This window comes from Rothia sp. LK2492 (assembly GCF_040946345.1).
Classification (GTDB): Bacteria; Actinomycetota; Actinomycetes; order Actinomycetales; family Micrococcaceae; genus Rothia; species Rothia endophytica.
Window position 1 is genome coordinate 170781 of sequence record NZ_JAYWLX010000001.1, and the last position, 56838, is coordinate 227618.

Consider the following 56838-nt stretch of genomic DNA (forward strand, 5'->3'; position numbering starts at 1 on the left):
AGGGTTCAACCTGCGCTTTTTTAGCCGCTTGAGCCTCAGCAAGTGTCATACGCGAGTAGACCGGCACATGCGGCGTTTCGTCCGTATAAAGAATCCAGTCGCGATCTTTTTTGGGGAGATCTTTCCAGGGGACATCCACATCGTATCCAAGTGCCACCAACACATCTCGAAGCTGATGACCGTGCCAGGCGGTAGGCCAAGAATCTATGGCTCGGTTGCGGATAGTTTTGGTGGGATCGGGGACCATGCGATCTTCGGGCACTTCATATACTCTGCCAATTCCATAACATTCAGGGCATGCACCCTGCGGGGTATTGGCAGAGAAATCTTCTGCGTAGAGCATGCTCTGATGTTCTGGATAGTGGCCGGCGCGTGAATATAACATCCGAACCAGGCTTGAGATGGTGGTGAGGCTACCAACGGTTGATCGTGAGTTTTGTCCGCCTCGCTGTTGTTGTAGAGCGACAGCGGGGGGCATCCCTGTAATGGAATCGACGTCGGGCACCCCCGCTTGATCGATCAGACGGCGGGCATAGGGGGCCACTGACTCTAGATAACGGCGTTGTGATTCTGCATAAAGGGTTCCAAAGGCAAGGGAAGATTTACCTGATCCTGAAACACCGGTAAAGACTACGAGCGCGTCCCGGGGCACAGAAAGGTCGACATTGCGCAGGTTATTTTGTCGTGCGCCCAATACTTGAACATTTGGTTGGATGTAAGTTTCTTTATCTGTGGGGGATTCGGGTAAGTAGCTCATAGATGAATCTGACCAATCGCTTCTGTGGGAGGCACATGCAGCCTCAAAATCGTTATGATTTCTTGTCGCTTGCCACTTTACTGCCTCCCTAGAGGATTCGTAGACCTCGACTTTTTTCTTCTCTTTCACTGGGGGGGTGAAGTTATTGGTCTGGGATCATTATGCTAAGGTTACTGAAGAGCTAAAAGTAATATGGAACCGATGAGATGCTCGCTCTGCCGAGAGATCATTGTCCTCCAACGCTTTAGCTTTTACCCTAAGAGCTTTTTTATGGAAAAAAGCAGTGAGGAAAAATCATGACAGATAAAAACCGTGCAGTAGTATTCCACGGCGTAAAAGATATGCGCGTGGATACCCTTGAATTCCCTAAGCTAGAAATGCCTAACGGCAAAAAGGCTCCCCACGGTGTAATCGTGAAGCTACTTGCTACCAATATCTGCGGCAGTGATTTGCATATTTACCGTGGCTCATTCCCTGTACCCGAAGGTATGGTGATGGGTCATGAAATGACGGGTGAAGTTGTAGAAATCGGTTCAGATGTTGAGTTCCTCAAGCCTGGCGACATCGTTTCTGTACCTTTCAACGTAGCGTGTGGCCGTTGTCGTAACTGCCGCAACGGACGCACAGAAGTATGTGAGACCACTAATCCCGAGGTTTCGTGTGCCGCATATGGATTCAACCTCGGTGGCTTTGTAGGCGGTCAGGCGGAATACATGTTTGTGCCTTACGCTGACTTCCAGCTTCTTCGTTTCCCTGACAAGGATCAGGCGATGGAGAAAATTCTTGACCTAGCAGTACTTTCCGATATTTTGCCCACTGCGTTCCATGGTCTCATGGAAGCTGGCGTGAAGGCTGGATCAACTGTTTATATTGCAGGTGCAGGCCCAGTAGGTCGCTGTGGTGCTGCTGCTGCTCGTTTGCTGGGCGCATCTTGCATCATCGTGGGTGACTACTATGAAGATCGTCTAGAACTAGTTCGCCGTAATGGTTGTGAAACCATTAACTTGTCTGAGGTTGACTCACTCAACGATGCGATTGAAGCTATCCTTGGTACTCCCTATGTTGACTGCGCAGTTGACTATGTAGGTAATGAGGCACACGGGCTGGGTCAAGAGGCTGAAGAGACCAAATCGTCCTATGCTATCAACCAGGTTTTGGATGCGACTCGTCCCGGTGGAGCAACCGGTATCGTAGGTGTTTACGGGGCTAATCCTAAGTCTCCGGTTCCTGCTGAGCGCGAGGGTATTTACTCCCTCAACTTCGGCGATGCTTGGATCAAGTCACCTCGTATTTCCGGTGGTCAGGCGCCTGTTATGCATTACAATTACGATCTGATGATGTCAATCTTGTGGGATCGTATGCCTTATCTTTCAGATTTGCTCAACATCAAGGTCATCAGCCTGGATGAGGCGCCTCAAGCGTATGCAGATTTCGATAAGGGTTCGGCATTGAAGTATGTTATTGACCCCCACGGCAGTCTTCCTGCCGCTCGGTAAATAAATTCTGTGAGAAGGAGAGGTATTCATTAAGGGTGCCCTGGCACCACTGAAAACACCCCTCTCCACCACTGCCCTGCGTGAATTGATGAACCTGTTTACCACCTTCACATCCGCAGGTGCCCTGCCGGTCTTGCTGCCCCTGATAGGGGTGGCAAGACCGGCTTACTTTAAACCTTTATTAGCCAAGGTCGATAAATCCAGTCGCTGATCCATACAGTTAAATAAACTTCACGGTATATAAGGTTAAAAAGAGTTCTTCTCCCCCACCAGCATGCATATAGGTTGCGTCATTTTTTGCAAGCCTGCTCTGTCACGAGAATATGGTGTTCAATGTTTCTTTGAGGAAAACACCTCGCTCAGTCACTTGAGGTACACCGCTAGGGACGTGTGGGTGACGATGACTGACGTGGATACAGTTGATCCCTCTTGTTGGTTGAGTGAATAAATTTCTGTAGCCACCAAGCATCTAAAGGACGCCAGCGTAAACTGACCCTATGCTTATCTCTCAGTTCAACTCCGTTGCTGCGCCGTCCTCCGCTGATGCACGCTTCACCGAGCAGACGGCGGTGGTTGGTGGGAGCGGTCATGTGGATGCCAACGAGCTACTGGGAAAATTCACCACCAGTTTCAGTCAACTCGATAGCCAGCCGGACGATTTTGCCCTGGTAGTGAGCACCAGCGGTTCAACAGGAGCCCCTAAACGAACCGCACTCACTACTGCCGCCCTGGCCGCTTCAGCACGAGCTACAGAAGCCTTCACAAGCACCGATAACGCTCAGTGGCTCCTGGCTCTGCCATTGCACTACGTTGCTGGCGCCCAGGTTGTGGCGCGGTCAGCCTTAGCGGGCACCACCCCGGTACTTACTAAATCCATCAGCAGCGGTGGACCTTTTAGCGCGCAAGACTTTGTGAGCAGTGCCAGCGCGCTGACCGCCCACCACCGAATGATATCGCTAGTGCCCACCCAGCTGCATAAGCTACTGGAGACAGCGGAGAGAAACCCCCAGATGAGCAGTGAGATTTTGGATGCTCTGCGTAGCTTTGACGCGTTGCTGTTAGGCGGTGCTCCGGCAAGCGCCGCCCTCCTTGAGCAGATGCTGCACCTAAAAGTGCCGGTGCTAACCACCTACGGCAGCGCTGAAACCGCTGGGGGCTGTGTCTACTCGGGAGCTCCCCTGCCCGGCGTCCAGGTGCAGATCGAACCAGAAACAGAGGAGGACGCCGCATCTGGTAGCGGCCGTATCTGGTTGGGCGGCCCCACCCTAGCGTCCGGTTACCTCGATGACCCGCAACGCACTGCTGCCCATTTCTTTACGGGCCCCGATGGCACCCGCTGGTACAAAACTGATGACCGCGGCACCTTCACAGGCTCACTCACGGTGCTAGGAAGAGCTGATGACACCATCATCACCGGAGGCCTTAAAATAAGTGCCGGGGTGCTGGCTCGTCTGCTTGAAACTCACTCCTCTGTGCGCGAGGCGCTAGTTGTTGGTCTGCCGGACGCCCGCTGGGGGCAGGCTCTCGTAGCAGCTCTGACCCTGCGCCACAGTCACCCGGGGGCAGAAAACCCAGAGCCTCTAGACCCGCAGGACCCGCTAGCCACCCAGCTCTCTAATCTGGTGACCCAGCACCTGGGCAAAGCTGCCGTCCCTAAACTCGCTCTGGTCTACACCGACTTCCCCACGCTCTCCACCGGAAAGCCAGACCGAACCACCGTCACCTCCCACCTTGAGCAGTATCACCGGCAACAGTGAGCGACCCCAACTGCCTTACCCAGCCAATCGTGCACGTCCAGAGGCAAAAAATGAGACAATAGTGTGTATTTGCCTGCCCCGGGTACCCGGGGCAGTAATCAAAGGAAGCGAGATAACGTGGCAACTGTTGCACAGTGGATTCAAGGAGCACGCCTTCGCACCCTGCCCCTTGCCGTTGCCCCCATCATCGCAGGGTCAGCCGCCGCCTACGAGGTAGGCGAACTGCACCACTGGCGTGCCCTGCTCGCTTTCTTGGTTGCCTTCTTCTTGCAGGTGGGCGTCAATTACGCCAACGACTACTCAGATGGTATTAGGGGCACTGACGAGGTTCGAGTCGGCCCTCTGCGCCTGGTGGGCAGCGGTTTAGCCTCCCCCCGCTCGGTCAAGATGGCTGCTTTTGTCTGCTTCGGTCTAGCGATGTTGGCAGGGCTGGGGCTGGTCTACCTTTCTCAGCAGTGGTGGTTCCTTGCTATCGGAGCTTCAGCAGTTCTGGCTGCCTGGGGTTACACCGGGGGTAAATACCCCTACGGTTACATGGGTCTGGGCGATGTTTTTGTCTTCATCTACTTCGGTTTGGTCGCCACTCTGGGCACCATGTTCACCCAGACAGCCCAGCTGACCCTGACATCTATCGTGCTGGCAGTTTCTATAGGCCTATTCTCTTGCGGGTTACTGATGGCTAATAACGTGCGTGATATTCCCACCGACATCGACGCCGGTAAACGCACCCTCGCCGTCCGCCTGGGAGATACCATCTCTCGCAGAACCTACGCGGCAGAGATGATGCTGGGGCTGGGCCTCATCGTGGTGTTAGTGCCCAACAACCCCTGGTTCGCCCTGGTCTTTATCTTGATTGGCCCGGTGCTACATTCCTCAATAACGGTCCTATCTGGTGCTCGCGGCCTAGCCCTGATTCCCATCTTGAAGCAGGCAGGTTTTGTTGCACTTGCCTACAGCTTGCTTGCTGCTCTAGCTGTGGCGCTGGCGCCGCTCGACGTATTCACCGAACAAATTTCTGTTTTCACCGGTTACTAAATCTCACTCAATAACAGAAAAGGTGCACCTGTCAGTACACCTTTTTCTGAGGTTCTCGCACAGCTCTGTACGGTTTGGACAAATGCCCGGGTCTTAGATATCTAGGCCTTGTTGTTTGCGGGCGCCTTCGTCCAGCCCATCTTCGAAGGCCTGGTTTTCTTCCTCTACCTTGTTCTTGGCTGGGCGGCGCTTGAACCAACCGTTGAAATCCGTGGCAGCTGCCAGGTGGAGCTTGGGGAAAGCCAGGTAGCTGATGGCGAAACCGATGATCGCGCCGCCTAGAATCGACAGGTACAGGCCTGCGCCAAAATAGTAGGCTACAAAAAAAGCTACAGTAGCGAGGGCTAGGCGGATAAGGGTGTACTTCAGAAAATTCACTGTTCCATTCTAGCGGACGCGACCGGGGCGCTGCGGGGAACGCTGTGAGCGCACAAGGACACCTTGTGCTTTGCTCTCGTGTCACACTGGTAGGTATGGGTAGAGCTATATTAATTATTGGCGGTGGCGCCCTGCTACTAGCTATCTGGGTTTATGCAATTCTTGACGCTGCGCAGGCTGAGAGTCAAAAGGTACGCACGCTACCTAAGGGCTTTTGGGTAGCGGCAACTATCTTGTTCCCACTGGTGGGGTCAGCGCTTTGGTTCTGGCTGGGGCGGCCCCGCAAAGATAGGTTCGGGTCTTTCGGCGCACCGCTTGAAAAGCCCCCGGTTGCTCCGGATGATGACACCGAGTACCTACGCTTTCTTGAGGCCCGCGCCAAGCGTGAACGCGAGGACCGCGAACGCCAGAACCGCGCAACAGACCGCGGTAACAATGATGAGCCTCAGGGCAAGGGCGACGGCGAGCAGCCAGATAGTGGCAGCCAGCCCGGCGAGCGCCCCTAGTTTCTCTGTTTGAGAGTACCCGCCCCGTCTTGAAAGTATCCCTGTAGTGGGTGCCTGCTGTGCAAGGCGGGTATTTTTCTGCCCCCATGGGGCGATGGCAGCCTGGAGATGCTGCCAGGCAGGGGGGGTGTTGCTCCATCTGGTCTGTGGATACTCTTTACATTTGCTTGAAAACCTACCTAGGTACATGTTATACTTAGATAGGAAGGGAGATACCTATGACAGCTAGCACCCACCCACCCGCCCTGCTCCGGGCACTCTTGCCCACCGGCGTCCTAACCTGCCTTGAAACCGGTAATCTGCACGGCTACGGCATCGCCGCCCGTCTTGAAGAACTGGGTTTTGGCAGGCTCAAAGGCGGTTCACTCTACCCGGCGCTCTCAAAACTAGAGGACGCCGGCGCCGTCACCGCTGGATGGATTGAAGGCAGCGGAGGCCCAGCCCGCCGTGAATATAGCATCACGCCCAAGGGGCGTGCCCGGCTGGCCCAAGAGCGCGCCAGCCTCTCCTCTCTGGCCCTGGCGCTAGGGCAGCCTGCTCATCTCGCCGAGGGGGTGCAGCAATGACAGAGAGCCCCTTTGACCGCATCAGCCAGAACTTGCTTGAAGTCAGCAACCGCCCAGAAGACCTGGACTGGGTTCAGGTTGCCTTTGGCATGTTCCTCAAAGAGAATGTTCGCCCCTCACGTGCTGAAAGTGCTATCAATGGCTGCATCCGCGCTATCGCTGACACTGGCGAGAGTACCCACCAGCTTTTCGGCGACCCCTCAGAATGGGTCTTTAAGAAAACCGCTAGCTGGCGGCAGAAAGGCACTCAGGCCTTCGAGCCGAACGAACCCATGAACTGGTGGTGGTGTTGCCTCCTATCCTTCTTCGGCGCTGCAAAGACATCCGTACTCTTCTGGCTGTACTGTCTACTAAGCCACGAAACAACCAGCTCAAACATGGTGATTTTCAGTCTAGGTATAGGCCTTATGCTGGGTCTTATCTATTACGTCTATGCACAGGTGCTACCCCGCCGTGGCTTTGCCTGGGCTATAGCTGCAGGCGGTGCAACCACTGTGGGGCTCTCTTTTTCTCTAGCATTTGCGCTCGAACAGGCCCAGCACCTCAGCAGACCAGTTCCTATCTGGTGGCACCTAGTTGCTGCTCTGGGAATGCTTGCCCTCATTGTTCTTTTCTACAAGCTGGTGCCTGAGCCTGCTAATCGCCGTGAGGAAACCAACTACGACCCCTCTGACCAGCATGCCTGGCTTAGAACGTTTAGAACAGAGCTGAATAAACGCAATGACATGACGGGCGCCCGCGTCCGTGACGAAGTTGCCCTGGTTCTAGCGCATAGCAGGGAAACCCGCACGATTTTTGATGAAGAGTTCGGCCACCCCGTCACCTACGCTCGTAGCCTGGCAGGGCAAAGTAGCGTGAAGCCCTACCGTTTAATGCTCTATGCCTTCTTCATGGTGTCTGTGGGTATCTATTGGTTTTATTCAGCTCTTACGGCTGGTGATGGAAGCGTCTGGTGGCGGGTGCCGCTTGGCCTCGTTGTTCTCATCATCCTGGCGCTTGAAGCCAAGACCTCTTGGGCAACCTACCGCAGTAGCCGCCAGGCGTCCGCCCCGGACGCCTAAGCCAATCTCAGACCGAAAAAATACCCGCTGACCTCCCCATAGGTCAGCGGGTATTTTTCTGTTCTAGTAAGCGCTAAGTGCCTATAGACCTGAGTAGGAGTGCAGGCCAGAGAAGTAAACGTTCACCACGGTGAAGTTGAAAATAATGCAGAGGTAACCCACGATGGACAGCCAGGCTGAGGGAGGGCCGGACCAACCGCGGGTGGCGCGGGCGTGCAGGTATGCTGCGTAGACCACCCAGATGATGAAGGTCCATACTTCCTTGGTGTCCCAGCCCCAGTAGCGTCCCCAAGCCTTTTCGGCCCAGATAGCACCGGCGGCCAGGGTGAAGGTCCACATCACGAACCCAACGGCGTTGAGGCGGAATGAAAAGTTTTCCAGGGCGGTAGATGAGGGAATCAGTCGCATAAAGCCCAGGCGGGTGAGCTTGGTGCTCTGATCAGCAATAATCTGACGTTCGCGCGAGGTCTGCACCAGCTGCAGGATTGCCATAGCGAAAGTAATGGTAAAGATTGCTGATGCCAGCACGGCAATCGATACGTGGATCACCAGCCAGTAGGACTGCAGTGCGGGCTTGAGCTGGCCTACGGGCGTTGGGAAGCCGATGGTTGCTGCGGTCATCATGGTTAGCGCCAGGCCAGAGACCAGCACGCCCACAAAGCGCAGGTCGCGGAACGTGAGCGCGAGCAGGTAGACCAGGACGACCAAGAAAGCGCCGGTGGTGCAGAATTCGTACATATTGCCCCAGGGCACACGGTTAGCGGCCAGGGCACGGCTCAGCACACCCGCACAGTGAATAGCAGCACCCAACGCCAGAATCACCACAGCGGCGCGGGCAGCCGGGCGGCGGGCACCGGTGTAGCGCATATCTGCATCGGCTACGTGAGCCTCAATTTTCTTGGCTGCTGAGCGCTTATAGCTCATTCCTCGTTCGCCGGTCCCCTGCTCGATACCGCTGATACGAGCAGACTTTGCGGAGCCTGAAAGCGCACCTGCGCCCACCAGTTCACGTCCCCTCACCTGTGCCTCTTCAAGGCGTAGAGTGGTGCGGGAGTTAGAGGCGATGTCCCAGGCGAAGGAAATAAATGCAACCATGTAGGTTACGGCGGCGAGGTACATGAAAAGCTCGCTCCATTGGGCAAGGTTTTCGCTAATTTCAGGCATAGTCACTCATTTCGTTGGGGAGGCAGGCGGTGGACGCCGGTGCGCTGTGAGCAGGGTGGTTTAGTTTATGCTTCATCAAATTCTAACCCCCAGGCAGATGCAAAAAGGTCAGTCAAGCGGTCGGCTTCGTCCGCAAGTCGGGGGTCTTCACCGCGAGCGAGCAGGGCATATTCAACGGTGAGTACGCGGTCTGCGCCTTCACCACTGCTGGAAGCGCGCACCCAGACGCGGCGGCGTACCACGAAAAGGGAGATGATAAGGCCGATGAAGAGCAGAATAAAGGAGACCAGCGCGATGGGGCGGCCTGGGTCGGAGCGGATTTCAAGGCCCACATACCGTTTGACGCCCAGCATTTCGATGGTGCCGTGACCTTCAGGGAGTTGTACTGATGGTCTGGAGCCATCGAGCACAATACCGTTGCCCTTAGCCATGGTGTTAAGCTCTTCTAGGCTGTCAACATCCAGTACATAAACGTTCTGAGGGACACCATCATCAAGCCCCAGGTCGCCGGTATACGACTGGAGTACCAGCATGGGGTTGTAGAGATCTGAGTCGATAGAAGTGGGTGCACCGTACTCGGTTTCACCGGTAGGCAGGAACATTCCAACAAAACCCAGCTGGCCGGGGTGGGCATCCGGCACCTTAAGCACGATGGAAGAAAGGTAGCTCATGCCGGAGGTCAAGCCAACCACCGGCCCTTCGTAAGCGATGCTGCCATCGTCGTTAGTCACGCGCACAATGGGAGCGTACCCGTTGCCCAAGAGGTAAATGCTGGTGCCTTCAACATAGATAGGCTCATTCACCTTCAGGGTTTCAGTATTGGTTTCACCTTCACTGTCTGTCAGGATCATTTCGGCGGTGTAGTCGATGTCATCCCCGTAGGTGGGTGACCCCTCCTGTCGGTCGTAGGCAACTTCAAAGCTATCTAGGGTCGCTGAGTAGGGGCTGAGCCAGTCAGGGTTGTAATTGGTGCCGGGGTCAAAGGAGTCATAACTAATGAGGGAGTTAACAAAGGTTTCGCCCTCGACCACTACTTTCTGCCCGCTGTAGCCAAAGAGGGAGCCCGCGCCAAAGGCCACCAGCACACCGATCATAGCCACGTGGAAGAGGATGTTGCCGAACTCTCGCAGGTAACCGCGCTCAGCGCCCACGCTAAAAACGCCGGGGGCATCTTCCCGGGTTTCTACGCGGTAGCCACGCTTCTTGAGCACCGCCGCGGCGTCATCTATAGCCCTTGTCGCATCTAGGTCACCCGCGCCTGCAGGGATTGTGAGGGTTCGGTGCTGAGGAAGTCTGCCAAAGTTCTTGGGAGTTCTGGCAGGGGGTGTTTTCATGGAGCGGTAGTGTTTTGCCGCTCGGGGTAGCACACAGCCAATCAGCGATATGAAAAGGAGGAGGTAAATGGAGGCGAACCACACGGAAGAGAACACATCAAAGAGCTGCAGAAAGTCAGCAATTGGCCCCCAGGTAGGGTGTGCCTCGATGTAATCGTTGACCTTGGCGGGGTCTTGAATACGTTGCGGGAAGATGGAGCCGGGCACAGCTGCAATAGCGAGCAACAAGAGCAAGAAGAGCGCGGTGTTCATCTTGGTCAGCTGGGTCCATGCCCAGCGGAGCATTTCGAGAGGCCCGAGCGCTACAGCGTCTTTAGTATCAGCCATGGTTTCCTTGGAGCGTATGTGAAGTGTGGAGTTTAAATCGGTAGTTGGTAGACCGGCATGGTGGCCTGTAACCAGGACATCATGCTCGTCCAAGCCCCGGTTGCGATGAGAAGGCCAATGAAGATCAGCATGAGGCCACCTAAGCGTTGCAGCGTTAGCTTGTGCTTGCGCAGCCAGCTCAGGGTGTTCACTCCCCTACTGACAGCCAGCGCCACCAACAAGAAGGGCACTCCTAGGCCCAAGCAGTAGGCTAGCGTGAGCACAATGGCCTTGGTGCTATCTGACCCGCCAGTGTAGACAAGGGTTTGCACGGCAGCAAAGGTGGGGCCAATACAGGGTGCCCAGCCCAGCCCAAAGGTAATACCTAGAATGGGCGCTCCCCAGAGCCCGGCAGGTGGTTTTCTCTCAATCTTTCGGTCGCGCTGAAAGAAATTGAAGCGGCCCATAAAGACCAACCCCATGAGAATGACCAATAGACCAAGCACTAGGTTCACCCAGGTCTGCCCCCGCAACCAGGGGGTGGCTCCCAGCTGCGCCAGCACCACTGACATCAGCACAAAGATAAAGGAAAAACCCAGCACGAAAAGCCCGATACCGGTCACGGTGCGAGCGGTACGGGCTCGCGGGCTCATCTCAGCACCGGAGAGACCGCTGACGTAACCCAGATAGCCGGGCACCAGAGGCAGGACGCAGGGGGAAGCAAAAGAGACTAGCCCGGCTAACGCCGCAATGGGCAACGCCAACCAAAGCGAGCCGTCTAAAACGATGTCCCCGAAGTTAGGCATTCGCCTGCTCTTCAAGAATGGTGCGCAGAATCGAGGGGTCGATCTGACCCAGGATTCGCGCGGCCACCCGGCCCTGGGCGTCCAAAACTACCGTGGTTGGTACGGCCTGAGCAGGAACATACTTGCTCAACCCCAGAAGCACCTTGCCGTTGAGGTCCCGGTAAGAGGGGTATTCAACTCCGAAGTTCTTTTCGAAGGCTTCAGCTGTGCCCTTTTCATCGCGCACATTAGCACCCAGGAAGGTGATTTTATCGCCAAAAGTTTGGTGTAAGGAGTTGAGATCAGGTGCCTCAAGACGGCAAGGTGCGCAGCCTGCATACCAGAAGTTCAGCACCACGGGCTTGCCGCGCAGACTTGCCGCACTGAGGGTACTGCCGTCAAAGAGCTCATTTTCGAATTCGACCGGCTCGCCGCGCTCTGCCTCAGCGTACTCCGTCACGCTGCCGTCTCCAGCAATGTAGCCTTTAGAGTCTCCGGCGTCCGCCTGAGCCCCCAGCGAATCTTCGTCAGCTGAGCAAGCGGTCAGCAAAGCCGCGCAGCCCAAAAGACCCAGGCTGAGTGCCTGTTTACGGCTGAAACGCGGTGAGATCGGTAAAGGCATGGTGCGGTGCTCTCTTCAGTAAAACTAGACAGTAGATTTAGCCAAAATTCTATTATGACCCGGGTAGCTGAATGACACCTGAGTACAGCTCGGCAGCAGGCTCAGTGTAGGTCAGACGCGGCGTACCGGGGCTGAAAATATCATCGAAGTGCAAAGAAGTAATAGAGGCCAGGTTAGTCTGGCGTTTGCGGGGATCGTGGGGTAGCAGCCCACCCTCAACAGAAGTACGTGCCATCCAAATGGGTAGCTGGTGGGACACAATAATCGCCTCAGCACCGGCTCCACCCTTCTCATAAGCGGTGCGGGCGGCATCCTTAATAGCCTCGGCCATACGGGTCATTTGCTGGCGGTAGGGCTCACCCCAGGAGGGACGCAGGGGGTTGAGCAGGTGCGGCCAGTGGGCAGGGTGCTTGAGCAGTTCGTCCTTGGTGACGTGCAGACCCTCAAAATAATTGGCAGCCTCAATAACACGCTCATCATGTACCGCGGTCAAACCCAGCAACTCTTCGATGGGGGCAGCTGACTCTTGAGTGCGAGTCAATGGAGAGCAGACCAGATGCACAATATTGGCACCGGCATCAGCACGGCGCTTAAACTCTTCGGCTGAAAGCCGCACCATTTTCTGCCCAGCCTCTGACAGGTGGTAACCCGGCAACCTACCGTAGACAATGCGCTGGGGGTTGTGAACCTCACCGTGGCGCATGAGATGAACGGTAACCGGTGCTTTTTCTGAGGTAGTCATCACACCAGTGTCTCAAAGATAGGGCGCCGGTGCCAGCGGCGACGTTCTCATCACTACTCCCGTCTCCAGCAGGTTTTAGTCTGCCAGTTTCTTTTCCAGTAGCTTAGCCAGGCGGCGAGCATTAACCTGCCAAAAGTCTTTGATTTCCCCGTCGATGATCAAGACCGGGATTTCATTTTGATGCCGTTCAAAAAGCTGGGGATCATTTTCAATATTAGTTTCGGTAAAGCTCAGCCCGAAGCGGGCGGCAACTTCACCCGTCGTCTGCCGCGCAGCTTGGCAGAGGTGGCAGCCGGGCTTGGTTAACAGTTCAATCGTGGGAGTGGCCATAGGACCACTGTAGCGCTAGGGGCTAAAACAGTGCGAGCCCCGCACAAACTGTGCGGGGCTCGCGGTGAAGAATTTACTTCTTGTTGCGACGCTGGTGGCGAGTCTTGCGAAGAAGTTTACGGTGCTTCTTCTTAGACATACGCTTGCGGCGCTTCTTGATAACTGAACCCATCGGATTCACCTCACTTATTAAATAGTGGTCGATACCCGGCCGAACGATGCTCGCGCACGGCAAGCCTTTCGGTAGCTATCCGGGCGTTATACCGGTATAAACGCTCCAATACACGCTATTTTGGGCATACATAACCCTAGCGCGTGAAAAAACGCTCTTCAGTCAAGAGTACAGGCTATACCCACATTTCGCGCATTGTTCACCTGCGAATGAGAGTATTTTCTCGTTTTGAGAGGCTAAAATCACTGCCGGCGCAGAGCTAGCGTTTACGGCTCTTTTGCCTTTTTTTCTTCATCGGGTGCCGATTTGCTCCCCCTTGGGGCGGGTTTGCGGTCTGTGCCAGTTCAAATTCAGCAGTGTTCCTACCGGTATCGGATGCAGACGCCATCTCCTCCGCATGCTGGGATGAGCTAGTAGGGTTTTCCTCTAAAACTTCGTACCCTTCTGGCACGGTGTGCTCGTCAGCCTGGCTGGCTTCGGAGGGTGGGAGCTCTTCGGTCGGCTGTGGTTTTCGGCGTTCTGCGGAGAGAAAACCAAAGTATTCCTTGACCGTGAAACGCTTTCTGCCTGGAGTAGGAGTCTCGAGGTGGGTCCGATTCTTGGGTTTAGATTCGTGAGTTTGATTGTGTTTGTTTGATTCCGCTTCTTCTTGGGTTGCTTCCTGCTGATTTTCTGCCTCTTGGGGCTGTGCAGCCAGGGCAGCTAGCCTTAGCTCTTCTGCACGCAGTTTAGCTTCAAGCTCCTGAGACAGCGCTTCCCTCTCCAGTTCAGCACGATGTTGAGTTTGACGCTCGGCCTCCCATTCAGCCAACCTTTTTTCTTCTGCCGCCTGAGCCTGTGCACGCTCACGGGCTTCCTGCCGTTTTTGAGCGGCAGCGGCCAGGCGGGCTTTCGCCGCCGACTGGGCACGTTCAATGCGGTTCAGCTCATCTTGCTGATCAGCTAGCACGCGAAAAGCGGGAGCGCTTGCCGCTGCCTGCCCCTCATCTTGGCGACCTCCCTCTTCACGGATAGCAAGAGGTTGCCGGCCCGGGGGTGTGATGATGGTTGCGTGAACTACAGGGCTCACCGTGCCCTTGCGGCGGCGCGTTGCGCTCCCCGTGGGAACAGCCCTCAGCACGGTAGATAGTTGCGGGACAGAGTTCTCCAGAGTTTCTGGTAGTGAATTAGTCGATGTAGCCTGGGGCTCAGATACGAAATCTGCTCTAGGTTCAGGTTCCTGACGAGCTTCCTGTGCTGCCTGACCGTCCGGGAAGCCCTCTGGCTTTTCTTCGCGGAACTCGGGCAAGGTCTGTTGCTTATCACGGTCAGCTTCTCTGGGCTGAATATTCTGCAAAGCATCAAAGAGTCCGGGGGTAATGGGGCCACCCCATTGTTCAGGAACTAAGTCTTGATCTTCAATATCCACCGGCACCAGGTTACTGCTCAGAGTCCGTCCCTCAGGGGTTGGCGCTTCAAAATCTAAGGGGACCTGGGCTTCAGCAAATCGCTCTTTGAGGTTAGCGATGAGCAGGGTGCGGGCCAGGGCCGGGTCTTTGGATTTTACGGCATCAAGAATTGCGCGGTATTCCATGCGCAGACGCGTTGCCGTGGCACTCCACAACGGCACCTGCGATACCAGGTCGAATCTCGCTTCTATCATGGAGTCCCTCATCGTAGCTAGTAACGCTGAGATAAGGGTATTGCCAGAAAGCTGACCGAGTTGAATGTGAAAATCTGCCTCAAGATCGTGGAAATCGCTCAGGCTGGTCGCCGGATCTGACATCCTTTGCAGGATCCTCTCTAGCTCAGGGTAGGCCGCCTGGTGAGCTGGAGTTGTTGAAACAGCGTGTGACTCCAACAGTAGACAGGTCTGAAAGAGATCCCGCTGGGGTGAAGCAGAGCTAGCTAGAGAAAGACCGATAGCCGGCCCTGCCGAGACTGCTGGTTCGCGCAATAATTCGCTCAGAATGGTTTTGCGTTTACCCACGTAAAGACGCAGCAGACCAATCTCTTCGCAGTGCTTGAGACTCTCACGGATCTGATATTGGCTAAGACCGGTAACGCGAGCTAACTCCCTATCATCGGGGAGCTGATCCCCAAGGTGGAGGGTACGTGAAATCAGTTCGCTCTCAATCCAGTCGAGTAACTTCTGATGTTTAGGCATGTTTCGGGGTTATTTCTCTGCTGAGGTTGAGTGAGGGGGAAAGTGTTTAGCGCGCACGGCGGCGCAGACGCGTTAGTTTTGCAAAGAGCCCACGTTCATCGGTGTCATCTTGGGGCACGGCTAGCTTATCCTCAGCGTAGAGAGGCGGGGTGTGCTCTTGCCTCTGAGCTACGTCTTGGTCTTCAATCTCAGCGGGGGCTGAGACCTCTACGGGGTCTACCGATAAAAGCTCTTGGGGGTCTTCGGAAGCTGCAGAAACAGTCTTTGTTTCTGCCGCTAAAGGTGAGGTGGGGCGAGCGTCTGCGGTGGTAGAGGGAGTAAAAGGAGTAAAGGAGGTGAAGGTAATTGCGGGGGAAGAAGGCTGCGACCCCTGAGGACGCGAGGCATCGAGGTCTGCTGCTTCGGGTACATCTGCTTCTACAGACTCAAGCACCTCAGCAGGTTCGGCAGTTTCAGCAGGTTCCTTAACTTCGGCCTGTTCCACAGCCTGCTCGGTAAGCTGGGGTTGCACCGAATTTTCTGGACTGTCCTTCTCTTCCACCGATTCAGCAGGCTTGTTTAGACTATCTTCTGGCTCTACCGATTGCTCCCCGGCAGCAGGGAGCGGGGGGCGCTGCACGTCGTGCTGTGCCGCAGATAGCGGCGGCACCAAAGATGTTAACCAGTCGGTAACCCGCTCAAGGGGCTGGGGTACCAAAGAATAAAAACGCTTTTGCCCAACAGCTTCGGTCTCCACTAGCCCAGCAGTGCGCAGAACTTTAAGGTGTTTTGATACGGTAGGTTGGCTGATACCCAACTCCTCAACTAACTCACCCACGGAGAGTCTCTCGATGGCTAAAAACTCCAAAATATGGCGCCGTGTGGGGTCAGCAATGACAGCAAAAAGATCGTCCTTCATGCCCATCATCATATACACATATATATCCCTACTCGCATATTGCCGCTACCATATTTCAGGTTTGTACCAAATACTCAGACAGGACTCAATTTTCTGGGAAATATCCGACGGGCTATATATAGGCTGACTAGTCATACCAAGGATCGAGGCCCCATAGCGGAAAAACTTCTTTGCGGGTCGCCATGATGGTGCGATCCGTATCGTCGCCCGGGTCAAAGCCTATTTCCCAGGAGCGCCACCATAAATCAACGGGGTCACCCATAGCAGCCGGAACTTTGGTTCCGTAGGTTTCAAGCATGTACTTCTGCCAGGACGCAGGGGTGGGCTGATAGACATCCAGAGGCTGCCCGGCGGCAACCGCCATCAGGTGGGTCCATGAGCGAGGCACCGCGTCGTATACCGAGTAACCACCTCCGCCAGTAGCGATCCAACGGCCCTCGCACAGTTCATCAGCCAGCAAGGAAATCTGAGCCGCAATTTCCTGCTGAGCGTTGATGCTAATGCTCATGTGGGACATCTCATCATTCATATGCGTATCGCAACCGTGCTGACTCAAAATCACTTCTGGTTGGAACTCCCGCAAAAGGCTGGGAACCACAGCGTTAAAAGCGCGCAGCCACCCCGAATCGGTAGTGGTAGGCGGCATGGCAATATTCACTGCCGTTCCAGCGGCTTCGCCCTCCGGACCTACCTCGTTTGAAAAACCTGTGCCAGGGAAGAGGGACATCCCCGTTTCATGAATGGAGATGGTCATGACGCGTGGGTCATCCCAAAAAATGCTCTGTGTGCCATCGCCGTGGTGGGCGTCCACATCAATATAGACCACGCGCGAAACACCCTGCTCTAACAAGTGGCTAATACCCACTGCGCAGTCGTTGTAGATGCAGAAGCCACTGGCGTGGTCGCGGGAGGCGTGGTGCATACCCCCGCCAAAATTAACCGCGTGCTTAACCTTGCCATCCAAAATTGCTTGAGCCGCCTGAAAAGTTCCGCCCGCTAGGCGAGCACTAGCCTCGTGGACTCCCTCGTAGCCGGGGGTGTCTTCGGTGCCCAAACCGCAAGTAGCGATGACCAATGATGGGTCAGCGCTAATCTTCTGCACGGCGTCGATGTAGGGGTAGTCATGCGCCAGCATAAGCTGTTGAACGCTGGCGATTTCTGGCTTTTCGAGTTGAACCTGAGGCAGGTCAAAAATCCCTAAATCTTTAGCGAGGGATGCAGTGGCATCCAGCCTACTGGGGTGCATAGGGTGGTAGTCCCCAAAAAAATAGTTGGCCATGGCGGGGCTCCACAGCACGCGCACATCAGTGGGCTTCAATCGTTCAATGGCCGCCATTGGCTCTACCCCCTATAGGTAAGTTGGGTCACAAATACCATTAAACACAATAAAACTCGTAACCGTTGATGCGACGGTTTTATGACACGCAGACTACGCTTAGAAGCGATGAGTTATGAAGGAGGTAAGAAGATGTCCACACCACAGCAGAAAGAGCTCAAGAAGCAACCTCAGTTCGCTCGAGGGGGTAAGGAATCGCGGTACTCAGCCGGCATTAGGCTGTTGATCCAGCGTTTTGAGAGCCTACGCGACCTGATAGACCGGGTCGTGGGGTCTTCGTCCTCCCGTACCGCAATAACGGCTTTCATACTCGTCATCACTTTTTTCTCAATCATGCTCTCCCTGCCCATCGCTTCTCAGGATGGGCACCGGGTAGAGCTTCAGCACGCCGTATTCACTGCTACTAGCGCCGTGACCGTTACCGGCCTTACTACGGTATCCACCGCTGAACAGTGGACCTTCTTCGGACAACTCATGATCCTGCTGGGATCCCAAATTGGCGGGCTGGGCACCCTGACACTGACCTCAATCCTAGCGCTCGCTGTTGGTAGAAAATTAGGGTTGCGGTCAAGAATCATCACGCAGGAGTCAATGAATATCGGGCGACTGGGTGAAGTAGGCTCCGTGCTGCGCACTGTTGCCGTTACCTCAATCGTTATTGAGGGCACCATTGCGCTGGTCTTAATACCCCGATTTCTCCTGCTGGGTGAGTCGCTGGGTCAGGGTATTTGGCACGGCATCTTCTACGCCGTCTCTTCCTTCAATAACGCCGGATTCACCCCCCACTCAGACGGAATTGTGCCCTACGGCCATGACCTGTGGATTCTTATACCCATCTCTCTTGGCGTCGTTATCGGCTCGGTGGGCTTCCCCGTCATTCTGGTCCTCCAACAAAACCTGGCAGTTTTTAGCCGATGGAACCTCAACGCCAAACTCACCGTCATTGGCACCCTGGTACTCTTTGTCGCTGGCTCCTTCGCCTGGGGAGCATTGGAATGGAACAACAACAAAACCATTGGCGAACTGAGCGTCGCCGACAAGGTTCTGAACGCAACCTTTGCCTCCATCATGACGCGCTCCGGTGGCTTCAACCTCGTTGATATGAACGATATCAACCCGGTCACCGCGCTACTGACCGCCCTGCTGATGTTTATCGGCGGCGGCTCAGCATCTACTGCCGGTGGCATCAAAATCACCACTATTACTGTGGTCTTCCTCGCCATTCTGGCAGAGGCCCGCGGTGATCAGTTTGTGGTTGCCTTCGGAAGAACCATCCCGGACACCGTTCTACGTATCGCTATTTCGGTCATTATGATGAGCGCAACCTTCGTCTTCATCGGCACAGCAGCAATTATGCTCATGAGTGGAGCATCACTTCAACGTTCTCTGTTCGAAGTAATTTCGGCCTACGCAACCTGCGGCCTGTCCACCGGACTCTCCGCCGAGTTACCTCACAGCGGTGTATACCTACTCTCCATCCTCATGCTCATCGGCCGCGTCGGCACCATCACCGTTGCGACGGGGCTTGCCATGCGTTCTCGCCGCAGGCTCTACAAGTTCCCAGAAGAGAGGCCCATCATTGGCTAGAAAAGACCCTCAGCACTCTCACAGCGCCCCCGTGCTCGTTATCGGGCTTGGACGCTTTGGTACAGCCACAGCAGCGCAACTTGTACGCCAGAACCAAGAGGTTCTCGCTATAGAAAAAGACCCCGCCCTCGTGCAAAAGTGGTCCGGGGACCTGACCCATATTGTTGAGGCTGACGCCACCGACATGAATGCACTAAGACAACTGGGGGCGCACGAGTTCACCGCCGCAGTAGTTGGCGTTGGAACCTCGGTGGAGGCTTCTGTTTTGATTACTGCAAACCTGGTGGATTTAGGCATTGAACGAATCTGGGCTAAGGCCATAACACCCTCTCACGGAAAAATCCTTTCCCGTATTGGTGCACACAAGGTGGTCTACCCTGAGTCGGATGCTGGCGCTCGTGTGGCCCACCTTCTTTCGGGGAGGCTGCTAGATTTCATCGAATTAGATGATGATTTTGCCATCGTCAAAATGTACCCACCCAAGGAGACTCATGGGTTCACCCTGGCAGAATCTGATGTGCGTTCTAAATACGGCGTGACCATTGTGGGGGTCAAATCTCCCGGCGAAGAAATTACCTACGCGACCCCCGAAACCCGCGTCTCATCAAGGGATTTGTTGATTGTTTCTGGTCAGGTTGATTTGATTGAGCGCTTTGCATCAAGACCCTAATTGAACTCTACGAGACTTGTTCATAAGTCCCACACCCACTAATAAAACAACGGCCCCACCAATGGCACAATGAGAGTAAAATCTTCAACCAAATAACCTCAAGCCAGACGGAAAGACCCGTTACAAGACCAGCGCACCACAGCGCAATTCACCACGCTACTCACAGCCCTCACCCCTCATATCACCTGAAGCAAACCAGAGGCAGGACATCTGCGGTTGTGAGGGTGGTGAACAGGTTCGCCACTTCACGCCCGGCGGGGGTGTTTTCAGTGGGGTAGAGGTGGTGTTTTATAGTGCTGGGAGGACTTTTGAATAAGCTTCTATATATAGCAAGTAACGGAATGGTAACTGACCATTCACTGCGCAACCGGTAACTTTCATTAAAAATTAAAATATTTATCTATGTTAAGTTTTTGACCAATTTTTTGAATGTTAGTATGCGATTTTGCCCTATATGCCATATAGTTATAACTACCTCTAAAGGTGCGAGTGATTACTGAACGGTCCGCGAACCCGTTCAAGTAGCTCGAAGCCAGGGCAGACTGACGGTTCCCCCTTAATTCCGTCTGGCCCCGGTAGAGAGCACTCCTCTGTTTCTGATTTCTTTCAGAAACAAGGAACTGAAGGCCAAGCCGATTCCCTACGGCTTGGCCTTCATCGTTTAATCTTATAGGCTCCCACGCCTCTTTCTTGTTCTAACTCCTACTCAGCCCTGGAGATTCTGGCTACCGGCTAAACTCCGCAGTCATCTCTTCATTGCGCTGGACACAGGCTCGCATGGCAGATTCTGTTAGCTCAAAGATTCCACGGTCTACAAAAGTGCTAATAGCCCGATCGGTGGTTCCCTTGGGACTGGTTACCCCTTTGCGCAGCTTCTGTGGGTTGGGGTCAGCTTCCAAGAGATAGCCAGCTCCGGCAACCGTTGCGGCAGCGAGCTCGGTAGCGGTTTTTTCATCCAGCCCTAGCTTGACCCCGGTAGCAGCCATGGTCTCCGCCAGTAGAAAGGCATAGGCAGGCCCTGAGCCAGACACCGCGGTGACAGCACCCATCTGATGTTCAGCCACTTCAACCACCTTACCGGCCGGCCCCAGCACCTGCTTTACAGCCTCCTGCTGTTCTTCAGTAACGGTCTGGCCTATCGAAACTGCCAGAACACCGCGGCCTACCTGCGAAGGCGTGTTGGGCATGCAGCGCACTGCAGGTTGCCCCTCAGGCAGAGCCTTTTCTAATGCTTCGAGCGTTATGCCAGCTGCCACCGAAACAATGATCGCATTGGGCGAAAGCACCGGTGCGATTTCGCGGGCGCGCTCCAAGATATCGTAGGGTTTAACCCCGAGCAGAATAATATCTGCACCGCGGGCTGATGTTAGATTTGCTGTGGGATCGTCTTCATTCGCCAGAACCGTGACAGATTCCGACCCCTCCCCCAGCCGGGCGCGCAATTTCTCAATACTGGCATGGGAACCCACCGTGGCGCGCACCTTAGCAGGGTCAAAGCCGGACGCCAGAAGGCCAGCCGCAATAGCACCGTTCATAGAACCTGTACCGATAAAAGCTACCGTGGTCATTAGAATCTCATCTCCTTAGTGTGAGTCAGGTTTCATTTTTTCATGCCACGGGATAACCTTCTCTGATTTCAGCTCTCAGCCACCACCCGCCGTCCTATCGAAGAAAAACCTAGCGTGCCAAATGTTCGCGGGCAAAGGCAAGTGTCTCTGCCAGCATCTCATCGCGCGCAGCCGCACCCTTAGCCTTACGAGTGGAAATTTCAGCGCACACCACTCCGTCAAAATCACTGGCTGCAATGAATTGCAGGGTTTCAGCGACCGGCTGCGAGCCGTGACCTGGCACCAGATGCTCGTCCATGACCTTGTCACCGGATCCATCTGTCAGGTGCACATGACCTAGCCGGGAACCGATGCGTTGAACGGCCTCTAGCGAGTCATCATTAGCGGCAGCAGCGTGCGAGAAATCCCAGGTCATCCAGTCATAATCAAATGCGGAGGGGTCCCAGTGCGGGGCGTACATCTCTACGGCCTTACCCTTCACTGACCAGGGGTACATGTTCTCCACCGCGATTTTGACGCCCTCTAGCTGGGAAATCTCACGAACCCCCGCTACAAAGTTCTTAGCGTAGGTTTTCTGCCATCGGAAGGGCGGGTGAGCTACCACCACATCAGCCCCCACTGCCCTGGTCATCTTAGCGGCCATCTGCATCTTGTTCCAGGCCCTGCCCCAGACCTGCTGGGTCAGCAACAGAGTAGGGGCATGGACCGCTGAAATGGGTAGCTGGTACTTTTGAATCAAATCCAGCAGGTCGTGAGGCTCCTGGCTCAGCACGTTGTGGGTAATCATAACCTCGACGCTGTCATAACCCAGCTCTAAGGCAGTTTCAAAAGTCTCTGGCACTCCCAGAGGAAAGAGGCAGGAGGTAGAGAGAGCCACTGGGACCTGTTGAGGCGTGTTTTCTCCAGCTTGGCTCTGCTCTACTGCCTGCAGATCGGCACTGTTCTGCTCGGTCATGGTTACCTCCCCGTGACGGTGTCTACACCCATTCTAGAACTTCTCACGGGCAGCAAGGCCACTGATCAATCCCTCCTCTTATCAGAATGGGACAACCATCGTGGAATAGGGAGAACTCCCGGCTAGCGGCGGGCGCCCTCAGCAATCGATTTAGGGCTAATCATATTAGCGGTGCCCTGTGTAGCAAAGTGGTTAAGGCGACGCAGAATGAGCCCCTCACGCAGTGCCCAGGGGCTCACGCGCATCACCTCAATATCAAAGACCTCCATAGCGGCCTCAGCAGCGATAGCACCGGCAAGAATCTGATGTGAGCGCATCTCAGAGACACCCGGCAAATCGACCCTGTCAGCCGGTGACATGGCCTCCATACGGCGGGACCACAGGCGCAGGTCTTCCAGACGCATCTCACGCTTGACGTGGGGGCCGGCAGAGTAGGAGGCAGCGCCACAAATACGCGCCAGGGAGCGGAAGGTCTTGGACGTTCCCACCGTCATATGGGGTTGGCCGTAGGCCAGCAAATCTTCCGCAACGGGTTCCAACACCTCGCGGGTGTACTTGCGCAGTTTCTTCACTTCTTTAGGGGTGGGTATTTCGTCACTGAACCAGTCACCGGTCAGTCGGGTGGCACCCAGCGGCACAGAAATAGCGTCATCGGGGAAAGCATTCACACCGGTAGAAAACTCAAAAGAACCACCACCGATATCAAAGTTCAGGATGCGGCCAGCACCCCAGCCCTGCCAGTGACGCACAGCGTGGTAGGTAATCGCAGCTTCCTGATCACCGGAAATTTCGGTGAGGGTCACCCCGGTCTTATTCTGCACGTACTGCAAAACAGCTGCCCCGTTAGTGGACTCACGAATAGCACTGGTGGCAAAAGCCAGCAGATCCTCGGCGTTGTTCTCAATCGCGAAATCAAGGGCGCTACCCACAAACTCGGTGAGCTTATTGCGCCCCTCATCGCTGATATTACCGTCCGCATCGATGTAGCGGACCAGCTGCAGCCCCATCTTATGGGAGGCGTAGGGCTCGGGTCGGCTGCCCGCATTACCGTCCAATAGCAGCAGGTGAACAGTATTGGATCCAACGTCTAGTACGCCCAAGCGCATGGCAACCCCCAGTGGTGAGTGAAAAAAGCTAGGTCTAGTCTACTGGTCCAGTGATCGAGTGGGCGCACATAGGCAGACATGGACGCTCGTAGTCGGGCAAGCGCCCCGCCCGAGACCGTAAGAGGGTCAGCGGGCGGGGGCTCATCTATCGGGTGTGACACCACGTAGCACGTTGCTACACGTTCAGCCCCCAGATGTTAACTAGCTTTCTTGGCCGCAGGTTTTTTAGCAGGAGCCTTCTTCGCGGTTGCTTTCTTAGCTACCGGTTTCTTGGGAGCGGACTTCTTAGCCGCAGTCTTGCGCTTCACCGGGCCCTTAGCACGCTTCTCAGCTAGCAGTTCAACCGCGCGGGTGTGCGTCAGTGACTCGATAGTCTCGCTGCGGGGTACCGTAATGTTGGTGACGCCATCGGTGATGTAGGGACCAAAGCGACCATCCTTCACCACAATCTTCTTCTCAGAAACCGGGTCAACGCCCAGCTCAGCCAGGGGTGGCTTAGCGGTGCCGCGGCCGCGCTGCTTGGGCTGCGAGTAAATCTCGAGCGCCTGTTCCAGGGTAATGTTGAAGATTTGGTCCTCGGTCTCCAGTGAGCGGGAGTCAGTACCCTTCTTCAGGTAGGGGCCGAAGCGCCCGTTCTGCGCGGTAATTTCAACACCTTCAGCGTCAGTGCCGACCACGCGGGGCAGGCTCATAAGCTTGAGGGCATCCTCAAGGGTGACGGTGGCAAGGTCCATGGACTTGAAGAGAGAGCCGGTGCGGGGCTTTTCCGCCTTGGGCTTCTTCTTGGGCTTAGCGCGGCCATTCTTGTAGTACTCGGTGGGCTGCGCTTCCATCCATGCAGCGATTTCCTCTTCGGTCATCTCGGGGATGACCTCGGTGACGTAGGGGCCATAGCGGCCATCACGTGCTACCACGGTGCGTCCGGTTTCGGGATCTGCGCCCAGTTCGCGACCGTCGTTCTTCCCCTGTTCCATAAGCTCAGCGACCTTTTCTTCAGTCAGCTCATCGGGGGCAAGATCAGCAGGCACGTTAGCGCGCACGGGGTCTTTGATTTCGCCAGTTTCGGTATCAATTTCACCGCCGGCTTCAAGATAGGGGCCGAACTTACCCACGCGCAGATTAATGCCGGGAGCTACCTCGATGGAGTTGATAGCGCGAGCATCAATATCGCCCAGGTTATCCACGATGGGTTTGAGACCGCGCGTGGCTTCGCCACCAAAGTAGAAGTTACTCAGCCAGGTGGTGCGGGACTCTTCGCCGCGGGCAATGCGGTCGAGATCCTCTTCCATCTCTGCGGTGAACTCGTAGTCTACGTACTTAGCGAAGTATTCTTCGAGCAAGCGCACCACTGAGAAGGCAACCCAGGAGGGGATCAGGGTGCCGCCGCGGTTATTGACGTAACCGCGGTCCATGATGGTTGAGATAACTGCCGCGTAAGTGGAAGGGCGGCCGATACCCAGCTCGTCCATTGCCTTGACGAGGGAGGCTTCTGTATAGCGCGGGGGCGGTGAAGTGGCGTGCTTGGCGGCTGCAATGTCGCTACCGGTCAGGCCCTGGCCTTCGGTTAGGTTGGGCAGGCGTTTATCTTCTCTACCGTCCTTGGCGTTTCCCTCTTCGCCGCGGGCTAGATCCTTACCCTCTTCGTAGGCAGCTAAGAAGCCGCGGAAGGTGATGACGGTGCCGGAGGCGGAGAACTCGGCGTCGCGCCCATCAGCTGCGGTTGCGCCCAGGCGGATGGATGCAGTGGAACCTTTAGCATCGGCCATCTGGGAGGCGACGGTGCGCTTCCAAATCAGCTCGTAGAGGCGGAACTCATCCACGCTCAGAGCATTTTTCACGGCATCCGGAGTGCGGAAGGAATCCCCTGCAGGGCGGATTGCTTCGTGTGCTTCTTGTGCGTTCTTTGACTTTGAGCTGTAGGTACGGGGGGACGCGGGTACAAATTCCGGGCCGTAGAGCTCGGTCGCCTGCTTACGCGCTGCTTTGGTGGCCTGGTCAGACAGGGCTACCGAGTCGGTGCGCATGTAGGTGATGTAACCGTTTTCGTAGAGCCGCTGAGCCACCTGCATGGTGGAGCGGGAGGAGAAACGCAGCTTACGCGCTGCCTCCTGCTGCAGGGTAGAGGTGGTAAAAGGTACGGCAGGACGACGGGTGTAGGGCTTGGTTTCAACGGAGCGGACACTAAAGGCTGCCTGCTCCAGGGCGGTTGCCAGTGAGCTGGCGGCGGCCTCATCCAGATGGGCAACCTTGCCCGCTGAAGCCGGCTTCAATTCGCCGCTATCAGCAAAATCCTTGCCGGTTGCCACGCGAGAACCGTCAACCGCTGAAAGTTTAGCCGTAAAAGCTTGATTGTCTGAGGTCGCAAAAGTACCGGTTAGATCCCAGTAGGTTGCGGAACGGAAAGCCATGCGCTCACGCTCACGCTCAACCACCAGGCGGGTTGCTACCGACTGCACGCGGCCCGCTGAGAGACCGCGGGATACCTTGCGCCACAGCACCGGCGAGAGCTCATAGCCGTAAATACGGTCCAGTACACGGCGGGTTTCCTGAGCGTCCACCAGGTCATTGTCAATTTCACGCAGGTTCTCAAAACCGCGTTCAATGGCCTCTTTGGTGATTTCGGGGAAGGTCAGACGGTAAACCGGGACCTTGGGCTTAAGCACCTCAAAAAGGTGCCAGGCGATAGCTTCACCCTCACGGTCCCCATCGGTTGCTAGGTAAAGAGCGTCAGATTCTTTGAGCAGGCGCTTGAGCTCGGTGACCTTCTTTTTCTTGTCTGAATTCACCACGTAATAGGGTGTAAAATCCTCATCAATGTTGACGGCGAACTTACCCACTGGGCCCTTTTTGAGCTCATCTGGCAGTTCTGAAGGCTGAGGCAAATCGCGGATGTGCCCCATGGAGGACTCAACAATAAAGGCATCACCAAGATAGCCGCTAATCGTTTTTACCTTCGAGGGGGATTCCACAATCAGCAGTGACCTGCCGTGTTCAGACGTAGCCTTAGTGGGCAACTGTGCTCCTTGGATTAGTGTTCAGACAGTCTTAGCGCCGTTTTTGCGCGTATACCCACAACAATAACCCACTTGCCCACCGCCGCCCACACAGCACCCGGTGTGAGGTTAGCTTGTTACTCTCCGAGCGACGGCGGGCAAGGAACCTTAGCCAACGATAAGCTCGTCGTAGTCCGGTTCATCCCCAATTTCAAACTCACGACCGGAAACCCCGGTGGGTTCTATCTCCACCCAGTTGGTTTTGTAGGTCGGTGCGAACGCTTTGAGCCTCAGCGATTCAACGGCGCTCATATCGGCTTCGCTGGTCAGCCAGTGAGCGTTTCCGCGCACCACGACCGAGCGTGCCACCCCATCAACAATCTCATCAATCTCAAAAGCTGCCTTGCGGCTAATCACCACTTCAGAGAGTTTCTGGCCAGCCGCGGTGCGGAAGTAAATCTTGCGTTCGTGCACCACGAAATTCACGGGATAGATATCAATCTCACCACCAGCTGCCAGAGCTAGCCTGCCCACCTGATGCTGATTCAATAGTTCCCAGCAACGGTCTTCATTCAGAGTTTTAATGGGATTCTCGTTCATTGCCCCAGTCTAATTCTCAGCTGTCAATCCGCAGAAAACTTTTCTCACAGAGTTCCCGAATATTACTTATTAATACGCGGCGCGGCTGGTCATCCTCCCAAGCCAGCAACGCTTCAAGTGCGCCGATAATCTGTCCGGCGGACAAATCACCGTCACATGCTGAAACGAAGCCGCTGGTTTCAGTGGTCTCCAACATCGTACGACGTAGCCCGGCACCGGCACGGAGCAAAATTACAGAAGGATGCTCTGCACCCGGCGTAGCGTGTCGCTCCTCGGTCACGTCCCCTGCGACCACCAGGTGCTGTGTCAGCAGTTGCTCATCGGTCATGGCCGTCACCGTGTCATAGTGAGCTACTGCCTCGGTGATAAAAGGGGCGATGGGCTGCTGGATGGGGTAGGTGATTTCTTCAAAGCGGTACAGGCGCTCACCGATGGGGTCCGCAGCAGGCTTACGCAACCACATCATGCCAAAGCCCACCGACTCCACTCCGCGCGCCGCGAAGTCTCGCAAGTAAGCCGTGTAGCTCTCGGTATAGGCAGCCGCATCACGGTTCTCGCTAGAATCACGTAACCAGGTCTCGGCATACTGTTCAGGGGTTAACACCTCCCGTTGGATAAACCAGGCTTCGGTCTGCTCCCCCACCCAGGCACGGGGACGCGCTGACCAATCACGCTCTTGCCCGACAGCAGCAACAGGGATTTCCCAGTTACCCAGCATCTGGGCACGCCCACCGGGGGTAAGCGCCCCGGGGAGCTGTTCCACCAGGGTAGAAACGATACCGTCGCCTGCCATACCGCCATCCCGGTAGGTGTACTGATCAGCGGCCACTTCTCCCTCACGGCGGGGAGTAATCACAAAGGGAGGGTTAGATACCACCAAGTCAAAGGTTTCGCCAGCCACCGGTTCCAGCAGATAACCCAGGCGCAGGCTCACGCGAGCCTCCACATTGTGGGGGTCAACCTGGAGCGCTTCAGCGTTGAGTAACAGATTAAAGCGGGTAAATGCCAGTGCCCTCTCGGAAATATCGGTGGCGGTCACATGCTGGGCGTGGGCGAGCAAGTGAAAGACCTGGATACCGCAGCCAGTCCCCACATCTAGAGCACGATCTACCGGGCTGCGCTCAATCAACTGTGCCAGGGTCAGCGAGGCGTGCCCGATACCCAGCACGTGGTCACGGCGCAACACGCCATCGCGCTGATGAGCACCTAAATCGCTGGCAACATAAATCTCGGTGCCATCATCAGCCGCGTGAGGCCGCAAATCCACCGTGGCAAGGACGCCGCCCGGCGTCCCTTCTGCCAACCCCAGCTCAGAAATAAGCTGCGCAGAGCCCGCGCCGAGGGCAGCATCAAGATCAGCTACCTCGCATTCCTGAGCCAGCAAAAAGAAGCTAACCACGGTCGCAAGAGCGCGGTCAGCCGTGGTGAAGCTCTCAGATGTTGCCTCCCAGCCCAGTACCTGGCCAATGCGGTAGACGCCGGGAACCACCTGATCCCGAGCCATGGCGTCGAAAGGACCGTCGCCCAGCAGCTCTTGCACACCGTCATAGGTGTAGTTCACCGATTTCAAAGCAGCGTTGAGGGTTGCGAGCGCGGCAGTGTCGGTGCTCATAGGGGCATTATCAATACGAGAAAAATCAGTCACGCCCCCATTATCTCAGGAATCAGGAGGGTTTCTTCTCTGAAGGCGCTTATCTTCTCACCTCAACCCCCGCAGAACCGCAGGAAGTGAGCGGCGGCAGGTGGCCCTGTACGGCTGGGGCAGACTGCACTAGGCTAATCCCTATGTTGTTTGCTTTCTCCGTAGCCCCCACTGGCGGGGGTGACCCCAGCGGTTCAGTGCACGATGCCGTTGCAGAAGCCGTAGAAATTGTCCGAAACTCTGGTCTGCCCCATCAGACCGATTCCATGTTCACCACCATCGAAGGTGACTGGGATGAATGCATGGCCGTCATTAAGGCAGCCACCGAAGCGGTGGGCAAGCACGGTAGCCGTGTGTCACTGGTACTCAAAGCCGATATCCGCCCCGGCCACGATTCAGGTGAGATCACGGGAAAAGTTGAGCGGCTTGAAGCAGCTCTTGCCCGCCGGGTCGAGACTTCCTAGGTGCGTATCTGGTCAGTAGCCCCCTCCCTGTTGGACGCCAAGGGTTTGGTCGCCTGCTGGCGTGAAACGCTACTGGCGCAGAAAGTTCTGCAGGGCCTCACTAAGGGATACAAAAACCACCCGCAGCTGGACCGTTTCAAGGCAAGCCCAGACCCTCTGGCTACCATTTGCGCCTACCTTCACGGTCTAGCCGATGAGGCTGACCAGCGCGGCTACAGTTTCAACCGCTCACTGATTGCCACGGAACAGGCTGAAGGGGTTGCCCCGATGGCTGTGACGCAGGGACAGGTTGATTATGAGCTGGAATTTTTGAAGCAAAAGGTAGAGGCCAGAGACCCCCAGTGGTACCTTGACCGTTTTGCCAGTCCACCGGCACAGCGCCTGCACCCCCTTTTCTATGAGGTTGCCGGCGGCATCGAGCCCTGGGAGAAACTACCACCCGCCAAGTAACCACCAGCGTCTGAGGGGCACACCACTCAAAAGGCTCCTGCACCGACTGGTGCAGGAGCCATACCTTTACTTACGCAGGAGTAGTGGCTGTCCACAGGTACATGCGGTAATTCTTGCTGGTCATCTCACCCGGCCCGTACACCTCCAGGTGGACGCCGGTAGGCACCAGCCTTTTCGAGGGCAGAAACTCAGTGTGCAGGTGTTCGAAGCCTTCTTTGATGTGTTGGGGGGTCTCACCAGCTAGTACGGCTCCTTGGACCAGAACCGTGGCGTACATAGCAGCAGGCACCATCACACCGGTCAGTCCCAGGGCAACGACGTCCTTAATTCCACCGGGCACGATAAAACCTGCGGTATAGGTGGCTCCGGCATCATCAGCATCAGGCATAATAACGCCCACTCGCTGTAATTTTTCCACCGCAGCCAGCTTTGCAGTACCGTTCTCACCCTGCTCTAGTTTTTTGTAAAGCTCCTGCCACCAATCACTAAAGACGCTCTGCTCGCTGGCAGGTGCAGTCACACCGGCTACCATAAAGGTTCCGTACTCAATCAGGGCTGTTTCAAAGGTAGAGGCAGGGCTATTCATAGACACCCACTCTAGCCCAGGGCCACTTCAAATATAGAAAAGCCCACCTGCCATAAGAACAGGTGGGCTTTCGGTCAGTTGCCGCTGAGGTTATGAGACGCTCACCGCGTCCCTCTCGGCTAGAGCTTTCTTGGCACAGTCGCCGCAGAGCAACACCAGATCGCGCTTGCCGTCTACATCCAGGTTTTCAAACTTGTTGGAGGGGGCACCGCAGTGCTCGCACTGGCCGATGGTGACGGTGTCCGGTGAGAATTCCACGTGCATGCGCTTATCGAAGATGTACATGGAGCCTTCCCAGAGACCTTTATCCCCAAATTTTTCGCCGTAACGAACAATACCGCCGTCCATCTGATAGATCTCTTTGAAGCCGCGGTTCTTCATTAGAGCAGAGAGGATTTCGCAACGGATACCGCCGGTGCAGTAGGTAACCACGGGCTTGTCTTTGAGGTCATCGTACTTTCCCGATTCGATTTCTTCGATGAAATCGTGGGTGGTACGAACATCAGGAACAATAGCGTTCTTAAACTTGCCAATCTTGGCTTCAAAAGCGTTGCGTCCGTCAAAAAAGACCACTTCGTCGCCGCGTTCTTCGACCAGCTGGTTGACCTCTTCGGGCTTGAGGTGGACGCCACCGCCCACCACGCCGTTTTCATCCACGACCAGTTCTTCGGGGATCCCGAAAGCTACAATTTCGTCGCGAGCCTTAACAGATAGACGGGGGAAGTCAGCAGCGCCGCCGTCAGACCATTTGAGTTCCAGCTTTTCAAAGCCGGGGTACTGGCGGGTGGTCTTGCCGTACTGTTTGAGGGCGTTGATGTCACCGCCCAGGGTGCCGTTGATACCGTGCTTGGAGATAATGATGCGACCGGTCAGCCCCAGTTTTTCACAGAGGGCACGTTGCCAGAGCATGACAGCCTTGGGATCGGTCACGGGTGCAAAGCAGTAATAGAGAATAATTCGTTCTTGAGCCACGCACCCATTCTACTCCCCTGCCCCCGTAGCTCCTGAAAACTAGGGCAGTCTCACCGCGATATGTGCTTACCCGAGGCACAAACTCCAAAGGCTCCTTTGGCACCAGCACCCAGTCCCCAGCCTCACGATAATTACATATTTGAATGACTCACGTGATTTTAATCTTTGACCCATATGCTGTTATGTATGGGTGGCCGCTTTATCTGGGAGTCCCTAGAACGTCGTTGTAACCCCGACGATGCCCACCTCTATAAGGGAACATCATCAGAAAAAGGGGAAACTCCATGAATACAGCAAGCTCGCATAGCGCACCTGAGCCCCCGGGCAGGTCTACCGGTCGCCCTAGCTACAGGGAGGGCAAATACCCTGTACTAGCTCTCTTCCCCTACCTCCTAGTTGCCGCCACCATCCTCGCTGCTCTCTCGGGAGCACGCCACCTGCTCTACCGTATTGCACCAGAGATGACCTGGCTTCATTCAGGAGAGCTGCACCGACTCTTGGACGTTAATGGAGAAGGCAACCTGATTGTCTGGTTCACTGCCGGCCTCTGGCTGATTCTGGGTCTTACCGCAACCGGGTTAGGCGTACTTTTAGGTGACAGGCGCATGTTCGTCCTATCAGCGGTCGGGTTTCTAGCATCAATGGATGAAACCGCATCAATCCATGAAAGTTTCAACCATGTTGGCTGGGCGCTCGCTGACCGTTGGGGGCTAACGGTGAGCACCTGGCCCTGGGTATTTTTTGGGGCACCCGTAGCGCTGGCCGTCGTGCTGATTACCGTTCCTCTTTTGCGCTCTCTGCCCACAGCCGTCAGCAAAACACTGATCATAGCTGGGCTGATATTTCTGACCGCAGTGCTTTTTCTGGAAGCAATTTCAGGTCTCTTTATGGACGGAGACATCGCCACCAACCCGGTTGCCTATGTGCTGGTTACCCACGCTGAAGAGTACCTCGAAATGGTAGCCATCTCTCTTGCTCTCTCAGCCCTGGTAGCCCTCACCCGGTGGGATAAGGAAACCCGCACCGTGCGCGCAAGAGTAGCCCTATCCCACCCTAAAGACTAACTGGCATGGGGCACTCTAGTGCCCCAGGCGGAAGCGTCGGCCGGTCACCTTCTGCGGGGTTAGTTCCACGAATTCCAGCTTTTCGGTATCCAGCCATGGGGCCAGGTTGAGCTTCTTCACCTCATCAATTTCTTGGGAGTCTGTGAGTAAGCGGGCAGTAGCAAAAACATTGACTGAGTGAGCATAATGGCCTTCAGCGCGGTCGAACTGCACCGTAACTTTCTCTTCAAGAATCAGTTGGGTTAGTTTGGAGCCGGCTGCTGTGCGGAAATAAATCTTTTCCCTATTAGTCACGATGTTAAGAGGGGTGATGTGTACAAAACCGTCTTCGCCCAGTGTTCCCAGACGGGCAAACCTGGTGCTCTCGATAAGCTCCCACACCTGCTCATCATCGAGCACGGTGATCGCCGGTTCCCTCTCAGCGGGCTGATTCTGGTCTTGAATGTTCATTGGAATACTCATATTCCCATTATCACGCACCTTATTGCCTAAGTCACAGAAGGGGCGTTTTATTTCAGCGGCTAGGCCCATTGCTCAGCATCAGTTCCCCAGGTGAAGGGAATGATTGTTTGTTGCCAGCAACGGCGCTCTGCGATCAGGGGTGATAATGGGAGGTATGTCTGTTCCAACTCCCGCACCCGGTGACGTGCCAGTTACCCCTAGCTCAGCCTCCAGCGCTCACCCGGTGGATGCCGCCCCGGTTGCGATGCGGGAGATGCTGCAGAGACTGGGGTACGGTAGCCACCCGCCTCAAATCACGCATGTGCAGACCTTAACAGCCCAAGAAGCTGTTACCTCCCCCTGGCCCAAGTGGGCGCACCCCCGCGTCGTAGAAGCCTACCAATTCCTGGGCGTTGACCAGCCTTACCGGCACCAGGTTGAGGCCGCAGATGCCGCCCACAGTTCACCGGGCAACCAGCACGTCATTCTTGCCACCGGCACGGCTTCGGGCAAATCCCTTGCCTACCAGCTACCGGCGCTAGATGCTATTTACCGAGGGGAAATCGGCGAGGGCGGAGCAGGCTTTATTTCTGGCAGGGCAACGGCTCTCTACCTCTCCCCCACCAAAGCTCTAGCTGCCGACCAGCTAGCATCACTGCGCTCCCTAAACCTGCCCGGCGTGGTGCCTGAAACCTACGATGGCGACACTCCTAGCGCTGACCGACGCTTTATTCGTGAGCGCGCCAACCTGGTGCTCTGTAACCCAGATATGCTGCACCACGCTATCTTGCCCAACCACGGTCACTGGTCAGTTTTTCTGCGCAAGCTGCGCTATGTGATTATTGACGAGGCACACAGCTACCGCGGTGTGTTCGGTGCCCACGTGGCGGTACTCCTACGGCGCCTGCGCAGAATCTGCCGGCACTACGGTGTCAGCCCGGTTTTTATTGGTGCCTCTGCCACCAGTGCTGAGCCAGCCGCATCCTTCAGCCGCTTAATTGGTTCTCGGCCGGAGGCAGTCACCGCCGTTACCGAGAGCACGGCTCCGCGGGGTGCTACCCATGTGGTGCTCTGGGAACCTGAGTTTGACCAGAACCAGCAGGTGACTGACCGGCTATCCGCAAGTCGGGGTACGGGCCTCTCCCCCGGAGGAAGCAGTGGCGGTGAAAACGGGGCTCCCGTGCGCAAGTCTGTCATCACTCAAACCGCCGAGATGCTGACAGACCTGGTGATTGACCGAACCCGCACCATCGCCTTCATCAAATCGAGGCGCGGGGCAGAAGCTATTGCCCAAACCGCCGGGCGCTTCCTAGATGAAGTCGAGCCCGGCCTATCATCCAGGGTGAGTGCCTACCGTGCAGGCTACCTGCCCGAAGAACGCCGAGACCTAGAACGTACCCTGCGCAGCGGGCAGATGCTGGGGGTGGCATCAACATCGGCTCTAGAACTGGGAATCGATATTGCTGGGCTGGACGCCGTGCTGGTGGCCGGCTGGCCAGGCACCCGGGCCTCCTTCTTCCAACAGATTGGACGCGCTGGCCGCGCTGGGCAAGATAGTTTCGCGGTGCTGGTTGCCAGCGAAGACCCGCTGGATACCTATCTGGTGCACCACCCGGCTGACATTTTTGAGAACGGAGTTGAAAAGACAGTCTTTGACCCTGAGAACCCCTATGTTCTCAGCCCCCACCTCTGCGCCGCTGCCGCCGAGCTGCCCCTGCGCCCAGAAGAGCTGATTGTTTTCGGCGCCACCGCCCCCAGGCTTCTGGAAAAGTTGGTAGAACAGGGCTACCTGCGCCGCCGCCCCACCGGCTGGTTTTGGACCCACCCAGAATCCGCGTCCGCCCTGGTCTCGCTGCGCGGCGGCAGTTCGCCGCTACAAATTATTGAGGTAGAAACCGGCGCTGTGGTGGGCACGATGGACGGCGGTTCAGCTCACGCACAAGGACACCCCGGGGCTATCTACACTCACCAGGGTGAAACTTTTTTGGTGGAAGACCTCGATGAAGAAAACCGGGTCATTGCCGTCAGCCGAGCCACCCCCGACTACTACACGCAAGCACGGGACATCACCGAAGTCACTGTACTGGCCACCGATCAGACGGTGGAGCAGGGGCCGGTAACCATGAACTTTGGGTCGGTGCGGGTGCGCTCCCAGGTGGTGGGTTATCAGCGCAAATCGCTGATTGGCCAACAAGTGCTGGGCGACGAACCCCTGGATTTAGAGCCTCAAAGCCTCAACACCCGCGCTATTTGGTGGACCATCCCTGCCACAGTTCTGCATTCAGCTGGGATTCACGAACGCGAGGTACCCGGTGCCCTCCACGCCGCCGAACACGCCGCCATCGGCTTATTACCCCTCACCGCTACTTGCGACCGATGGGATATTGGAGGGCTTTCTACTGCCCTGCACGTTGACACCGAGCAGCCCACCATCTTTGTTTATGACGGTCACCCGGGTGGAGCAGGTTTTGCCGAACGCGGTTTCGAGGCAGCCGAGCACTGGCTGCGAGCTACCCTTGACACCATTCTGGCCTGCGAATGCGAGAGTGGCTGCCCCTCCTGCGTCCAGAGCCCCAAGTGCGGCAACCGCAACGAGCCTCTAGAGAAGACCGCAGCAGCCCGGTTGCTGGGAGCTCTCTTGGTTCATGCCGGGGCAGTGTCGGAGGACGAGAACAGAGCCCTCCTCAAGCCCTTGAATCAAAGGGAAGTCGATGCAGGGCGAGCGCCGCAACCGATGGTCTCAGCAGTTGAAGCGCTGACCGGTCAGCACAGTAGTGAGGCACCCTTCTAGCCCTCCGGCTTTCTCGCGGGCCAGCTGAAAGAGTTAGCCAAGGTAGGCTGCTGTAATCTTGGGTGGGCTAGGAACCCTTGTCTACTAGCACGGCAGGAGGCCCAGCACGTGAAAGACTTTCAGCCGACCCCAAGAAAGCGAACGGCCCTTCTATAGGAATCGTTACACGGACATCCACCGTTCCGCTCAGCTCCGAAGGAAGAGCGCAGCCAGCCAGACTAGCCCCATTGCGCCCCGCCACAGCGGCCGCTACGGTGCAGGGTTGCCCACTGCTTAAACCTCGGGCAGCGTCGGCTCCAGCGAGGGCTGCCAAGTCAGCAGCGGTAGCGGCTCGATAATTAGCACTTACGACACCGACCAACCCTGCCATGGTCAGCCCTAGAACTAATAGCACGCAGACCAACCCCAAAGATGTCACGGTATTACTGCCCCGCTCGGCATCCTCACGGGGCAGACAGAAGCTTGGCTGCCGCATGCTCACTGCCCACCACTTTCAGTGAGCGCTTGAGCATCAGCGACCAGTTGCCAGTCGGTGAGCCGACCAATTAGCCCCGGCGCAGTACGACTAGCTTCAACCCGAGTGAATTCCCCACTGGTGCTCACCGATACGTCTGCCCGAGGCTCAATTTCCTGGACGATGCGGGTGACCGTCTCAGTGCCCTCACCGCGAGCAGCGGCTCGGGCTCCTAGCCGGGCGCCCTCTTCAAGGCGGAGTTGCACGATGCCCAGGGCTGCGGCACCCAGTATCAGACCCAGCACGAACACCACTGCGGGTAGGGTAACCGCAAATTCAGCGGTCACAGAACCCCGCTGTCGGCACCTGCCCCTCCGCTCCAGAAGAGCGCAGGGCCAGATGCCACCGGCGAGAGGCCGTGGGTGAGGTTTAGGCTCCGGTCGAGAGCGCATTGCGCACAATCCCTAGAAGGAGCTCACGTACCTCATCAGACTTCAGGATTACTACCAGCAGACCGGCAAAGCCAACTGCTGCTAGCATGACGATGCCGTACTCAGCGGTGGTTGCGCCGGCTTCTGGGTCATCCAAAGAGGTTACTAGCTCCCCGGTAAGAGCTGGGGCGGTGAGGGCTTGTTCTCCCCAATCCTCAGCAGAGGCCAGTGGGTGAGAGGGTGTAGTTGTAGGGTACGACATGGTGCCGTCCTTTCAGGTCGGAGGGTGAGTGTTAGCCCGCTGCGGGACGAAAGGGTAAGAGGAAAAGAATGGAAAAGGAATTCACCACCTCAGCGGGCTACTGTCAGTTTCATTCAGGTCACCGACGGCGACCAGGGCTGAGGGAAGCTGTGGAAAATCTGCTCACATTACTTCCTTCACCCCGGTGGGGCTGCCAGGTAATGGGTGAAAGTATGAAGCTACTGTGACCAAAAAAATCTACTGGGTTTAGAGTCTGTGTACACGCCTTTTAGAGCAGGGAGGGAATCATAGAAATCAGAACAGGCACCACACCCAGGCAGATAAAGGCAGGCAAGGAACAGAGCCCCAGCGGCACCACCAGCTGTACGCCCAGCCTGGCAGCCGCTTTTTCTAAGGAACGTTGACGGTGCCGACGCTTCCGGTCGGCCAGAATACGCAGGAAATCGGCACTGGGCGCACCGGTTTCTAGACTCAGCCCCAGGGCTGAGTGAACACCGGTCAAAGGTATAGGCACGGTCTCGCCCCAGGCCTGGGCCCAGGTGGCACCGGCATCCATCTTTAGCACCACCCCGCCCAGAAAAAGGCGGTAGCGCCCGCCATCCAACTGCCCCAAGTGATGTAGTAAGGCACGCACAGGTAACCCGGCAGCCAACATAGATGCGGCTAAATCCAGGTAGAGGGCTGCGTCCAAAGCGGCACCAGGGGCAGCGTCAGACGCTGAACCAGGCGCCGGGCTAGCGCCGGCAGCAGGCTCTTGCGGCTGAGCCCGGCGGGTGTCCCTGCGCTTCAAGAGCCACAGCAAAAAGGATGCAACCAGCGCAAAAGAGCTAGCCGCTAGCACCAGCACCTCCACTAGAGCTCCCCTTTTTCTGCGCGGCGGATGAGGCGAGCCGTCCAGCGGCTACCCACCAGGGCAAGTGCAAGGCCAACGCAGCAGATCAGAGCGCCCAGCACCGAACCGAAGAGGACGCCGAGCGGGTCTGCCCCCATGACGAGACCCAAGCCCAGCCCCAACAGGGGCAGCCAGGAGAGAATGCGGCCTGTTGCCTTAGGTCCGCCCATGGCAGCCTCTCTCATCTGCAAGAGGTCAATATCGTTTTCCAAATACCGGGCGAATCGTTCCAACACCTCAGCAAGGGGGGCACCGGTGCGCTCGCTGACCTGCCAGCAGGCCGCTAGGCTGAGGGCTCGTTCAAGAGAGGTGGGGCGAGCCAGCGTCTGGACGCTGTGTAAGCAGGCCTGCGATACTGGGGCCCCTCTTTCTGCGGCAAGTAGGCAGGAGCTGAGAAGATGGTACAGGTCTCCGACTGCAACTAAAAGCCCGGTTGCCTCCCTATCCCAACGGGCCAGCAACCCCTGAGGCTGCTGCTCAAGGTGACGCTGACGCCCTGCTACTTCTTCAGTAGCTTTTGCCAGTGCAAAGGCTGGACTTACCCCAGCTTTGAGCAATGCTGCTAGATGCCACATGAGATCTGGCCAAAGTTCGAGTTCATCTATTCCCGGGCGGGCGGTGCGGCGGGGAGGCAGGTGTGTCACGAGCTATCACCCACAGCACCCTGGACTGCTTGACGCAGTTGTTCTCCCGCCTGTAGCCAGGCAAGATAGGATCCCCGGCGCCCTGCCTCGACACGGCATACCGGCCGGACCACCAAGGTCCCAGACTGCTGGCTCAGGCTGGCAATCTCCCGCACCTGGCGCTGACCGCTACTCCTATCAATATGAATGATGTAGTCCAGGGCGGTAGCGGCTTGCAAAGTCACCGCCCGTTCGCTCAGACCGGCGAGTGCACCCATAGCGTACAGACGGGCAGGTACCGCCTCGGTAGAGTTAGCGTGCACGGTGCCGCCAGTGCCTGAGTGGCCGGTGTTCATGGCCGAGAGCATATCTGCAATTTCGGCACCGCGGCACTCTCCCACTATCAGGCGGGTGGGGCGCATACGCAAGGCAGCTTGGATGAGCTCAGAGAGACGGACCTCTCCCCTGCCCTCGGTGTTCGCCTCACGCGCCTGCAGACTCACGGTGTGCGGGTGATCTGGGGCGAGTTCAGAGGTATCCTCAACTAGTAGCAGCCGCTCGTCCGCACCACAGGTTGCCAGCAGGGCAGAAAGCAGGGTGGTTTTGCCGCTGCCAGTGCCCCCACTGATCAGAAAGTTAGCGCGCTGCCGCACCAAGTAGGCAAGTACGCGGCCAGTTTCCTCACTTAACATACCCCGTTCTTGCAGGTCAGCCAGGGTAGGGGTGCCGGTAGCGCGCAGGCGGATAGAGAGCAGGGTGCCGCCCCGGCTGAGTGGTGGTAGCACAGCGTGCACGCGCAATCCATTTTCTGTTTGGACATCAGCGATGGGGTGGGAGTCATCCAGCCTGCCACCGGCAGCGCTGAGCAGACGGGTAGCGAGGGCACGACCTTCCTCCTCATCGGTAAGGGAAATATCTGAGCGTTGCAATAGCCCCGCCGCCTCGTACCAAACCTCGGTTCCGTTGAGAAAAATATCGCTCAGCTGAGGGATATCCAGCAGAGGGTCAAGGGGGCCCAGCCCGGTTAGCTCTGCTCTGAGGCGGCGCTGGGCAGAGTCTTCTTCTACCGGAGTCAAAGGGACGTCAATAGCGTCCAAAAGGCCGCGTAAATTTACCGGGTCTGCGGGGTTCAGCAGTCGGTCATCAGGCACCTGGCTGCGCCTGCTCTTTGGCGTCATAGGTTTCTGAGTCTTTGGCTCTACCTCCGGGTGCACCGAGTTAGAGGCGGGCCCAGCAGGCCCTTTTACCTCTACTTTAAGGGGCCGGAAATCAGTGATGGTACCGGCAAGAGCAGCCACGGTATGGGGACGCGGGGCCCTAACCGGTGCGGGCAGGGTGGGTTGCTCCGGAGCACTGGGGTGCGCGGAAACGTTAGGCTGTGTGGTGGTGCCAGAGCGCTGCACATCGCTGGCACCTACCTCTTCGGCTGGCAACTCAAAGAAGCGGCTGCGGGCCTTACGCACTGATAGTTCAATACGATCTTCGGCTGAGGTCGCGGCAATGGTCTGCTGAGGGGAAGGGCCTTCACCCGAAGAACCTGGTTCCCTTGCTCTGCCCAGTTTCGGGGTGCCCTTCCGTGCCAGTTGGTAGAGCTGCGGTAGCTGATCTGTATCCATCTGCTGACCTTCAGCGTCTTGCTCGATAGCTGACGGTTGGCTTGTGTGGCGCATGACTGTCCTTAAGCGTCCCGGGCGAATTCCTTTTCTGCCCTCTTTGTGCCACAGGAGTTGTGACCTGTCTACACCTGCGGCTAGAAAAACAGGAATAATAGAAGAATGTATATTGTGCTCGGGCCCGCAGACACCTCTACCGGGGAGAACCTCGGTGGGGCAGTTGATGCGCTCTGGGAGGCCATCACACTCAATGACACCGGCTCTGGCACTCACCGCACCTTTCCTCTGGGAAAAATAGCGGACTTTGTGCAAACGGTTGAAAAGCACAACACCCACCGCACCATCCGTTGGACCTGGGCAGATGCCCGAACGGTCATGCCCATGCTCTTGCAGGCCGGTGCCAGCCCCAGCAGTTGCCACGATTTGCGCCTGGTTCAGCGCCTTTTAGTGACCGCAGCATCCAGAGCCCAAAACGGCATCAGCTTCACCCCGGTACTAGAGCTGGGCAAGGAAGCTCAGCCAGCCGGAACCCTACCGGCTCGCCGCCAGATTGAGGGTCAAGAGTCCCTCTTTGATGCCCCGCCCATAACCGCCAGCCGTGACGAACAGGAACCTGCCCCCACAGCCTCCCTGCTTCTCGAAGAATTGCAGGCCCAGCTCACCACCATCAAAACGGCCCCTTACCCTGGCAGATTAGGCCTACTAGCAGCCACCGAATCCCAGGGCGGCATTATTGCCGCAGAAATGAAGCACTATGGGATGCCCTGGAACCGGGCTATCCATGAAAAAATCTTAGAGCACCAGCTCGGTGCCCGCCCGGCAGGCTATCAGCGCCCCTACAAGCTCGAACAGTTAGCTGCCCGTCTGCGCGAAGAATTGGGGGCGCCTCACCTCAACCCCGACTCCCCTCATGAGGTGTTGCGAGCACTTCAGTCCGCGGGCTTCTCGGTCACCAGCACTCGCAAGTGGGAGCTCACTGAATGGGCGAATTCCGCCCCGCACCTGTGCGAATCCCGCTGGCAGGTGGTACGCCCCCTGCTGGAGTATAAACGCCTGGCAAGGCTCTATACCGCTAATGGCTGGGCATGGCTGGACGCCTGGGTAACGGACAACCGCTTTCATCCTGCTTATGAGGTGGCGAGCGCCGCTACTGGCAGGTGGGGTGCCCACGGGGGCGGTGCCATGCAGATCCCTAAGGACGTTCGTGCCGCCGTGCACGCCGAAGAAGGCATGCTGCTTACCGTGGCAGATGCCGCCCAAATCGAACCCCGTATTCTGGCGGTTATGAGTGGGGACCGAGCTCTAGCTGTAGCAGGCCGCGACACCGACCTCTACCTGGGTATCGCAGAAATCGGCAAACGTACCGGCAGCGCTCTGGCAGACCGCTCCCACGCCAAAATTGCCCTGCTAGCTGCCATGTACGGTGCCACCACCGGTGAGGGAGGGCAGCTCATGCCCCACCTCAAAAAGCTCTTCCCCCAAGCCATCGGTTTCACTGAAAAGGCAGCAGAAATTGGGTTGCGTGGCGGTCAGGTCACTACCTTCTTAGGGAGGACGTCCCCCGCCCCATCCCACGCCTGGTTTGAGGCTCAGCGCGAACGATCCTCAGCAGAAAAAGAGCGAGCTGCTGCAACGGCCGCCCGTTCCCACAGCCGCTTCACCCGTAACTTCGTCATTCAGGGCACCGCCGCTGAATGGGCGGTGATTTGGATGGCGCAGATTCGCCGCCGCCTGCGCACCGAACGGCGCTTCGGCCACCGTCTACAGTCTCGCCTGGTCTACTTCTTACACGATGAAATCATGATTTACGGCCCGCAGAACGAGGCGGCACTGTGCGCCATGATTGTACGAGAAAGCGCCCAGGCCGCCGCTGAACTAATTTTCGGACCCACCGACGTTGAATTCCCGGTGACCGTAGTAACCACCGACGACTACTCCCAGGCCAAATAAGAAGAGGGGGGTCAGCAGACTGAATACCCCACCTGTGACGGAGCCCCTAGTCTTTCTTATGGCCTACGCCCCGATCTCCCGCATCTTTTTGGGGTTCCAGGGCAGTTCCCAGCCGAGTTCTTTGAAGATATTGGAGAGGATGAAGCCGGTAAAGCCCCAGATGGTGAAGGTTTCGTGGTCACCGTGCACATCAAAGGCAGGTGACTTGTGCACCTGATAGGCGCTGTTGATGGCGGCGGTGTGGCGGTTTTCCGGGTCGAGCAGATCTGCTACCGGCACGCGCACCACCAGGGTGGATTCGTCAGTGTCCACCGCGGCGACGGGAGTAGGCAGTGTCCACCAGGCAATCACTGGAGTAACCATAAAATTGCTGACCGGCAGAGCAACAGGTTCCAACTGGCCTAGAATTTCAACTCCACTGGCATCCAATCCAGTTTCTTCGACAGCTTCGCGCAGAGCAGCCACCTGGGCAACCGGAACCCCTAGACGGGCTGCCTCGTCGTAGTCTTCTGGGTCTACCCGACCGCCGGGGAAGGCAGGCTGACCGGCATGGTGACGCAGCCGATTGGAGCGCACCAGAATCAGCAGGTCAAGGTCATCCCCTACCGCTCCGCAGTGACTTTCTGAGGGGCTGTCATCGAGCACACCAAAGAGGATTAGCACGGCAGCATCGCGGGCTTTTTCAGGGTCAATTCGCCCAATCCGCCAGGCATCAGCTCCCTCTATTGCCGGTGGGTTGCGTTCTAACAGTTCAAGGAGCTGGGTGCGTGTGGGGTGGCTGTGGGAAATATTCTCAGGCATTGAGGCCGTACCCTTCTGCTCGGAGTTCCTGGCGGGTGGCACCCTGCAGAAAACGCAGGTGCAGGCGTTCGCGTCCGGGCGCCATCTCATATTTCATGAGACCCCTGGCAGCTGTTTCCTCCGTTTCCCCGGCGCCATAGGCGGGGCAAAGGTCAGCAACGGGGCAGACCCCGCAGGCCGGTTTTTGGGCGTGGCAGATACGCCTGCCGTGGTAGACCAGACGGTGGGAGAGGTTGGTCCAGTCCTTGGGTTCAAAGAGAGCAGCGACGGCGTGTTCCACCTTGACGGGGTCTTCTAGGTCAGTAAAACCGAAGCGGCGGGCTAGACGCCCAAAGTGGGTGTCCACGGTGATGCCGGGGCGCCCAAAAGCATTGCCCAGCACCACGAAAGCGGTTTTGCGCCCTACGCCGGGGAGCTTGACCAGTTGCTCTAATTTTCCCGGCACTTTTCCACCGTGATCAGCGACCAGCCGCTCGGCAAGCCCCACAATTGCCTTAGCCTTGGAGCGGTAGAAACCCAGAGGTCTCACGATTTCTTCGATCTCTTCGATACGCGCAGTAGCCAGGGCGGCGGCGTCCGGGTAGCGGGCAAAGAGCTCTGGGGTAACGGCGTTGACACGGACGTCGGTGGTCTGGGCTGAGAGCACGGTTGCCACCAAGAGCTGGTAGGGGTTGGCAAAATCGAGTTCAGCTACGGCATAAGGGTAGGTCTCCCCCAAAATTCGGTTAATTTTTCGGGCACGACGCACCAGGGCAAGTGGGCTTTCACTCTCCCCTTGAGCAGCGGCGCGTGAGCGTTTGCGAGCTGCTGCCTCCGCCACCGTGGCAGGCACAGTACGGATTTCAAGCAGAGAGCGTTCATCAGGGGTTAGCTCTATCGATGAGGGTGATTCAACCATATGAATGAGCCTACTCAAAAGCGGTTGTCAGAGCATAGCGCACCGTCAGTTCCAGTCATATTCACGCCGGGTACACCGTCACATTTCACGCAACACGAACAGTGATTTTGTGACAGCCGCTACACGGTGCACTATGGTGTTAGATAAATATTTATGTGACTCACATCAATGAGCCACGCCATAAAACTTTACACAGGAAAGGCAGAGCCCATGACCGAAACCAACGTCTTTGCTCCCAGCGCAGAATTCTCAGCCCAAGCTAATGCCCAGCCCGGCATCTACGAAGAAGCCAAAGAAAAAGGGGTAGATTTCTGGGCAGAGCAGGCTCGTGAGCTGCTGACCTGGTCCAAGCCTTTCACCGAAACCCTGGACTGGTCTAACCCTCCCTTCGCCAAGTGGTTTGCAGACGGTGAACTCAACGCTTGCTACAACGCGGTAGACCGCCATGTTGAGGCCGGCAACGGCGACCGCACCGCCATTCTCTTTGAAGGCGAACCCGGCGACACCGCCTCCTATACCTACGCCGAACTCAAGGACGAAGTTTCCCGCGTCGCCAACGGCATCGAATCCTTGGGCGTCACCAAGGGCGACCGGGTTGCCATTTACATGCCCATGATCGCTGAAGCCGTCATCGCCATGCTGGCTTGCGCCCGCGTAGGCGCCGTTCACTCGGTAGTCTTCGGCGGCTTCTCAGCCGACGCTCTGCGCTCCCGCATTGAGGACGGCGAAGCCAAGCTAGTCATCACCGCTGACGGTTCCTACCGCCGCGGCAAGCCCTCCATGCTCAAGCCCGCCGTTGATACCGCCCTAGAAAAGGGTGCCGAGACCATCCAGAAGGTGCTGGTCGTCAAGCGCAACGGCGAAGACGTTAACTGGGTTGAGGGCCGTGACGTCTGGTGGCACGAGCTCACCGCAGAACAGTCCACCGATCACACCCCTTCAGCACAAAACGCCGAAGACCCCCTCTTCATCCTTTACACTTCAGGCACCACCGGCAAGCCCAAGGGCATCCTGCACACCACCGGCGGCTACCTCACCCAGGGCGCCTTCACCCACAAGAACATCTTTGACCTCAAGCCCGAGACCGATGTCTACTGGTGCACCGCCGACGTCGGCTGGGTCACCGGCCACTCCTACGTCGCCTACGCCCCCCTGGTCAACGGCTCCACCCAGGTGATCTACGAAGGCACCCCCGACGCCCCGCACCGCGGCCGTTTCTGGGAAATCGTTGAAAAGTACGGGGTGACCATCATGTACACCTCCCCCACCGCCATCCGCACCATGATGAAGTGGGGCGAAGACATCCCCGCAAAGTTCGATCTCACCAGCCTGCGCGTACTGGGCACTGTGGGCGAAGCCATCAACCCCGAAGCCTGGCGTTGGTTCCACCGCGTCATCGGCGGCGGCAAGTGCCCCATCGTAGACACCTGGTGGCAGACCGAAACCGGCGCCATTATGGTCTCTCAGCTCCCCGGCATCACCCACGCCAAGCCCGGCTCCGCCCAGCAGCCCATCCCCGGCATCACCATCGACGTGGTCGATGACCTGGGCGATTCCCTGCCCAACGAACAGTCCGGTTTCCTCACCATCCGTGAGCCCTGGCCCTCCATGCTACGCACCATCTGGGGCGACGATGACCGCTTCATCGACACCTACTGGTCACGCTTCGAAAAGATGTACTTCGCAGGCGACGGCGCCAAGCGCGACGCCGACGGGGACCTCTGGGTACTGGGCCGCGTGGACGACGTCATGAACGTCTCCGGCCACCGCCTCTCCACCCCCGAAATCGAGTCCGCCCTGGTCTCGCACCCCGCCGTCGCGGAAGCTGCTGTAGTGGGCGCTGCCGACGAAACCACCGGTCAGGCAGTCATGGCCTTCGTCATCCTCAACGACAGCGCCAAAGCAGAGGACCATGACCCCGCCCAGCTGGCAGAGCAGATCCGCGCCCACGTCGGCGTGGAAATTTCACCCATCGCCAAGCCCAAGCGCGTGCTCATCGTGGACGACCTGCCCAAGACCCGCTCTGGCAAAATTATGCGCCGCCTCCTCAAGGACGTCGCAGAAGACCGCCCGGTCGGCGACACCACCACGCTGGCAGACCCCACCGTCATGCAGTCAATCGAGGCTAACTTCAAGCAGAGTTAAGGGCTAAATAAGTAAATCCATCCACCGTCCGCCTCCAGTTTTCTCACGATTCCGCAGAAAACTGGAGGCGGGCTCTTTACTGTGAAAAACTAGGAGCTATGGCAACTACTGCGACTGCACCTAAACCCATCTTTGTTCTCAACGGCCCCAACCTTAACCTGCTGGGCACCCGCAAACCCGACATCTACGGGCACACCACCCTGGCAGACATTGAGGCGACCCTGCGCGCTCAAGCAGCCGAGCTGGGTCTGAGCATCGAATTTATGCAGTCCAACCACGAGGGTACGCTCATTGACGAGATCCAGCGGGCCCGCACCGAAGGCTCAGCAATCATCATTAACCCTGCCGCCTACACTCACACCTCGGTGGCAATCCACGACGCCTTAGAGGCAGCCGAACTACCCATCGTTGAAGTGCACCTCTCCAATGTGCACCGCCGTGAGAACTTTCGCCACCACTCCTACGTTTCCCTGCAAGCCAGCGCCGTCATTGCTGGTGCCGGGGCTCAAGGCTACGAGCTGGCGCTATCCTATCTTGCTCGCCAGCTTCAACCTGCCGATTAAACCCAAACCAGCGTCCCACATTTCATGAGGTCATAGGCTATGAGTACCACACCACAACGCAAACTAACCTTGGCCGATGCAGTCTTCATTGGGGCTGGCTCTATGATTGGCGCCGGGCTCTTCGCCGTTTTCGCCCCGGCAGCCCGCGCAGCAGGTGACTATCTGCTAATATCACTGGCAATCGCCGCTTTTCTTGCGTTTGCTAATGCCACCTCCAGTGCCCAGCTAGCCGCCCAATACCCCCAGTCTGGTGGCACCTATATCTACGGCAAAAAACAGCTGGGCGACATCTGGGGCTTTCTCGCCGGCTGGTGCTTCGTGGTGGGCAAGACAGCCTCCTGCGCGGCTATGGCTATGACCTTTGCCGCCTACGCCGCGCCGTCCTGGCAAAAGCCTCTTGCCATAGGTGCGGTTTTTGCACTCACCGCCGTCAACTATCGGGGTATCACCCGCACCGCTGCCCTGACTAAGCTTTTGGTCACCCTGGTGCTAGCAGGTTTAGCGGTCTTTTTTGTTGCGGTCTTAATCGGCACTTCACCGGCACCCTTATACGCGGTTGACTCAGGAACCGTTGGTCTCTACGGGGTTCTACAGGGTGCCGGCCTGCTCTTCTTTGCCTTCGCAGGGTACGCGCGCATTGCAACCATGGGCGGTGAGGTCATACAGCCAGAACGTACCATACCGCGGGCGATTCTCTGGGCGCTGAGTTTAGTGGGCTTACTCTATCTGGCAGTTGCCCTTGTTGTGCTGTCACAGTTCAGCCCGGCACAGTTAGCCGGCAGTGTAGCTCCTCTGGCAGATGCAGTGGGTAGTTGGCCTTTTGCCCGTGGGGCGCTCTCCCTAGCCGCTAGCCTGGCTGCCTTGGGCGCACTGTTAGCGCTCATTACAGGTATCGGACGCACCGGTCACGCTATGGCTGTGGGCAAGCATCTACCAGCAGTTTTTGCCCCTCTACACCCCCGTTTTGGGGTACCTCACCGCCTAGAAATCACGGTAGCGTTAGCCGTCTGCCTTCTCATTCTGCTCTTTGACGTGCGCGAGGCGATCGGTTTCTCATCCTTCGGTATTCTGCTCTACTATTTCTTGGCGAACTGCGCCGCATTGACCCAAGGCCCGGCCCACCGCCGCTACCCGCGCTGGTTACAGGTAGCAGGTGCATCCGGTTGCTTCATTGTGGTTTGGACGCTACCGCTCGCCTCTATTACAGGTGGGCTAGTATTGCTGATCTGCGGGTTGCTCTACTATTTGCTCTTTGCGCGACGACAGGCTCAAGGTTCCAGTGATAGCCGGTAGCGCCGGTGGGGAGCTAGCCTGCACATGCGCCGGTAGCCACCGCCTGTGACCCGACCTCTACCTGACCCAGCGCGTCGATAATGCTTGATGCTGGCACAGCGTATCCGCTTTGCCCCTGGGTGGCTTTAGCAAAAATCATGGCCATAACCGTGCCATCTTCCGTCAGCACAGGGCCACCGGAGTTACCCTGTTGAACATCAGCTGCCAGCTGGTACACCAGACGGGAGGGGTTGGTCTGGCCAGTCTGAGCATCAACGGTCTGCGTGATGCCTAGCCCCTGCACCGTGGCAGGTTTACTCTGGAAACCTCCCCCACCGGGGTAGCCCATAAAGGAGACGGTAGTGCCCGCCGCTATTTCGGTGCCATCGATGGGCAAGGGATTCACTCCCAAATCGGGGGATGAGATGATGGCAATATCTAGAGCCTCATCAAAATAAATGACTTCACCGGTCGCTGCCTCGCCGCCCCGCGCCAGCAGAGTGGGGGTGGTGACCCCGGCAAGAACGTGAGCGTTTGTAACGACCAGCCCACCGTCCACAGCGAAGCCAGAGCCCTCTGAAGTGTAATTACAAGCTTGGGCAGCACCCACTACCTGCACCACTGAGGAGCTCGCGTTCTCTAGAACGGGGTTTGACAGTGGCTCAGAGGGGGCAGCCTGCTCGGGAAAGATTAGGTTGGAAATCTCAGGTAGGGCTGCCGCATCAATGACCTGCCCACGAATTTCAGTGACTTTATCTTGCAGAGTAGCCGGAGTGACCGACATCATCCAGGAAATGACCCTGGATTCAGCGGTAGCAGCAGTAACAGCTGGCAGCCCCAGCGGACGCACCAGAAGCACGATGGTCACAATTACCAAAGCGCTAAGCAACAGGTTCAGCACACCACCAGCCAGACGTTCTAAGCCGCGCAAAGGAGTGGCATCCGTGATACGGCGCAAGGAGCGCCCCAAGGCCATCCCAATGGTTTGCCCCAGTATCAGGCACGCCATCACGGTACCCAGCGCCACCAGCAGGTTCCATTGCGATCCCACCTGGTCAATCATCCAGGGGGTGGCGTAGACCGCCGCAGCAGCACCCATCACAAAGCCAACCAGTGTGCCCAGGGCAACGAAAAGGCCCTGACGTAAACCTGTCAGAAAATACAGCCCAATGACGGCCAAAACCGCAATATCAAGGACGGTCGCAGCGCTCATGGCCTTCTCCGTTTCTGCACCCATCCCTCGGATAGGTCACGTAGCTAAATAGCGGGGGTAATGCCCCAATGTGGGAAGAATAAAGGTTACCGTCTGAACCTGGGAGAACAGCCAGTGACCGGGCCCTAAGAAATCTCTGGGAACTCCAGCGCGTACCTCAAAAAAGGTTTTGAAAGTGCCCGATATCATGTAGTCTCTTTAGTAGTTAAATATGTCACAAGCAAATGTGGCGCGCATTGAAACAGCTCATACTATGCTTAGTACTCTGCCCGGTAGCACCATACAAGTTGCTTCTCGCACTTTTGCTCTCCACTTTAGAACTGTTCTAGGAGTTTTTGAACTATGGATATTGAAGTACTACGCCGCGCCCCCCTCTTTGCATCACTCGATGATGAGGCTTTTGCAGCTTTGACCGAAGATATCACCGAAGTTGACCTGTCCCGCGGCGCTACCCTTTTTTACGAAGGCGATCAGGGCGATCAGCTCTACTTCGTGATCTCCGGCAAGATGAAGCTGGGACGCACCGCATCTGACGGCCGTGAAAACTTGGTAGCCATCATGGGCCCCGGCGAAATCTTTGGCGAGATGGCGCTCTTTGATCCCTCACCCCGTTCCACCAGCGCGACCGCTGTGTCTGAAACCCGCCTGGCAGGTGTCAAGCACGAGTCCCTGCGTAAGGCAATGGAAAAGTCACCTAACATCTCAGCTCAGGTACTGCAGGCCCTAGCACGCCGACTGCGCCGTACCAACGAGAACCTGGCTGACCTGGTTTTCTCAGATGTTCCCGGTCGCGTGGCTAAGGCACTACTTGATTTGGCTGACCGCTTCGGTCGCCCCGCTACGGACGGCGTCCTGGTTGCTCACGAGCTCACCCAGGAAGAACTGGCTCAGCTGGTCGGCGCTTCCCGCGAAACCGTGAACAAGGCTCTTGCTGAGTTCGTTTCACGCGGTTGGATCCGACTCGAAGCACGCGCAGTGGTCATCCTTGATTTGCAGCGTCTGCGTCAGCGTTCACGCTAAACATTTCAACCGTTATTGGTCAATAAAAAGGTGGGCACCCCAGCTGGGGTACCCACCTTTTTGTCGTTGCTCGTGGCTAAGTTTCAAGTATTATTTGACCGGTAAAGCTGGCTTGAGCATTTTTCCCAGATTCCAGGTGCAGTAGGTGAGGTAAAGGCAAGCATGTATTCACCGTCGACCTGCACAACCTCTGCCTTCTTTATTTCGACCTTACGCTTCTGTGCTAAGAAAGCAACAGCATTGGAGGAGCGCGCTAGGCTCTCTAAAATGCAGAGAACGCCAGGGGTTAGGAGTTCTTCCAGCGGCAGGGAACGGGTGGTGTCAGCCCCGATGCGGTCCCCCAGCCAGGTCTGCCCTGAGGTTGCCAGCAGCTCTCTCACGTTGAGCCACTCACCCCAGGAGCCTTTACTCGCCAGCAAACAAAACTTTTGTCCCACCGGTACCGCACAGGCGAAGTAGTGGATATCGCATCGCTGGTGCCTGAAATCTGGGGACTGCCAGCGTACCAGGGGGCGTAGAAGATCGGTACGGAGTTTCAAGCCGCGTTTGCCCAGGTATTCCGCCATGGTTTTATCACCGGCAGCGATCATTTCGCGGGCATCCATCTGTTCTAGTCCGTCAGAGTGCTCGGTGACGCTCATTGAGTCAGACCCTGCCAGCAGAATTCCGGTTTCCTCAAACGCTTCACGGATAGCCCCGGCAACAGCAGCATGTGCTGCTTCGGCGTCCTCTGTTTGCAGAACGGCTTGCCACTGTGCTGGTGATGGACCAACCCAGGGCACCGGCTCGGCGTCTGCAGGGGTAATGAGACCACCGGGGAAAGTTACAACGCCCAGAGGGGATACACCGGTGCGGTAAGTGAGCAGCACCTCAAGCCCGTTTGCGCCATCACGCACAAACACAACTGAGGCTGCCTGCCGCAGGCTTCGCCCCGTTACCGCGCCGTTTTCTACAAAAGAGCGTGCCGCCGATTGCAGGGCGCGCGGCACCCTGAAATAGCGCGCGACGGCAGGTAGGCTGGCGCTAGGTGTAGGAGCATCTGAGCGAGGCAGAGTTTTAAGGGCCCCGGTGTACATTCCCTGGTTAGACATACTCAACGATAATTTCAATTTCGACCGGGGAGTCAAGCGGAAGCACAGGCACCCCTACCGCCGAGCGCGCGTGTTGGCCCGCTTCATCAAAGATTTCACCCAGCAGCAAAGAAGCACCATTAATGACGGCGGGCTGAGCTGTGAAGTTTGGTTCGGACGCAACGAAACCGACGACCTTGACGACCCTGGTCACCCGATCAAGATCACCGATAACAGACTTAACCGCGGCCAAAGCGTTAAGCAGACTAAGAGCTGCAAGCTCCTGAGCCTTCTCGGGGCTCACGTAAGCGGGGTCCCCGCTGGCAGAGACTTTGCCGTGGGCAGGTAGCTCACCTTTAACGAAGGGCAATTGTCCAGATGTGTAAACGTAGTTGCCGCTGGTGACGGCGGGGACGTAGGCAGCCACGGGAGCTGCTAGCTCGGGTAGGTTGTAGCCGAGTTCTCTAATGCGGTCTTCAATCGTTGACATCGCATCACCTTTCACTGGGTAGCCTGCATTCAACAACGCCTAAGAACTAAAAAAGTTGCTGGTCGAGCCACCGTATGTATAGAGCATTAAACCGGGCCTGCAAGCGCTGCACAGTGCAGGCCGCAAACCCGGCTTTCAACAGAATCGCTAGTTTGACTTCTTACGCTTGAAGTAGGCGATTGGATTACCCTGAGTCGGTGCCACCATATTACCGGCAGGAGTTGCACCAGAAGGTGCAGCGCCGGGAAGTACAGTGACAAGTTCCCAACCATCTTCACCCCAGGTATCGAGGATCTGCTTGGTTGCGTGAATCATCAGGGGCACAGTTGCGTATTCCCATTTTTCCATAGTTCTAGCCTAGACCACCCCGCCCTAAAAGACGAACGATGAGGGCAACTACCTACGTGCCGGAAGGCTCACTATAGCTGGGTAAACGGTGAAAGGATCACCGGCGAAGGTTCTGGGTTAGCTACACGCCCCGTCTATAAACCTCTATGATGTGGTCTTTCTAACCGGCTGACAGCACACTTCTAGGGTGTCAACAGGGGCAAGCCAATGTACTTTTTCCTATCAGCCGATAAACTGATGCAATGGCTTCATCTAAGAATCTTCGCAAGAGACACCGCACACCCGGCGATTTTCTGCAGTTCATTGCACTCAGCATCATCGCCGGATTTGTGACGGCTCTTATTCTTGTGCCTCCGACTACCGCCCTGAGCACTACCGCAAGTGCATCACTGAACTGGTTCAAGGGCTTGCCCGACACCCTCAGTGAGGGTCCCCTATCTGAGCCTTCGGTCATTTATGCCAAGGACGGTAAGACAGAGCTCGCCTCCTACTACTCGCAGAACCGCACCGAGATTACTCTCGATGATATGTCTCAGCACATGAAAGATGCCATTCTTTCGTCTGAGGACCGCAAGTTCTACGAGCACGGTGCGGTGTCCCCTCTGGGTATTGCCCGCGCGGCAGTTAATAACATTATTAACCCCGGTGCGCGACAGGGCGCTTCAACCCTCACCCAGCAGTACGTCAATAACCTGTTGATCGACGCGGCTGAGCAGAGCGGTACAGAAGCCGATACTTTGGGTGCTAACAAGGATTACCTCGACAAGATCAAAGAGATTAAACTTGCAATCTCGATGGAGCAAAACCTCTCCAAAGATGACATTCTGGAGGGCTACCTTAACATCATCAACCTCGGCGGCTCCAACTACGGTGTAGAGGCTGCTGCCTACTACTACTGGGGGATCTCTGCTAAAGAACTTGATATTTCTCAGTCAGCTATTCTGGCGGGCATGGTTGTTTCACCTAATATCTACCGCCCAGACGTAAACCCTGAGCTTTCTAGGGAACGACGCGATATCGTCCTAGGCACCATGTTTCGTGACGGCAAAATCACTGAGGAAGAATACTCCAGTGCTCTCAACGAAGACATTGAGCTGGATATTCATAACACCCCTATGGGATGCTCTACTGCTGGCGATTCAGCGCACTTCTGTTACTACGCGGTCACTGATTTCTTGAATGATGAAACCTTCGGTGCAACCGAGGATGACCGAGCCAACTCTCTTTACCGGGGCGGCTACAAGATTATTACCACTCTTGATCCCGACGCGCAGGCAGAGGCCAAGAAGCAGGTTGAAGCGACTCAGCCTTCCAGCAACAACGTTGATGATGTCAACTCTTCTCTGGTATCGGTGGAGCCTTCCAACGGCAACATCGTGGCTATGGCTCAGAACTCCGCGTACGGTGAGCAAGACGAGACCAACCAGAGCTCCTACTACAACTTTAACGCCGGCACCTCCCACGGTGGTACAGCCGGTTACCAGCCGGGTTCTACCTTCAAACCGGTTCTGCTTGCCCAGTGGATTAAAGACGGGAAGGGTGTCAATGCTTACATCGATGGCACCTCTCTGCACTACCCCCAGTCCTTCCGTTGGCCTGCGTCCTGTGTTGAAGGCGGTTTCACCCAGACCCCTGATACGGACGGCTATAAGTTCCAAAATGCTGAGGGTGGAGCCCAGACTTGGGGCACCGTAGCCTACGGTATGAAGAACTCCATCAACTCCTACACCATGAAGATGGCGTCCATGACCGATGCCTGCGCCCTCAACGAACTGCGTTCAGCCATGCATATCACTGACGGCGCTGGCAACGATGAGCCTTACGCCCTCAATCAGCCTTCGGCCTACATCGGTGGTTGGCGTAACGGTACCACTCCCCTGATTATGGCTTCTGCCTACGCTGTCTTTGCGAGCGGCGGTATGTACTGTGAGCCCAAATCTCTGAACAAGGTGGAAAGCGGTAAGACCGGCGAGGAAATTAAAACCTATGAGGCTAGCTGTGAACGTGTTCTCGAAGAGAACGTCGCTAACGGTGTTAACTACGTACTCAAGCAGGTTCTGGTTGATGGCTCCGGTTACCAGCGCGGCATTGGTCTTACCGATGCTTCAGCAGCTAAGACAGGTACCACCGATAACTCCACCCAGACCTGGACTGTGGGTTATACCCGCGGCCTGTCAACTGCATCCTGGGTAGGCTCCATGAACTGGGGTTCACGTTCACTCAATGGCCTCTCCATCAACGGTAAGTCGTTGGACTACGTGGACGGCGCTACCTATGCGGGCCTGCAGTGGCAGCGTTACATGCAAGCTGAGGCTAAAAACTACAATACGGACAGGTTTGAGAATCCCTCAGCTTCTGTTCTCGGCACGAACCAGTAAGGGTTACACCATGACTTCTTTAGGTTCTTTCGATGTAGCGGCTTCGATCCGCTCCGCTTGTAAGACCGTTTCGGCGGTTCTATCCGCAGGTGCGGTTGCGGGAGCCGCTACGGCAGCTTATGCGCGTTTTTACGAGCTCAACAATTTTGGGATTCGTCAAGAAGTTCTGCCCGTTCTTCCCGCTGGTAGCCCCGATTTTAGGGTGTTGCACATTTCAGATATGCACATGATCCCGGGGCAGAAGCAGAAGACAGCTTTCATGCATTCCCTAGCGGAGTTGCAGCCTAATTTAGTGATCAATACCGGTGATAATCTCTCCCACATGAGCGGTCTTCCCGCTCTCTTAGAGGCTCTGCGCCCGCTCTTTGATTTCCCCGGTGTCTACGTACCCGGCTCTAACTGCTACTTTGCCCCCGTCCCAAAGAACCCCGCCCGCTATCTCTGGAAGAAGAATACCGGGGATGAGGCTGGCAGTGAACCGCGCAACCTACTCCCTACTCAAGACATGCACGATGCCTTCGATGCCCGAGGTTGGGTAGGTCTCATTAACCGCCATGACACCCTGACCATCAATGGTTTGAGGCTAGAATTTTCTGGTGTGGATGACCCGCACCTGAATTACGATCAGCACCCTGGCTTTGCCCCCACAGCTTTTGAGGCTGGGAAAGCCCCCAGCGTCCGGCTAGGCGTCTGCCACGCTCCCTACATGCGCACCCTGGAGCGCTTTGTGGATGATGGCGCACAGGCAATTTTTGCGGGTCACACTCACGGTGGTCAGGTCTGCCTTCCCGGCGGGCATGCGCTGGTCTCTAACTGCGATTTACCCCCGGAACGTGCCAAGGGCGTCTCTCTACAGGGCGGTGTTCCAGTGCAGGTTTCAGCCGGCTTGGGCACCAGCAGGTATGCGCAGGTACGCCTCTTCTGCCCGCCTGAAGCCGTGCTGGTCACTCTGACCTCGGCTCAACAGTAACCCAGTGAGCAGGGTTGTGCGGGTTGCAATCGTGGGCGGCGGCCCGCGTGGTCTATGGGCAGTTGAAGAGCTTGCTCGCGTTGCAAGTGCGCAGAACCTCAGTTGTGAGGTGACGATTTTTGACCCTCAACAGTTGGGCAGGGGCGCCGCCTACAGCCTGGACCAGCCCGCCTACTACCTGCTGAATGTGGAGGCTGGCCGGGTTGCTACCGGTTGGGGTCTGCTGAATGAATTTCGGCGTCAGGTGCTGGGTGAGACAGACCCCCTTACCACCTTCCCGCCGCGCCGCACCGTGGGGCTTTTTTTCCACTTCTCCTGGCAACACCTTCTAGCTAATCTGCCGACCGGGTTCACCGTGCGCCATGTGCAACAGCGCGTCACCGACATCAGCCAACTGATTGATTATGATGCGGTGCTGTCGGTCACCGGACATAACCCCCTGCCTAGCGGTGACGGGGTGCTGAGATCATACGGCGACTTGAGTGCGGTAGCTGCCGGCTCCAGTGTGGCCCTGCGCGGGGCAGCACTTTCTTGTATTGATACGATGCTGGCTCTGACGCTGGGCAGGGGCGGCAACTTCTCCGGAGCAATCTATGAGCCCAGCGGTTTTGAACCTGCCACCATGATGCCCTTCTCGCGCAGTGGTCGCTTCATTCAGGTGAAGCCCCCGCAGCTCACCGAAAGCGAGTTGGACCTCTTAGAGAAGTTTAAAGCTCCCCTGGCCCAGGTCACCACGGGCGCCGAGCTGCGTGCCTTGGTTATTGAGGCTGCTTCTGCCCTGCACGGTGTGCCGCTGACGTGGGAAGATTCACTATCCACTTTGCCCACTGAAGAGCTGATGAGGGTGAGCCTGCTGAGCGAACGTCTGCCGCAACAGAGCTTTGGCATGGTCTGGAAAAATCTCTACCCCCAGATTATTACCCGGGTTTCACTCGGCGGGCTGGCACTGGATCGCACCTTACGCGAGACCATCGGCCACCTGAAACCGCTCACCTTCGGCGCACCCGCCGCACAAATGCACCGCATGTTAGGCCTTGTGGAGGCCGGCCTTTTGGACCTAAGCATGATGGATCGCGCACAAGATATTAAAGCGGATTACCTCATCGATACCGTGCAATCCCCGGCGGGTCTAGCAGAAGGTAGCTTCAATGAGAACCTGGCACGGGCATCCGATGCCGATATCTCCCAGGGTTACCTGCGCACCGATGAACGTGGTTTTGTGGGGACTAGCTCGCGCTGGGCAGCCGCGGGCAGGGTCACCGAGCCCTACGTTCTCGGCAACGACACGGTCTCGCGGCACAATCACAGCATTATCCCTGCTTGGGCTGAAGCGGTGGGCAGGCTGGCTGACTCTCAGCGGGCGGCTTCGTAAGCGGGCTCCTACCTCAACCGGGGACCGTTCGTCAGCTGTGAACCGGTACCTTGACCAGCAGCTAGTGAATATAACATGGATTACATGTCTTTTAGTCTTCTGCGCGTCAAACCCTTACCAGCGCCCCCTCCAGTGCCCTACGGTAAGCGTAGCGAAGACGATATCTCCCTGTGGGCCTATACGCGCCCGGTGAGAGGACGCTGGGTTGCTGGTCTCTTGGTAGCCTTGACAGCTGCTGTTCTAGCTATTTCAATCCCCCAGGTTCTGGGGTGGATTATTGACTCACTTCTCACCAACCAGCCAGTAGCGTCATCAGTCTGGCTGGGCGGCACCCTAGTATTTGCGCTAGGTCTTGCCCAGGCGGGTCTTATTCTCTTGCGCAGGCAGCTGGTGGTGGAGCCGGCGTCCACGGTGGAGAACACCATGCGCATAGATCTCTTTGACCGCCTCTTGCGCTCGCCCTTGAGCTTTCATGACCGCTGGCCCTCAGGGCAGCTACTCACCCGTGCCATGTCAGATCTAGGCACCATTCGCCGGTGGACTGCCTTCGGTCTGATTCAGCTGATTACTACCCTGGTTCAGGTCGCCGTGGGCACGGCTTTTATGGCTCGAGGATCCTGGCAGCTGGCCCTCATTTTTCTGATTAGCCTGCCTCTCACCGTCTTCTTCATTTGGCGCTTTGTGCGTTCCTTTCGCACCCTGACCCGCGCCTCCCAAGAGAAAACCGGCGATTTAGCTACCACCGTAGAGCAATCGGTGCAGGGTATTAGGGTGCTCAAAGCTCTGGGGAGGG

54 protein-coding genes (2 of these 54 running past the window's edge) are annotated in these 56838 nt (G+C 56.8%); 21 read left to right on the forward strand and 33 right to left on the reverse strand.

Going from position 1 to position 56838, the window contains the following annotated elements:
- Positions 1–757: the 5' end (the start) of an excinuclease ABC subunit A gene (locus VVR27_RS00805; RefSeq protein ID WP_368546646.1), read on the reverse strand. The gene continues 1916 nt to the left of window position 1, outside the view; only the first 757 of its 2673 coding nucleotides appear in the window; its start codon is at positions 755–757; its stop codon lies beyond the left edge, outside the window.
- Between the two features lie 296 nt (positions 758–1053).
- Between VVR27_RS00805 and VVR27_RS00810 the strand changes: the two genes are divergently transcribed.
- The 3 genes from VVR27_RS00810 to VVR27_RS00820 all read left to right on the forward strand — a co-directional run bounded on the left by VVR27_RS00810 (position 1054) and on the right by VVR27_RS00820 (position 5045).
- The gene (locus VVR27_RS00810) at positions 1054–2253 is read left to right on the forward strand and encodes an alcohol dehydrogenase catalytic domain-containing protein (protein ID WP_251379322.1); all 1200 of its coding nucleotides are present in this window, start codon (positions 1054–1056) and stop codon (positions 2251–2253) included.
- A 497-nt stretch (positions 2254–2750) separates the two neighbouring features.
- Complete coding sequence (locus VVR27_RS00815; RefSeq protein ID WP_368546647.1) at positions 2751–4010, forward strand: AMP-binding protein; 1260 nt, start codon at positions 2751–2753, stop codon at positions 4008–4010.
- A gap of 117 nt (positions 4011–4127) precedes the next feature.
- Complete coding sequence (locus VVR27_RS00820; protein ID WP_368546648.1) at positions 4128–5045, forward strand: 1,4-dihydroxy-2-naphthoate polyprenyltransferase; 918 nt, start codon at positions 4128–4130, stop codon at positions 5043–5045.
- 93 nt (positions 5046–5138) lie between these two features.
- Here VVR27_RS00820 and VVR27_RS00825 read toward each other — a convergent pair whose 3' ends face one another.
- Positions 5139–5423: a DUF4229 domain-containing protein gene (locus VVR27_RS00825; protein WP_368546649.1), complete on the reverse strand. Its 285-nt coding sequence runs from the start codon at positions 5421–5423 to the stop codon at positions 5139–5141.
- Between the two features lie 65 nt (positions 5424–5488).
- Between VVR27_RS00825 and VVR27_RS00830 the strand changes: the two genes are divergently transcribed.
- The 3 genes from VVR27_RS00830 to VVR27_RS00840 all read left to right on the forward strand — a co-directional run bounded on the left by VVR27_RS00830 (position 5489) and on the right by VVR27_RS00840 (position 7556).
- Positions 5489–5929: a PLD nuclease N-terminal domain-containing protein gene (locus tag VVR27_RS00830; protein WP_368546650.1), complete on the forward strand. Its 441-nt coding sequence runs from the start codon at positions 5489–5491 to the stop codon at positions 5927–5929.
- Positions 5930–6147: 218 nt separating this feature from the next.
- A complete protein-coding gene (locus VVR27_RS00835; RefSeq protein WP_368546652.1) occupies positions 6148–6495 on the forward strand; it encodes a PadR family transcriptional regulator in 348 nt (115 codons plus the stop codon).
- Positions 6492–7556, forward strand: coding sequence for a hypothetical protein (locus VVR27_RS00840; RefSeq protein ID WP_368546653.1), 1065 nt, complete (start codon positions 6492–6494; stop codon positions 7554–7556). The genes VVR27_RS00835 and VVR27_RS00840 overlap by 4 nt, the downstream gene beginning before the upstream one ends.
- 81 nt (positions 7557–7637) lie before the next feature.
- Here VVR27_RS00840 and ccsB read toward each other — a convergent pair whose 3' ends face one another.
- From ccsB to VVR27_RS00890, 10 genes are all read right to left on the reverse strand, one after another.
- Positions 7638–8720 (reverse strand): c-type cytochrome biogenesis protein CcsB, encoded by a 1083-nt coding sequence (ccsB, locus tag VVR27_RS00845; RefSeq protein ID WP_368546654.1) that lies wholly within the window; start codon positions 8718–8720, stop codon positions 7638–7640.
- A 65-nt stretch (positions 8721–8785) separates the two neighbouring features.
- Positions 8786–10381, reverse strand: coding sequence for a cytochrome c biogenesis protein ResB (locus VVR27_RS00850; RefSeq protein WP_368546655.1), 1596 nt, complete (start codon positions 10379–10381; stop codon positions 8786–8788).
- 32 nt (positions 10382–10413) lie between these two features.
- Positions 10414–11166, reverse strand: coding sequence for a cytochrome c biogenesis CcdA family protein (locus VVR27_RS00855; RefSeq protein WP_368546656.1), 753 nt, complete (start codon positions 11164–11166; stop codon positions 10414–10416).
- Entirely contained in the window at positions 11159–11767 is a 609-nt protein-coding gene (locus VVR27_RS00860) for a TlpA family protein disulfide reductase (RefSeq protein WP_368546658.1), read from the reverse strand. The genes VVR27_RS00855 and VVR27_RS00860 overlap by 8 nt, the downstream gene beginning before the upstream one ends.
- A gap of 52 nt (positions 11768–11819) precedes the next feature.
- Complete coding sequence (locus tag VVR27_RS00865) at positions 11820–12509, reverse strand: histidine phosphatase family protein (protein WP_368546659.1); 690 nt, start codon at positions 12507–12509, stop codon at positions 11820–11822.
- 75 nt (positions 12510–12584) lie between these two features.
- Positions 12585–12839 carry a glutaredoxin family protein gene (locus VVR27_RS00870; RefSeq protein WP_368546660.1) on the reverse strand — a complete coding sequence of 85 codons (255 nt, stop codon included), beginning with the start codon at positions 12837–12839 and terminating at the stop codon, positions 12585–12587.
- A gap of 73 nt (positions 12840–12912) precedes the next feature.
- Positions 12913–13011 (reverse strand): 30S ribosomal protein bS22, encoded by a 99-nt coding sequence (locus tag VVR27_RS00875; protein ID WP_005504750.1) that lies wholly within the window; start codon positions 13009–13011, stop codon positions 12913–12915.
- Between the two features lie 259 nt (positions 13012–13270).
- The gene (locus VVR27_RS00880; protein WP_368546661.1) at positions 13271–15157 is read right to left on the reverse strand and encodes an FCD domain-containing protein; all 1887 of its coding nucleotides are present in this window, start codon (positions 15155–15157) and stop codon (positions 13271–13273) included.
- A gap of 46 nt (positions 15158–15203) precedes the next feature.
- A complete protein-coding gene (locus VVR27_RS00885) occupies positions 15204–16067 on the reverse strand; it encodes a metalloregulator ArsR/SmtB family transcription factor (RefSeq protein WP_368546662.1) in 864 nt (287 codons plus the stop codon).
- Positions 16068–16182: 115 nt separating this feature from the next.
- Positions 16183–17391, reverse strand: a complete 1209-nt coding sequence (locus VVR27_RS00890) for an acetoin utilization protein AcuC (RefSeq protein WP_409349910.1) — start codon at positions 17389–17391, stop codon at positions 16183–16185.
- Between the two features lie 132 nt (positions 17392–17523).
- Between VVR27_RS00890 and VVR27_RS00895 the strand changes: the two genes are divergently transcribed.
- Together VVR27_RS00895 and VVR27_RS00900 are read left to right on the forward strand one after the other, a co-directional pair.
- Positions 17524–18978: a TrkH family potassium uptake protein gene (locus tag VVR27_RS00895; RefSeq protein ID WP_368546663.1), complete on the forward strand. Its 1455-nt coding sequence runs from the start codon at positions 17524–17526 to the stop codon at positions 18976–18978.
- Positions 18971–19648, forward strand: coding sequence for a TrkA family potassium uptake protein (locus tag VVR27_RS00900; RefSeq protein WP_368546664.1), 678 nt, complete (start codon positions 18971–18973; stop codon positions 19646–19648). Before VVR27_RS00895 ends, VVR27_RS00900 begins: the two co-directional genes overlap by 8 nt.
- 725 nt (positions 19649–20373) lie before the next feature.
- Here the strand turns inward: VVR27_RS00900 and proC are convergent.
- The 6 genes from proC to VVR27_RS00930 form a co-directional block, all read right to left on the reverse strand.
- On the reverse strand, positions 20374–21216 hold the full coding sequence (proC, locus tag VVR27_RS00905; RefSeq protein WP_368546665.1) for a pyrroline-5-carboxylate reductase: 843 nt from the start codon (positions 21214–21216) through the stop codon (positions 20374–20376).
- Between the two features lie 109 nt (positions 21217–21325).
- Positions 21326–22171 (reverse strand): sugar phosphate isomerase/epimerase family protein, encoded by an 846-nt coding sequence (locus tag VVR27_RS00910; RefSeq protein WP_368546666.1) that lies wholly within the window; start codon positions 22169–22171, stop codon positions 21326–21328.
- 122 nt (positions 22172–22293) lie between these two features.
- Complete coding sequence (locus tag VVR27_RS00915; RefSeq protein ID WP_368546667.1) at positions 22294–23277, reverse strand: Ppx/GppA family phosphatase; 984 nt, start codon at positions 23275–23277, stop codon at positions 22294–22296.
- Positions 23278–23474: 197 nt separating this feature from the next.
- Positions 23475–26291, reverse strand: a complete 2817-nt coding sequence (gene topA, locus VVR27_RS00920; protein ID WP_368546668.1) for a type I DNA topoisomerase — start codon at positions 26289–26291, stop codon at positions 23475–23477.
- A gap of 147 nt (positions 26292–26438) precedes the next feature.
- The gene (locus VVR27_RS00925) at positions 26439–26870 is read right to left on the reverse strand and encodes a pyridoxamine 5'-phosphate oxidase family protein (protein ID WP_251379341.1); all 432 of its coding nucleotides are present in this window, start codon (positions 26868–26870) and stop codon (positions 26439–26441) included.
- 16 nt (positions 26871–26886) lie between these two features.
- Positions 26887–28482, reverse strand: coding sequence for a methyltransferase (locus VVR27_RS00930; RefSeq protein WP_368546873.1), 1596 nt, complete (start codon positions 28480–28482; stop codon positions 26887–26889).
- Positions 28483–28655: 173 nt separating this feature from the next.
- Here VVR27_RS00930 and VVR27_RS00935 point away from each other — a divergent pair, with 173 nt between their 5' ends.
- Positions 28656–28976 (forward strand): MTH1187 family thiamine-binding protein, encoded by a 321-nt coding sequence (locus tag VVR27_RS00935; RefSeq protein ID WP_368546669.1) that lies wholly within the window; start codon positions 28656–28658, stop codon positions 28974–28976.
- The gene (locus VVR27_RS00940; protein ID WP_368546670.1) at positions 28977–29426 is read left to right on the forward strand and encodes a pyrimidine dimer DNA glycosylase/endonuclease V; all 450 of its coding nucleotides are present in this window, start codon (positions 28977–28979) and stop codon (positions 29424–29426) included.
- A gap of 70 nt (positions 29427–29496) precedes the next feature.
- Here the strand turns inward: VVR27_RS00940 and VVR27_RS00945 are convergent, their stop codons facing one another.
- Both VVR27_RS00945 and VVR27_RS00950 read right to left on the reverse strand, forming a co-directional pair.
- Positions 29497–30012: a GyrI-like domain-containing protein gene (locus VVR27_RS00945; RefSeq protein WP_368546671.1), complete on the reverse strand. Its 516-nt coding sequence runs from the start codon at positions 30010–30012 to the stop codon at positions 29497–29499.
- A 90-nt stretch (positions 30013–30102) separates the two neighbouring features.
- Positions 30103–30984, reverse strand: a complete 882-nt coding sequence (locus tag VVR27_RS00950; protein ID WP_368546672.1) for a rhodanese-related sulfurtransferase — start codon at positions 30982–30984, stop codon at positions 30103–30105.
- A gap of 284 nt (positions 30985–31268) precedes the next feature.
- Between VVR27_RS00950 and VVR27_RS00955 the strand changes: the two genes are divergently transcribed.
- On the forward strand, positions 31269–32048 hold the full coding sequence (locus VVR27_RS00955; protein WP_368546673.1) for a hypothetical protein: 780 nt from the start codon (positions 31269–31271) through the stop codon (positions 32046–32048).
- 15 nt (positions 32049–32063) lie between these two features.
- Here the strand turns inward: VVR27_RS00955 and VVR27_RS00960 are convergent, their stop codons facing one another.
- Entirely contained in the window at positions 32064–32510 is a 447-nt protein-coding gene (locus tag VVR27_RS00960) for a pyridoxamine 5'-phosphate oxidase family protein (RefSeq protein ID WP_368546674.1), read from the reverse strand.
- Positions 32511–32754: 244 nt separating this feature from the next.
- Between VVR27_RS00960 and VVR27_RS00965 the strand changes: the two genes are divergently transcribed.
- A complete protein-coding gene (locus VVR27_RS00965) occupies positions 32755–35280 on the forward strand; it encodes a DEAD/DEAH box helicase (RefSeq protein ID WP_368546874.1) in 2526 nt (841 codons plus the stop codon).
- 67 nt (positions 35281–35347) lie between these two features.
- Here the strand turns inward: VVR27_RS00965 and VVR27_RS00970 are convergent, their stop codons facing one another.
- The 6 genes from VVR27_RS00970 to VVR27_RS00995 all read right to left on the reverse strand — a co-directional run bounded on the left by VVR27_RS00970 (position 35348) and on the right by VVR27_RS00995 (position 39612).
- Positions 35348–35755 carry an Rv3654c family TadE-like protein gene (locus VVR27_RS00970; RefSeq protein ID WP_368546675.1) on the reverse strand — a complete coding sequence of 136 codons (408 nt, stop codon included), beginning with the start codon at positions 35753–35755 and terminating at the stop codon, positions 35348–35350.
- A 2-nt stretch (positions 35756–35757) separates the two neighbouring features.
- Positions 35758–36081, reverse strand: coding sequence for a TadE family type IV pilus minor pilin (locus VVR27_RS00975; RefSeq protein WP_346872456.1), 324 nt, complete (start codon positions 36079–36081; stop codon positions 35758–35760).
- 82 nt (positions 36082–36163) lie between these two features.
- Positions 36164–36427 (reverse strand): DUF4244 domain-containing protein, encoded by a 264-nt coding sequence (locus VVR27_RS00980; RefSeq protein WP_346872457.1) that lies wholly within the window; start codon positions 36425–36427, stop codon positions 36164–36166.
- Between the two features lie 268 nt (positions 36428–36695).
- Entirely contained in the window at positions 36696–37280 is a 585-nt protein-coding gene (locus tag VVR27_RS00985) for a type II secretion system F family protein (RefSeq protein WP_368546676.1), read from the reverse strand.
- Positions 37280–37963, reverse strand: coding sequence for a type II secretion system F family protein (locus VVR27_RS00990; protein WP_368546677.1), 684 nt, complete (start codon positions 37961–37963; stop codon positions 37280–37282). Before VVR27_RS00990 ends, VVR27_RS00985 begins: the two co-directional genes overlap by 1 nt.
- Positions 37960–39612, reverse strand: a complete 1653-nt coding sequence (locus VVR27_RS00995; RefSeq protein ID WP_368546678.1) for a TadA family conjugal transfer-associated ATPase — start codon at positions 39610–39612, stop codon at positions 37960–37962. Before VVR27_RS00995 ends, VVR27_RS00990 begins: the two co-directional genes overlap by 4 nt.
- 105 nt (positions 39613–39717) lie before the next feature.
- On the opposite strand from VVR27_RS00995, the gene VVR27_RS01000 reads away from it, so the two are divergent.
- Positions 39718–41505, forward strand: coding sequence for a bifunctional 3'-5' exonuclease/DNA polymerase (locus VVR27_RS01000; protein WP_409349911.1), 1788 nt, complete (start codon positions 39718–39720; stop codon positions 41503–41505).
- Between the two features lie 63 nt (positions 41506–41568).
- Here the strand turns inward: VVR27_RS01000 and VVR27_RS01005 are convergent, their stop codons facing one another.
- Together VVR27_RS01005 and nth are read right to left on the reverse strand one after the other, a co-directional pair.
- The gene (locus tag VVR27_RS01005) at positions 41569–42306 is read right to left on the reverse strand and encodes a CoA pyrophosphatase (protein WP_368546680.1); all 738 of its coding nucleotides are present in this window, start codon (positions 42304–42306) and stop codon (positions 41569–41571) included.
- Positions 42299–43204, reverse strand: a complete 906-nt coding sequence (gene nth, locus VVR27_RS01010) for an endonuclease III (protein WP_368546682.1) — start codon at positions 43202–43204, stop codon at positions 42299–42301. Before nth ends, VVR27_RS01005 begins: the two co-directional genes overlap by 8 nt.
- A gap of 168 nt (positions 43205–43372) precedes the next feature.
- Here nth and acs point away from each other — a divergent pair, with 168 nt between their 5' ends.
- The 3 genes from acs (at position 43373) to VVR27_RS01025 (ending at position 47205) form a co-directional block, all read left to right on the forward strand.
- Entirely contained in the window at positions 43373–45349 is a 1977-nt protein-coding gene (gene acs, locus VVR27_RS01015; protein WP_409349912.1) for an acetate--CoA ligase, read from the forward strand.
- 98 nt (positions 45350–45447) lie between these two features.
- A complete protein-coding gene (aroQ, locus tag VVR27_RS01020; RefSeq protein ID WP_368546685.1) occupies positions 45448–45912 on the forward strand; it encodes a type II 3-dehydroquinate dehydratase in 465 nt (154 codons plus the stop codon).
- A gap of 39 nt (positions 45913–45951) precedes the next feature.
- The gene (locus tag VVR27_RS01025) at positions 45952–47205 is read left to right on the forward strand and encodes an APC family permease (RefSeq protein WP_368546686.1); all 1254 of its coding nucleotides are present in this window, start codon (positions 45952–45954) and stop codon (positions 47203–47205) included.
- Positions 47206–47218: 13 nt separating this feature from the next.
- Here VVR27_RS01025 and VVR27_RS01030 read toward each other — a convergent pair whose 3' ends face one another.
- On the reverse strand, positions 47219–48397 hold the full coding sequence (locus VVR27_RS01030) for a MarP family serine protease (protein WP_368546687.1): 1179 nt from the start codon (positions 48395–48397) through the stop codon (positions 47219–47221).
- 342 nt (positions 48398–48739) lie between these two features.
- Between VVR27_RS01030 and VVR27_RS01035 the strand changes: the two genes are divergently transcribed.
- A complete protein-coding gene (locus VVR27_RS01035) occupies positions 48740–49417 on the forward strand; it encodes a Crp/Fnr family transcriptional regulator (RefSeq protein WP_083091991.1) in 678 nt (225 codons plus the stop codon).
- 83 nt (positions 49418–49500) lie between these two features.
- Here the strand turns inward: VVR27_RS01035 and VVR27_RS01040 are convergent, their stop codons facing one another.
- From VVR27_RS01040 to VVR27_RS01050, 3 genes are all read right to left on the reverse strand, one after another.
- On the reverse strand, positions 49501–50508 hold the full coding sequence (locus tag VVR27_RS01040; RefSeq protein WP_368546688.1) for an NUDIX hydrolase: 1008 nt from the start codon (positions 50506–50508) through the stop codon (positions 49501–49503).
- Positions 50501–50977 carry a RidA family protein gene (locus tag VVR27_RS01045; RefSeq protein WP_368546689.1) on the reverse strand — a complete coding sequence of 159 codons (477 nt, stop codon included), beginning with the start codon at positions 50975–50977 and terminating at the stop codon, positions 50501–50503. The genes VVR27_RS01040 and VVR27_RS01045 overlap by 8 nt, the downstream gene beginning before the upstream one ends.
- A gap of 147 nt (positions 50978–51124) precedes the next feature.
- Entirely contained in the window at positions 51125–51325 is a 201-nt protein-coding gene (locus VVR27_RS01050; protein WP_237202408.1) for a DUF4177 domain-containing protein, read from the reverse strand.
- 242 nt (positions 51326–51567) lie between these two features.
- On the opposite strand from VVR27_RS01050, the gene VVR27_RS01055 reads away from it, so the two are divergent.
- The 4 genes from VVR27_RS01055 to VVR27_RS01070 all read left to right on the forward strand — a co-directional run.
- Positions 51568–53703: a transglycosylase domain-containing protein gene (locus VVR27_RS01055; RefSeq protein ID WP_368546690.1), complete on the forward strand. Its 2136-nt coding sequence runs from the start codon at positions 51568–51570 to the stop codon at positions 53701–53703.
- Between the two features lie 10 nt (positions 53704–53713).
- A complete protein-coding gene (locus tag VVR27_RS01060; RefSeq protein ID WP_368546691.1) occupies positions 53714–54673 on the forward strand; it encodes a metallophosphoesterase in 960 nt (319 codons plus the stop codon).
- A 16-nt stretch (positions 54674–54689) separates the two neighbouring features.
- Entirely contained in the window at positions 54690–56045 is a 1356-nt protein-coding gene (locus VVR27_RS01065; protein WP_368546692.1) for an FAD/NAD(P)-binding protein, read from the forward strand.
- Between the two features lie 84 nt (positions 56046–56129).
- On the forward strand, positions 56130–56838 hold the 5' end (the start) of the coding sequence (locus VVR27_RS01070; RefSeq protein ID WP_368546693.1) for an ABC transporter ATP-binding protein. The gene runs 1136 nt beyond the window's last position; only the first 709 of its 1845 coding nucleotides appear in the window; it begins with the start codon at positions 56130–56132; its stop codon lies off the right edge, out of view.

What these genes read in the sequence shown, in the direction of transcription:
- VVR27_RS00810 (WP_251379322.1), top strand. Translation starts at nt 1,054, where the DNA reads ATGACAGATAAAAACCGTGCAGTAGTATTCCACGGCGTAAAAGATATG.
- VVR27_RS00815 (WP_368546647.1), top strand. Translation starts at nt 2,751, where the DNA reads ATGCTTATCTCTCAGTTCAACTCCGTTGCTGCGCCGTCCTCCGCTGAT.
- VVR27_RS00835 (WP_368546652.1), top strand. Translation starts at nt 6,148, where the DNA reads ATGACAGCTAGCACCCACCCACCCGCCCTGCTCCGGGCACTCTTGCCC.
- VVR27_RS00840 (WP_368546653.1), top strand. Translation starts at nt 6,492, where the DNA reads ATGACAGAGAGCCCCTTTGACCGCATCAGCCAGAACTTGCTTGAAGTC.
- ccsB (WP_368546654.1), bottom strand. Translation starts at nt 8,720, where the DNA reads ATGCCTGAAATTAGCGAAAACCTTGCCCAATGGAGCGAGCTTTTCATG.
- VVR27_RS00850 (WP_368546655.1), bottom strand. Translation starts at nt 10,381, where the DNA reads ATGGCTGATACTAAAGACGCTGTAGCGCTCGGGCCTCTCGAAATGCTC.
- VVR27_RS00855 (WP_368546656.1), bottom strand. Translation starts at nt 11,166, where the DNA reads ATGCCTAACTTCGGGGACATCGTTTTAGACGGCTCGCTTTGGTTGGCG.
- VVR27_RS00860 (WP_368546658.1), bottom strand. Translation starts at nt 11,767, where the DNA reads ATGCCTTTACCGATCTCACCGCGTTTCAGCCGTAAACAGGCACTCAGC.
- VVR27_RS00865 (WP_368546659.1), bottom strand. Translation starts at nt 12,509, where the DNA reads ATGACTACCTCAGAAAAAGCACCGGTTACCGTTCATCTCATGCGCCAC.
- VVR27_RS00870 (WP_368546660.1), bottom strand. Translation starts at nt 12,839, where the DNA reads ATGGCCACTCCCACGATTGAACTGTTAACCAAGCCCGGCTGCCACCTC.
- VVR27_RS00875 (WP_005504750.1), bottom strand. Translation starts at nt 13,011, where the DNA reads ATGGGTTCAGTTATCAAGAAGCGCCGCAAGCGTATGTCTAAGAAGAAG.
- VVR27_RS00880 (WP_368546661.1), bottom strand. Translation starts at nt 15,157, where the DNA reads ATGCCTAAACATCAGAAGTTACTCGACTGGATTGAGAGCGAACTGATT.
- VVR27_RS00885 (WP_368546662.1), bottom strand. Translation starts at nt 16,067, where the DNA reads ATGATGATGGGCATGAAGGACGATCTTTTTGCTGTCATTGCTGACCCC.
- VVR27_RS00890 (WP_409349910.1), bottom strand. Translation starts at nt 17,391, where the DNA reads ATGGCGGCCATTGAACGATTGAAGCCCACTGATGTGCGCGTGCTGTGG.
- VVR27_RS00895 (WP_368546663.1), top strand. Translation starts at nt 17,524, where the DNA reads ATGTCCACACCACAGCAGAAAGAGCTCAAGAAGCAACCTCAGTTCGCT.
- proC (WP_368546665.1), bottom strand. Translation starts at nt 21,216, where the DNA reads ATGACCACGGTAGCTTTTATCGGTACAGGTTCTATGAACGGTGCTATT.
- VVR27_RS00910 (WP_368546666.1), bottom strand. Translation starts at nt 22,171, where the DNA reads ATGACCGAGCAGAACAGTGCCGATCTGCAGGCAGTAGAGCAGAGCCAA.
- VVR27_RS00915 (WP_368546667.1), bottom strand. Translation starts at nt 23,277, where the DNA reads ATGCGCTTGGGCGTACTAGACGTTGGATCCAATACTGTTCACCTGCTG.
- VVR27_RS00925 (WP_251379341.1), bottom strand. Translation starts at nt 26,870, where the DNA reads ATGAACGAGAATCCCATTAAAACTCTGAATGAAGACCGTTGCTGGGAA.
- VVR27_RS00930 (WP_368546873.1), bottom strand. Translation starts at nt 28,482, where the DNA reads ATGAGCACCGACACTGCCGCGCTCGCAACCCTCAACGCTGCTTTGAAA.
- VVR27_RS00935 (WP_368546669.1), top strand. Translation starts at nt 28,656, where the DNA reads ATGTTGTTTGCTTTCTCCGTAGCCCCCACTGGCGGGGGTGACCCCAGC.
- VVR27_RS00945 (WP_368546671.1), bottom strand. Translation starts at nt 30,012, where the DNA reads ATGAATAGCCCTGCCTCTACCTTTGAAACAGCCCTGATTGAGTACGGA.
- VVR27_RS00955 (WP_368546673.1), top strand. Translation starts at nt 31,269, where the DNA reads ATGAATACAGCAAGCTCGCATAGCGCACCTGAGCCCCCGGGCAGGTCT.
- VVR27_RS00960 (WP_368546674.1), bottom strand. Translation starts at nt 32,510, where the DNA reads ATGAGTATTCCAATGAACATTCAAGACCAGAATCAGCCCGCTGAGAGG.
- VVR27_RS00965 (WP_368546874.1), top strand. Translation starts at nt 32,755, where the DNA reads ATGCGGGAGATGCTGCAGAGACTGGGGTACGGTAGCCACCCGCCTCAA.
- VVR27_RS00970 (WP_368546675.1), bottom strand. Translation starts at nt 35,755, where the DNA reads ATGCGGCAGCCAAGCTTCTGTCTGCCCCGTGAGGATGCCGAGCGGGGC.
- VVR27_RS00980 (WP_346872457.1), bottom strand. Translation starts at nt 36,427, where the DNA reads ATGTCGTACCCTACAACTACACCCTCTCACCCACTGGCCTCTGCTGAG.
- VVR27_RS00995 (WP_368546678.1), bottom strand. Translation starts at nt 39,612, where the DNA reads ATGCGCCACACAAGCCAACCGTCAGCTATCGAGCAAGACGCTGAAGGT.
- VVR27_RS01000 (WP_409349911.1), top strand. Translation starts at nt 39,718, where the DNA reads ATGTATATTGTGCTCGGGCCCGCAGACACCTCTACCGGGGAGAACCTC.
- VVR27_RS01005 (WP_368546680.1), bottom strand. Translation starts at nt 42,306, where the DNA reads ATGCCTGAGAATATTTCCCACAGCCACCCCACACGCACCCAGCTCCTT.
- nth (WP_368546682.1), bottom strand. Translation starts at nt 43,204, where the DNA reads ATGGTTGAATCACCCTCATCGATAGAGCTAACCCCTGATGAACGCTCT.
- acs (WP_409349912.1), top strand. Translation starts at nt 43,373, where the DNA reads ATGAGCCACGCCATAAAACTTTACACAGGAAAGGCAGAGCCCATGACC.
- aroQ (WP_368546685.1), top strand. Translation starts at nt 45,448, where the DNA reads ATGGCAACTACTGCGACTGCACCTAAACCCATCTTTGTTCTCAACGGC.
- VVR27_RS01025 (WP_368546686.1), top strand. Translation starts at nt 45,952, where the DNA reads ATGAGTACCACACCACAACGCAAACTAACCTTGGCCGATGCAGTCTTC.
- VVR27_RS01030 (WP_368546687.1), bottom strand. Translation starts at nt 48,397, where the DNA reads ATGAGCGCTGCGACCGTCCTTGATATTGCGGTTTTGGCCGTCATTGGG.
- VVR27_RS01035 (WP_083091991.1), top strand. Translation starts at nt 48,740, where the DNA reads ATGGATATTGAAGTACTACGCCGCGCCCCCCTCTTTGCATCACTCGAT.
- VVR27_RS01040 (WP_368546688.1), bottom strand. Translation starts at nt 50,508, where the DNA reads ATGTCTAACCAGGGAATGTACACCGGGGCCCTTAAAACTCTGCCTCGC.
- VVR27_RS01045 (WP_368546689.1), bottom strand. Translation starts at nt 50,977, where the DNA reads ATGTCAACGATTGAAGACCGCATTAGAGAACTCGGCTACAACCTACCC.
- VVR27_RS01050 (WP_237202408.1), bottom strand. Translation starts at nt 51,325, where the DNA reads ATGGAAAAATGGGAATACGCAACTGTGCCCCTGATGATTCACGCAACC.
- VVR27_RS01055 (WP_368546690.1), top strand. Translation starts at nt 51,568, where the DNA reads ATGGCTTCATCTAAGAATCTTCGCAAGAGACACCGCACACCCGGCGAT.
- VVR27_RS01060 (WP_368546691.1), top strand. Translation starts at nt 53,714, where the DNA reads ATGACTTCTTTAGGTTCTTTCGATGTAGCGGCTTCGATCCGCTCCGCT.